Annotated in this window: 44 protein-coding genes and 3 pseudogenes; 10 read left to right on the top strand and 37 right to left on the bottom strand. The window is 38.2% G+C overall.

Features of this window, described 5'->3' with window-relative positions; translation table 11 throughout:
- Positions 1-123: 123 nt before the first annotated feature.
- The 18 genes and pseudogenes from BALCAV_RS07760 to BALCAV_RS07675 all read right to left on the bottom strand — a co-directional run bounded on the left by BALCAV_RS07760 (position 124) and on the right by BALCAV_RS07675 (position 22,726).
- The gene (locus tag BALCAV_RS07760) at positions 124-1,518 is read right to left on the bottom strand and encodes an MATE family efflux transporter (protein WP_004428248.1); all 1,395 of its coding nucleotides are present in this window, start codon (positions 1,516-1,518) and stop codon (positions 124-126) included.
- Between the two features lie 104 nt (positions 1,519-1,622).
- Positions 1,623-2,648 carry a LacI family DNA-binding transcriptional regulator gene (locus BALCAV_RS07755; protein ID WP_004428249.1) on the bottom strand — a complete coding sequence of 342 codons (1,026 nt, stop codon included), beginning with the start codon at positions 2,646-2,648 and terminating at the stop codon, positions 1,623-1,625.
- Positions 2,649-2,793: 145 nt separating this feature from the next.
- Complete coding sequence (locus tag BALCAV_RS07750) at positions 2,794-3,759, bottom strand: glycoside hydrolase family 113 (protein WP_004428250.1); 966 nt, start codon at positions 3,757-3,759, stop codon at positions 2,794-2,796.
- A gap of 43 nt (positions 3,760-3,802) precedes the next feature.
- The gene (locus BALCAV_RS07745) at positions 3,803-5,989 is read right to left on the bottom strand and encodes an alpha-galactosidase (RefSeq protein ID WP_004428251.1); all 2,187 of its coding nucleotides are present in this window, start codon (positions 5,987-5,989) and stop codon (positions 3,803-3,805) included.
- A 381-nt stretch (positions 5,990-6,370) separates the two neighbouring features.
- On the bottom strand, positions 6,371-7,201 hold the full coding sequence (locus BALCAV_RS07740) for a carbohydrate ABC transporter permease (protein ID WP_004428253.1): 831 nt from the start codon (positions 7,199-7,201) through the stop codon (positions 6,371-6,373).
- A gap of 4 nt (positions 7,202-7,205) precedes the next feature.
- Positions 7,206-8,132: a carbohydrate ABC transporter permease gene (locus BALCAV_RS07735; RefSeq protein WP_004428255.1), complete on the bottom strand. Its 927-nt coding sequence runs from the start codon at positions 8,130-8,132 to the stop codon at positions 7,206-7,208.
- A gap of 65 nt (positions 8,133-8,197) precedes the next feature.
- Positions 8,198-9,541, bottom strand: coding sequence for an ABC transporter substrate-binding protein (locus BALCAV_RS07730; protein WP_004428256.1), 1,344 nt, complete (start codon positions 9,539-9,541; stop codon positions 8,198-8,200).
- Positions 9,542-9,681: 140 nt separating this feature from the next.
- Positions 9,682-12,135 carry a beta-mannosidase gene (locus tag BALCAV_RS07725; RefSeq protein ID WP_004428257.1) on the bottom strand — a complete coding sequence of 818 codons (2,454 nt, stop codon included), beginning with the start codon at positions 12,133-12,135 and terminating at the stop codon, positions 9,682-9,684.
- 426 nt (positions 12,136-12,561) lie between these two features.
- Positions 12,562-13,155 carry a DUF624 domain-containing protein gene (locus BALCAV_RS07720; protein WP_004428258.1) on the bottom strand — a complete coding sequence of 198 codons (594 nt, stop codon included), beginning with the start codon at positions 13,153-13,155 and terminating at the stop codon, positions 12,562-12,564.
- A 122-nt stretch (positions 13,156-13,277) separates the two neighbouring features.
- On the bottom strand, positions 13,278-13,649 hold the full coding sequence (locus tag BALCAV_RS07715; protein WP_004428259.1) for a P-loop NTPase family protein: 372 nt from the start codon (positions 13,647-13,649) through the stop codon (positions 13,278-13,280).
- A 127-nt stretch (positions 13,650-13,776) separates the two neighbouring features.
- Positions 13,777-14,736, bottom strand: a complete 960-nt coding sequence (locus tag BALCAV_RS07710) for an alpha/beta fold hydrolase (protein ID WP_004428260.1) — start codon at positions 14,734-14,736, stop codon at positions 13,777-13,779.
- Between the two features lie 25 nt (positions 14,737-14,761).
- Positions 14,762-15,715: a mannose-6-phosphate isomerase, class I gene (gene manA, locus BALCAV_RS07705; RefSeq protein ID WP_004428261.1), complete on the bottom strand. Its 954-nt coding sequence runs from the start codon at positions 15,713-15,715 to the stop codon at positions 14,762-14,764.
- A 27-nt stretch (positions 15,716-15,742) separates the two neighbouring features.
- A pseudogene (locus BALCAV_RS07700) lies at positions 15,743-16,690 on the bottom strand (aldo/keto reductase family protein).
- Positions 16,691-16,710: 20 nt separating this feature from the next.
- Positions 16,711-17,808 carry an ROK family protein gene (locus tag BALCAV_RS07695; RefSeq protein ID WP_136446054.1) on the bottom strand — a complete coding sequence of 366 codons (1,098 nt, stop codon included), beginning with the start codon at positions 17,806-17,808 and terminating at the stop codon, positions 16,711-16,713.
- Complete coding sequence (locus BALCAV_RS07690) at positions 17,741-18,670, bottom strand: glycoside hydrolase family 113 (protein WP_004428265.1); 930 nt, start codon at positions 18,668-18,670, stop codon at positions 17,741-17,743. The genes BALCAV_RS07695 and BALCAV_RS07690 overlap by 68 nt, the downstream gene beginning before the upstream one ends.
- A gap of 37 nt (positions 18,671-18,707) precedes the next feature.
- Positions 18,708-19,910, bottom strand: a complete 1,203-nt coding sequence (locus tag BALCAV_RS07685; protein ID WP_004428266.1) for an AGE family epimerase/isomerase — start codon at positions 19,908-19,910, stop codon at positions 18,708-18,710.
- Between the two features lie 514 nt (positions 19,911-20,424).
- Entirely contained in the window at positions 20,425-21,468 is a 1,044-nt protein-coding gene (locus tag BALCAV_RS07680) for a substrate-binding domain-containing protein (protein WP_004428267.1), read from the bottom strand.
- Positions 21,469-21,550: 82 nt separating this feature from the next.
- Entirely contained in the window at positions 21,551-22,726 is a 1,176-nt protein-coding gene (locus tag BALCAV_RS07675) for a glycoside hydrolase family 130 protein (protein WP_004428268.1), read from the bottom strand.
- Positions 22,727-23,517: 791 nt separating this feature from the next.
- Here BALCAV_RS07675 and BALCAV_RS07670 point away from each other — a divergent pair.
- The gene (locus tag BALCAV_RS07670; protein WP_004428269.1) at positions 23,518-24,627 is read left to right on the top strand and encodes a glycoside hydrolase family 5 protein; all 1,110 of its coding nucleotides are present in this window, start codon (positions 23,518-23,520) and stop codon (positions 24,625-24,627) included.
- Positions 24,628-25,032: 405 nt separating this feature from the next.
- Here the strand turns inward: BALCAV_RS07670 and BALCAV_RS07665 are convergent.
- Positions 25,033-26,186 (bottom strand): annotated as a pseudogene (locus BALCAV_RS07665) (IS3 family transposase).
- A 79-nt stretch (positions 26,187-26,265) separates the two neighbouring features.
- Here BALCAV_RS07665 and BALCAV_RS23065 point away from each other — a divergent pair.
- Positions 26,266-26,331, top strand: a pseudogene (locus BALCAV_RS23065) (Arm DNA-binding domain-containing protein); the annotation flags it as partial.
- Positions 26,317-27,342 (top strand): tyrosine-type recombinase/integrase, encoded by a 1,026-nt coding sequence (locus tag BALCAV_RS07655; RefSeq protein ID WP_003321002.1) that lies wholly within the window; start codon positions 26,317-26,319, stop codon positions 27,340-27,342. The pseudogene BALCAV_RS23065 and the gene BALCAV_RS07655, both read left to right, overlap by 15 nt.
- Before the next feature lie 97 nt (positions 27,343-27,439).
- Here BALCAV_RS07655 and groL read toward each other — a convergent pair whose 3' ends face one another.
- A complete protein-coding gene (gene groL, locus BALCAV_RS07650; RefSeq protein ID WP_003321003.1) occupies positions 27,440-29,077 on the bottom strand; it encodes a chaperonin GroEL in 1,638 nt (545 codons plus the stop codon).
- A 59-nt stretch (positions 29,078-29,136) separates the two neighbouring features.
- Entirely contained in the window at positions 29,137-29,421 is a 285-nt protein-coding gene (gene groES, locus BALCAV_RS07645; protein ID WP_003321004.1) for a co-chaperone GroES, read from the bottom strand.
- A gap of 285 nt (positions 29,422-29,706) precedes the next feature.
- On the opposite strand from groES, the gene BALCAV_RS07640 reads away from it, so the two are divergent.
- Both BALCAV_RS07640 and BALCAV_RS07635 read left to right on the top strand, forming a co-directional pair.
- Positions 29,707-30,432: a CPBP family intramembrane glutamic endopeptidase gene (locus BALCAV_RS07640; RefSeq protein ID WP_003321005.1), complete on the top strand. Its 726-nt coding sequence runs from the start codon at positions 29,707-29,709 to the stop codon at positions 30,430-30,432.
- On the top strand, positions 30,429-30,650 hold the full coding sequence (locus tag BALCAV_RS07635) for a YdiK family protein (protein WP_003321006.1): 222 nt from the start codon (positions 30,429-30,431) through the stop codon (positions 30,648-30,650). Before BALCAV_RS07640 ends, BALCAV_RS07635 begins: the two co-directional genes overlap by 4 nt.
- Before the next feature lie 746 nt (positions 30,651-31,396).
- Here the strand turns inward: BALCAV_RS07635 and BALCAV_RS07625 are convergent.
- Positions 31,397-31,864 (bottom strand): hypothetical protein, encoded by a 468-nt coding sequence (locus tag BALCAV_RS07625; RefSeq protein WP_003323571.1) that lies wholly within the window; start codon positions 31,862-31,864, stop codon positions 31,397-31,399.
- Positions 31,865-32,261: 397 nt separating this feature from the next.
- Between BALCAV_RS07625 and BALCAV_RS07620 the strand changes: the two genes are divergently transcribed.
- Entirely contained in the window at positions 32,262-36,689 is a 4,428-nt protein-coding gene (locus tag BALCAV_RS07620) for a S8 family peptidase (protein ID WP_003323570.1), read from the top strand.
- A gap of 366 nt (positions 36,690-37,055) precedes the next feature.
- Here BALCAV_RS07620 and ptsG read toward each other — a convergent pair whose 3' ends face one another.
- From ptsG to BALCAV_RS23230, 4 genes are all read right to left on the bottom strand, one after another.
- The gene (gene ptsG / locus BALCAV_RS07615) at positions 37,056-39,119 is read right to left on the bottom strand and encodes a glucose-specific PTS transporter subunit IIBC (RefSeq protein ID WP_004428817.1); all 2,064 of its coding nucleotides are present in this window, start codon (positions 39,117-39,119) and stop codon (positions 37,056-37,058) included.
- A 272-nt stretch (positions 39,120-39,391) separates the two neighbouring features.
- Positions 39,392-40,222, bottom strand: coding sequence for a glucose PTS transporter transcription antiterminator GlcT (glcT, locus tag BALCAV_RS07610; protein ID WP_004428818.1), 831 nt, complete (start codon positions 40,220-40,222; stop codon positions 39,392-39,394).
- 167 nt (positions 40,223-40,389) lie between these two features.
- Positions 40,390-41,178 carry an MFS transporter gene (locus BALCAV_RS23235; RefSeq protein ID WP_326938298.1) on the bottom strand — a complete coding sequence of 263 codons (789 nt, stop codon included), beginning with the start codon at positions 41,176-41,178 and terminating at the stop codon, positions 40,390-40,392.
- A 41-nt stretch (positions 41,179-41,219) separates the two neighbouring features.
- On the bottom strand, positions 41,220-41,831 hold the full coding sequence (locus tag BALCAV_RS23230) for an MFS transporter (protein ID WP_326938297.1): 612 nt from the start codon (positions 41,829-41,831) through the stop codon (positions 41,220-41,222).
- Positions 41,832-41,993: 162 nt separating this feature from the next.
- Between BALCAV_RS23230 and BALCAV_RS22020 the strand changes: the two genes are divergently transcribed.
- Positions 41,994-42,170 carry a pyridoxamine 5'-phosphate oxidase family protein gene (locus BALCAV_RS22020; protein ID WP_004428820.1) on the top strand — a complete coding sequence of 59 codons (177 nt, stop codon included), beginning with the start codon at positions 41,994-41,996 and terminating at the stop codon, positions 42,168-42,170.
- A gap of 121 nt (positions 42,171-42,291) precedes the next feature.
- On the opposite strand, the gene tnpB is transcribed toward BALCAV_RS22020, so the two are convergent.
- A complete protein-coding gene (gene tnpB, locus BALCAV_RS07595; protein ID WP_040323778.1) occupies positions 42,292-43,425 on the bottom strand; it encodes an IS200/IS605 family element RNA-guided endonuclease TnpB in 1,134 nt (377 codons plus the stop codon).
- A 131-nt stretch (positions 43,426-43,556) separates the two neighbouring features.
- On the opposite strand from tnpB, the gene BALCAV_RS07590 reads away from it, so the two are divergent.
- Positions 43,557-43,838, top strand: a complete 282-nt coding sequence (locus tag BALCAV_RS07590) for a pyridoxamine 5'-phosphate oxidase family protein (RefSeq protein ID WP_081939227.1) — start codon at positions 43,557-43,559, stop codon at positions 43,836-43,838.
- Between the two features lie 101 nt (positions 43,839-43,939).
- Here BALCAV_RS07590 and BALCAV_RS07585 read toward each other — a convergent pair whose 3' ends face one another.
- The 4 genes from BALCAV_RS07585 to BALCAV_RS07570 all read right to left on the bottom strand — a co-directional run bounded on the left by BALCAV_RS07585 (position 43,940) and on the right by BALCAV_RS07570 (position 46,993).
- The gene (locus tag BALCAV_RS07585) at positions 43,940-44,470 is read right to left on the bottom strand and encodes a DoxX family protein (RefSeq protein ID WP_003323456.1); all 531 of its coding nucleotides are present in this window, start codon (positions 44,468-44,470) and stop codon (positions 43,940-43,942) included.
- A gap of 852 nt (positions 44,471-45,322) precedes the next feature.
- Complete coding sequence (gene tatC / locus BALCAV_RS07580) at positions 45,323-46,087, bottom strand: twin-arginine translocase subunit TatC (RefSeq protein ID WP_003323457.1); 765 nt, start codon at positions 46,085-46,087, stop codon at positions 45,323-45,325.
- An 18-nt stretch (positions 46,088-46,105) separates the two neighbouring features.
- Positions 46,106-46,297 (bottom strand): twin-arginine translocase TatA/TatE family subunit, encoded by a 192-nt coding sequence (locus tag BALCAV_RS07575; RefSeq protein WP_003323458.1) that lies wholly within the window; start codon positions 46,295-46,297, stop codon positions 46,106-46,108.
- A 60-nt stretch (positions 46,298-46,357) separates the two neighbouring features.
- The gene (locus BALCAV_RS07570) at positions 46,358-46,993 is read right to left on the bottom strand and encodes a redox-sensing transcriptional repressor Rex (RefSeq protein ID WP_003323460.1); all 636 of its coding nucleotides are present in this window, start codon (positions 46,991-46,993) and stop codon (positions 46,358-46,360) included.
- Positions 46,994-47,217: 224 nt separating this feature from the next.
- Here BALCAV_RS07570 and BALCAV_RS07565 point away from each other — a divergent pair, with 224 nt between their 5' ends.
- Positions 47,218-49,140, top strand: coding sequence for an ABC-F family ATP-binding cassette domain-containing protein (locus tag BALCAV_RS07565; protein ID WP_003323461.1), 1,923 nt, complete (start codon positions 47,218-47,220; stop codon positions 49,138-49,140).
- Positions 49,141-49,198: 58 nt separating this feature from the next.
- On the opposite strand, the gene BALCAV_RS07560 is transcribed toward BALCAV_RS07565, so the two are convergent.
- The gene (locus BALCAV_RS07560) at positions 49,199-51,433 is read right to left on the bottom strand and encodes a hypothetical protein (protein WP_040323777.1); all 2,235 of its coding nucleotides are present in this window, start codon (positions 51,431-51,433) and stop codon (positions 49,199-49,201) included.
- A gap of 441 nt (positions 51,434-51,874) precedes the next feature.
- On the opposite strand from BALCAV_RS07560, the gene BALCAV_RS07555 reads away from it, so the two are divergent.
- Complete coding sequence (locus BALCAV_RS07555; protein ID WP_003323463.1) at positions 51,875-52,294, top strand: GyrI-like domain-containing protein; 420 nt, start codon at positions 51,875-51,877, stop codon at positions 52,292-52,294.
- Between the two features lie 143 nt (positions 52,295-52,437).
- On the opposite strand, the gene tsaD is transcribed toward BALCAV_RS07555, so the two are convergent.
- Genes tsaD through thiL form a run of 5 tightly spaced genes read right to left on the bottom strand, consistent with a single transcriptional unit; the run spans position 52,438 to position 56,059 of the window.
- Positions 52,438-53,457, bottom strand: coding sequence for a tRNA (adenosine(37)-N6)-threonylcarbamoyltransferase complex transferase subunit TsaD (gene tsaD, locus BALCAV_RS07550; RefSeq protein WP_003323464.1), 1,020 nt, complete (start codon positions 53,455-53,457; stop codon positions 52,438-52,440).
- On the bottom strand, positions 53,454-53,909 hold the full coding sequence (rimI, locus tag BALCAV_RS07545) for a ribosomal protein S18-alanine N-acetyltransferase (protein ID WP_003323465.1): 456 nt from the start codon (positions 53,907-53,909) through the stop codon (positions 53,454-53,456). Before rimI ends, tsaD begins: the two co-directional genes overlap by 4 nt.
- Complete coding sequence (gene tsaB, locus BALCAV_RS07540; RefSeq protein ID WP_003323466.1) at positions 53,902-54,612, bottom strand: tRNA (adenosine(37)-N6)-threonylcarbamoyltransferase complex dimerization subunit type 1 TsaB; 711 nt, start codon at positions 54,610-54,612, stop codon at positions 53,902-53,904. The genes rimI and tsaB overlap by 8 nt, the downstream gene beginning before the upstream one ends.
- Positions 54,609-55,064 (bottom strand): tRNA (adenosine(37)-N6)-threonylcarbamoyltransferase complex ATPase subunit type 1 TsaE, encoded by a 456-nt coding sequence (gene tsaE / locus BALCAV_RS07535; protein ID WP_003323467.1) that lies wholly within the window; start codon positions 55,062-55,064, stop codon positions 54,609-54,611. The genes tsaB and tsaE overlap by 4 nt, the downstream gene beginning before the upstream one ends.
- 5 nt (positions 55,065-55,069) lie before the next feature.
- A complete protein-coding gene (thiL, locus tag BALCAV_RS07530) occupies positions 55,070-56,059 on the bottom strand; it encodes a thiamine-phosphate kinase (RefSeq protein WP_003323468.1) in 990 nt (329 codons plus the stop codon).
- Between the last annotated feature and the right edge of the window lie 426 nt (positions 56,060-56,485).

Below are 56,485 nucleotides of genomic sequence, written 5' to 3'. Positions count from 1 at the left end.
CTTATGATGGCTTCTTACTTTAACAAATACACTGTTAATAGTTAACTCTAATGGGCAAGGCAGAAAAGAAAAAAGAGTGCCACCATCTCCCAATGGCGATACTCCTCTCTCATTTAATCCAGCTTAAACACTTTTTTGCAATTCATCTTTAAACGTTTCATTCTTACTGATAACATCATTCATCCATTTTTTTGAAACAGTTCTTCTAAGTCCAAAGATCACCCTTGCCACTTCTTGTGTATTCGCCAATAAGAAGACAATGTAAATAGGCAACTGCAAGTAAGCTCCAAGTAAAGCAAGTGGCAATCCAACTAACCAAACTCCTAATAAATCAAGGTACATGACAAAACGCGTGTCCCCACCAGGACGTAACACACCAATGTTATTAACCATATTTAACATTCTAAATGGAACAATAAGCGCATAAACAAGCAAAATGGATTTTGCATAATCAGCCGCAGTTGGTGGGATGTTATAAAAACCAACAAAAATAGGGGCAATCCATACAATTGCCAAACCAACCACGATAGATAGAATCACGGTTATTTTCAAAAAGCGTTTAGCAAAATCATATGCTTGATCCTTTTCCTTAGCTCCAATACTGTTTCCAACCATAACTGAGGAAGCATCCCCTAATCCAATAAACAAAGCCATCGATAACATCATCAATGGATCAATTAACGTAACGGCCGCTAACTGATCGGTTCCCATCCGAGCGTATACCCAAAAATAACTCGTTTCCCCGAGTGTCCAAAAAATATGATTCAAAATCGATGGGATGGAAATTGTAAAGTAATTTTTTACTGTTGCCCAATCAAAAATTTGAGCAAGCTGCAACCCCTTTAAACTGCCCAACAAGTCAAATTGTATAATGAGGAACAACATGAACACACATTGAATCGTTCTAGCAATTACAGTTGCTATAGCCGCACCTTCTATCCCCATCTCCGGAAAACCCCAATTTCCAAATATAAATAGATAGTTCAACAGTGTATTAAGAGCAATAGCGAATATACTGATGTACATTGGCCTCTTCACTTCACCCATTGATCTTAAGATAACTGTTAATAAAATCGTCACTCCCGTAAAAAAGTAACTAACCGCTAGTATTGTAATAAAACTAGCGCCTAACTGAACGACTTGCGTATCCAACGAAAACAATTGGATGAGTTGATTCGGAAATACCATGACGGCAGCCGTAAAGAGAATTGAAAATATGGTAATAATACTCATCGTCAAGACGGCAATTTTACTTATCCCGACTTTGTGTCTTCTCCCCCAATATTGCGCAGCAAATATCCCCGCACCACTTGCAAACCCTTGGAAAACTAGGATGAGTACAATTGTAATTTTATTGGCGACCCCAACAGCCGCAATGCTGTTCGCACCTAATTGACCTACCATAAGGGAATCAACCATATTTAACGAAGCCGTTAAGAAAAATTGAATCGTAATCGGGATGGCTAATGCTGCCATTTTTCTATAAAATTGACTCGTTTGATTTATTTCAAGCGACATACCTGTTCTCTCCCCGCGTACACTAACTATACGCCCTATGTTTATTTAAATCTCTGTTTGTTATTTTTGTTATTTTTAGATTAACGATCATCTCATGTTGATTTCTATTTCCCTCTTGGTACACCTGTAGATTTCCGAAGAATCAACTCTCCCTTTATAAGTAATTTCTCAGGGGGGTAATCTATATTTTCTACTCTCCATAGTAACTTACTGACAGCCCTTTTCCCTATTGCTTCTTTCAATACTTGGACAGTCGAAAGTGGAGGATCAAAGTAAGAACTTGAATCAATGTTATCAAAACCAATTACTGAACAATCGCTTGGAACACTTATTTGGGACTGACGTAAACTCCTAATCACTTTTTGAGCTATATCATCATTCGAACAAACAAACGCAGTCGGTAAAGCTTCTCCCTCGTTCAGTCGATTCACTAACCATTCAATAAAATTCTCTTCAAAGAACTCATTATATATAAGGTCTACTGGCGCTTGAATATAGTCTCCTAAACCAGCTCGTTCAATCGTAATTCTAAAACCTAACCATCTCTCATAAAAGCTTTTTGAAAACGTCAAATCCCCGACATACACCATGTTCTTATGTCCTAATCCCAGTAAGTGATTCGTGGTTCTCGTTAGTCCATCAAGATCATCTGCGTAGATCGAATCCGCCTGAATCACCGGATCTTCATGATTTATAAGCAGAAGAGGCACCTGGAACTGCGCTAGATTTAACAAGACATCGGTTGATAAATGACCTACTCCAATGATCCCTGTTAGATGAGTTAATCGAATAAGACCTTCGATGTTTTGCTCCTCAGTGACAATAACCATTCCTAACTTTCTCTCATTTAACCCCTCATTAATGCCATCAATAATCTTCCCCCAATACAATGAGTCGTTTTGACTTTGATTTTGAATGACAACTAAAATAAATGATTTAGATTCATCCTTTTCAGAAGTTGAGGTTAGCGTCGGTTCACTATAATATCCTAATTGTTTCGCAACAAATAAAATCTTCTCCCGAGTTTTCTCACTCACACCCGGTTTCCCATTAAGCGTTTTAGAAACAACATACTTAGACACACCTGTAGCATTAGCTATTTGCTGCATTGTTACTTTTTTTCTCGACACTCTCTCCACCTCAAAATCCCTTCTTTATTATTTGTTATTTTCGTTAGCATAACAATAACTATATATTATCATATGTTAGCTAACACTGCCTAGAACTACACTAATAAAAAAAGAGAACAGCAACTTTGCTGCCCTCCTATAGGAACTACCGTTCTTTACTATACCAATTTTTCAACACTTCTTCTGCTTTCTTACCGTAAATATCAAAACCTACATTCTTTTTCGCTTCTTCCAGCGGATACAACTTCGTGCTCCAATCCCACCAGAAAAATCCAGCAAACCATGGCTCATTCCAGAATACCTTCAGAACTGAACTATAAAAGTTTGCTTGTTCTTCTTCGCTAAAAGGAAGCTCTGTGTGTTCAAAATCCCACGGCATCGTCGCACAACCTTCTGCACTACGACAACCGATTTCTACGAACAAAATAGGCTTATTAAACTTTTGATGAAGTTTCACGAGTTTGCCTTTTACTTCTTCCCAGTTTTTGATCATGTTCTCTTCGGAATCTCCTGCTTTTGTTGCAACTGGATAGTAAGCGCTCGTTCCTATAATATCGACCTTGTCGAACCATTCTACCCCTTCTTCTTTCCCATGATTCGCATTATAAATTAACGGTCCATTATAAACCTCACGAACGCTTGCTATAACTTGTTCCCACTGCTCTGTTCGTGATTCCGTGTTAATCATCTCACAACCGACACAGAACATTTCACAGTCTAGTTCTTCAGCAAGCTCCGCATAATGTAAAAGAAAGTTCGTATAAGAGGCAAACCATTTATTCCAATACTCAACCGCTTCCTCTGGGAAGCCAATGCGAGCTCTCCATATCCCTTCCCTTGTGTTCACAACAGGCTTTAAACAAACCTTCATCCCCAAATCCTTTGCTTGTTTCACAGCAAATTCAATATCGCGATCCGTCATCGTATGTCCGTAGTCAAAGACAATATCTGTTGAAGCAAATGTATCTTGAAAGGTGAAGAAAGATAAGGCGATCCATTCTGATCCTGTTTCTCTTAGCTTTTTCATTGATTCTACTGCTTCAGCTGTTCGATAGGCTCCACGCGTTGTGTTCCACCCATATGTCATACCTTTGATGAATATTTCCTTCATTTTCGCTACTCCCTTATGTTTTTATTTTTTCTACTAAAACATGTTAAACTACTTTCAACCTCCACATAACACTCACAAAATCACCTTCTAAAAAAGGTATGTTAATCCCGACGTTCATCAATTCATCTCCGTAGTACGATTGATTCAACACATTTACTTTATATTTTTTCCTCGGATCGAGTCCCGTTAACTTTACTTTACGATAAGGCGCATTCGGTTCAGCCAAAACAGAAAAGTAGCCAAGAACTGCTTCGGATTGATCTTTAGACACATACATCCATGCCGTGTCATTAGACGTAAACGGACTTAACAAGCGATAGAAGTTTCCGAACTGAATAACCGGTCTAACTTCTTTATAAAAAGCAATTTGCTTTTTCATCATATCTTTATCTACTTCGGATAATTGAGTAACATCAAGTTCATAACCAAAGTTACCCGACATTGCCACATGCCCACGGATTTCCATTGACGTCATTCTTTGTACTTGGTGGTTAGGAACTGCAGATACATGAGAACCCATTGCGCTCATCGGATATACTAGACTTGTGCCATATTGGATTTTCAGACGAGAAATAGCATCAGTATTATCACTTGTCCATGTTTGGGGCATGTAATGAAGGATTCCAGGGTCAAACCTCCCGCCTCCACCTGAGCAACTTTCAAACAAGATAGCAGGGAATCTAGTTGTAATCTCGTCCATCACTCGATATAAACCAAGCATGTATCTATGAGCTGTTTCTCGTTGTCTTTCCTTAGGTAGACTTTTCGACCCTATCTCTGTCATATGTCGATTCATATCCCATTTCACATACGTAATTGGAGCCGATTCTAAAATAGTGGAAATTCTCTTAACAATCTCATCACATACTTCAGGACGAGATAAATCTAAGATCAGTTGATTTCTCCCCTCTGAACGAGATCGATTAGGCACATGAATGCACCAGTCTGGATGAGCACGGTATAAATCACTATCAACGGACACCATCTCCGGCTCAAACCATAGACCAAACTGCATATCTATTTTCGTAATCTGGTTCACTAAATGGGAGAGTCCTTTCGGTAGTTTATTCACATCAACCAACCAGTCACCTAAAGAACCTTTATCACTGTTTCTTTTCCCAAACCAGCCGTCATCTAAGACAAATAACTCTACACCGAGTTCTTTTCCTTGTCTTGCAATCTCCACGATTTTCTCTTCATTAAAGTCAAAATAGGTCGCTTCCCAATTATTGATTAAAACGGGACGTGTTTGATCTCTAAATCGACCTCGGCAAAGTCTTGCTTGATAGAGAGAGTGAAACGACCTTGACATCTCCCCTAATCCATTAGCTGAATAAACCATGACGACTTCAGGAGCTTGAAAAGCCTCTCCAGGTTCTAGTAACCATGAGAAGTCAAACGGATTTATCCCCATCGTCACACGCGTTTGACGAAACTGATCGACTTCAACCGAGCCTTGAAAATTTCCGCTATACACTAAATTAAAAGCATAAACTTCTCCGAACTGCTCTGTTGTCTCTTTTTTCGTTAATGCTAAAAACGGATTTATCTGATGGCTACTTGCTCCTCTTCGACTTTCAATTACCTGAAGACCACTTCTAAGGGCACTTCTTTCTAAATGGCGCTCTCGAGCCCACGCCCCTGGAAGTGTTAGTAATTCAAAGTCCGACTCTTGGAAATCGACGTTGACACTAGCTACTTTTAAGATTTTCAGTTGCTCCTCACCTGTATTCACTAGCTTGGAGGACCGTGTAATTACATCCATCTCTTCAAAAGTCGTATAGCTTAAAATGACGTATAACCCCGTTAGCTCATCTAGTAGTGTAATCATCAACGTCTCAGCTTCATGCTTTTTTTCTACATATGTAGACGGCAATCCATCTAGCGCCGGTTTTCCTTTTACGATTTGATGTGAATTATATTTTAAATTCGTCACGGTACTTCCATTTTCTAATTGAATTTGGATGGCAGGAACTCTGAAATCCGTGTTTCCATAGGCTGGGTATTCTTGTGGCAGTGTATCCAATGAGAAGAACGGTTCACTCGGATCCGGATTAGGCGAGAAAGAGCGATCTCTAAAACGCACCTCGTTAGAGTGCTGATACACCTCTACCTTCTTACCCCAATACAAATGAGCTAAATAGCCTCCCTTCATTATTTGAAGAACATAGCTCGTTTTTATTGATTTCAAATGAAATGTTTGCGTGTTCGAATCATATATAATAGCCACTGTTATCTCCTTAAAATACATTTTTTTCCTTTGAATTACATAAAGAAAGCACTAAGGTCTTTTGGTTACTCTGCTTCGATGTCTTTATAAAAAGAAGCAGTATTACACATTCGTAACAACTGCTTCTTCAATAAACAAACACCGACAGCCTACTAATAGGAACTAATTAAATATAAGAGGCTACTAAAAAAGGATCACCTTTTCAGTAGCCTCTTAACATGAGATTAGCTGTTTCCTGTTTTTTTAAAGCCCACTGAGATTGGGTCCTTAGCAGGTACACAACGTGCGGAGCCATTGCTACTCCACAAGGTACTGAAAAAGGAAGTTTGTCTAATTTTAGTATCTTAAAAATCAAGTGGGAATTGCTTTCTTTAAGATCACCTATTTAACTGAACCTTCAGTAAAGCCATTGTAAATGTATCTTTGTAAACTTAAGAAGATGATCAGCGTAGGAATAATAACTATGATGATCCCTGCACAAATAACTTCCCATTGTGACCCGTATGGACCTTGAAATTTAAACAGCGCAGTCGATACCACTTGAAGCTCAGGTTTTGGCATATACAAGAACGGAATATAAAAGTCATTGTAAATAGCAACACCTTTAATGATAAAAACAGTAGCCATTGCTGGTTTCAATTGCGGTAAAATGATGCGGCTGTAAATAGTGAAGTAAGAAGCACCATCCAGCATAGCAGATTCATCCAGCGATACCGAAACACGGTCTAAGAACTGTAAGAAGATATAAACAGCAATGATATCCGTACTCATAAATAAGATAATAGCTGCCCATCTCGTGTTAAATAAGCCCAATTCACTAATAATTTGGAATGTAGCAACCTGAGTTGTTACAGCAGGAATTAAGGTCGCAAGTAGAAATAAACCGAGTAAAATTTTACTTCCTCTAAATTGAAAACGACTTAAAACATAAGCAATCATAGTTCCTATGAGAATCGCACTAACAATGGAGATTATTAAGATAATTGTTGTATTGATAAAACCAAGTAGCATATTCCCTTCAAAAAAAGCCCGTCCATAGTTTTCAAAGTTAAAAAAGCTTTCTGGTGGCATTAACGGACCCGTTGACGCATATTCTTGAGGTGTTTTAAAAGAAGCAAATAACACAACAAGAATAGGAATAACTGTGATCAGAAGACCTAGAATCAACGATCCATACTTTATAATATTTTGTAAAAGCACTTTTGGATTCATGATTTTAGGCCCCTTTCTCTTTAAACAGAACTTTTTGTAACAAGGTAATAAAGACAACAATAATTAGTAAGACTATACCCATAGCAGAAGCTAAACCAACCTTACTAAACTTAAAGGCTGTATCTACTGTTTGAATAACGAACGTTGCACTTCCATTCGCTCCACCAGTCATGATATAAGGAATTTCAAATACCCCAATAGCTCCGCTGATCGCTAAGATTAAATTTAATTCAACAATCCTTCTTATACTCGGAAGAATGATATATCTAAATTTATGCCAATTATTCGCACCATCGATGTCAGCAGCTTCATAAATATCACCAGAAATAGACTGAATAGCCCCTAAGAAGATAATAAAGTTAAAACCCATGTATCTCCAAACCGATGTACCCGCTAACGATATATTAATTAAATCTGGATTTCCTAACCAAAGTTGAGCATACTCTCCTAGACCAAGTAACCCTAAAAGACCATCTAACGTCCCGTCAGGTCTAAAGAAATATAAGAAAATAAATCCAATCGCTACCCCATTCAATAAATAAGGGAAGAAAATGGCTCCTTTAAAGAAGTTCTTAAAACGAACATTAAAGGTTAAAATCGTTGCAAAATAAAGAGCTAAGCCCATTTGAATAAATGTAGCAAAGAAATAATATAAACTTACAGTGAAAACTACGAAATACTCTGGTCCGGTAAAAATTTGTACGTAGTTATCCAAACCAACAAACGTCATATTCGGACTAATACCATTCCACTTATGGAAACTATAGATAAACATGTTAATTAAAGGTAAGTATGAAAATGTAAATAATAATAGTAGAGGTACTGCAGAAAAAGCTATGATAATGACAATTCTTTGTTGTCTATAATTAAGATTTCCCAAGCTGAATTTACTTTTCTTCTCAGCACTAGAGTTAGCCGATGGATTAGACATTGTGGATCCCCCTCAAACCTTCATAACGTTTTACATAGTAGGGGGGGATTCCCCCCTTCTAATGTTTACTCAACAACTCTTGTTCTTCCAGCTTCCCATCTGCTATTCAGATCATTCGTAATGTCTTCGTATGTTTCAGCTCTATTACCAATTCCTGCTTCAATCATACGTTGCTTAAAGCCTTCGATCCATAGACCAACTTCTGATTCATTATCAATTTGATCTAAAAATCCTTCTTCGCCTTCTCTATGAGGGTTCTCAGAAATAAATTCAACACCTAATTCTTCAAAAGAAGCTAATGTAGAAGGGTAGTCTTCTCCAACAACTGGTGAAATACCACCTTGGTCAACTGCATAGTTTGAATCATTAATGAAAAAGTCTACCCAAGCACGCGCCGCTTCTTTGTGATCTGAATTCACATTAATACCAATATTAAAGTCAGCAGCTACTGCAGAATAAATCGTTCCATCTTCCTGAGTATAAGGGAAAGGCATGTATCCAATTGACTCTGGGTCTTCAGCTAACTCTTGCACTTGCGTAATTGCCCAAGAACCTAATACCATTGTTGCAATTTTGCCATCTGCCATCATTTGCTTAGATGATTCCCAATCCGTTGTTAAAGGATCTCCTTCAATTAAGCCTTGATCTGCAGCATCATACATTACTTTATAAAGAATATGATGCGGTTCCCCTTCAGCAAATGGAGCGTCCGTATGAATTAACTCATTGGTGAAATCAGGATTTCCAGCAATGGAAACACGATTTGGCTCCCACTGATTTAGTGGCCAGCCAGCTCCATAATTTGTATACAACGGGATAGCATCCGTATTTTCATTAATGGCACTTAATGCTTCCATAAACTCTTCTGGAGTAGCAGGCACATCCGTTACACCCGCTTCTTCAAAAACATCCTTGTTATAAAGAATTCCGTTTGCATTAATCGTAATTGGTATTCCATATGTGACTCCTTGATAAGCCATATCATCTGTAAATAAGTAATTTTCTAACATTTCTTCCGTTGCACCAAGCGGCTCAAAGAAGTGAGGTAAATCTTCAACTGGTACGTTATCAGGAATCATTAGGACATCACCGTAGTCTTTCGTATTCATACGAATATTAACTTGACCTTGATAATCCGTAATCGCTTCAAAGCTTAGATTTACATTAGGATATGTTTCTTGGAATTCCGCTGCATAATCTTGGAACACCGTATCAACGATATCTGTACGATGGACAAGAACTGTTAAGTCTCCACTTACATCAGCTGGATCCGTAACTGTTAACTCTCCATCTGTTCCTACTTCTGGTACCGCTTCTTCTTCTTCTGCTCCTCCACAACCTGTCATTGTAAGCGCGACAGCCGCTGCTGTAGCTAACATCCATCCTTTAAAATGTTTCATCTTACTCATCTGTATTGCCCCCCTTAATTAACTTTTACTTTATCGTTAAAGTAATAATTTAATAATATTATGTTACCGCTTTCTTGTCAATCAATTTAAGAAACTATTAACTAATAAAATTTCAGAAAAAAATAAAGTGACACATAAAGTTATGAAATATCAAATACACTCCTTAAGCTCAACTGTTTTTTAAACTCACTTAAGTTTATTTTTGAGCTCAAGCTATTTTTTTTGACAGTAATCACTCTCTTTTCATTTGCTGAAACATCGAAATAGTTATCACTAAACTTACAATCAGCGTCTAGTAAATCCAATTCAACATACTTAGCAAATGCTTGTGAATGAACAGAAATGATAAATTGATCGTTCTCCTCTAAGACCTCTGTCTTTAGCTTTGGATCTAGAAATGTAAAGTGTTTCGGTTTCACAAATAAAACCGTCACCATCGTTTCCTGCTGACCATTAATAAACAACGTACATTCTACATACACGTCTCTTTTCTTCTCATCGGTTAACTCATTAAAGCTTAATGATTCAAGTTTTTTAGCACTTAGCTTTTCTACCGTGGAATGAACTGTCCCCTCCTTTATAACTTCAGTTGAGTTGGTTCTAAGCTTCCAGTCAACTTGGCATGTAACATCCACTGCCTTATCATTCGTCAAATGGATCTCCACGTTCGTTCCTTCTTCACATAAAGAAAGTAGCACAGGCGCATAGAATTTCTTTGCAAAGTAATGCAAAGCTTTCCAACGTCCGAAGTTATCAATGCTAGACCATGACGCAACAGGCCAGCAATCATTTAGTTGCCAGTAGATAGAACCCATACAACGCCCTCTATTTCTTCTCCAATGCTCAACTCCATACTTAATCGCCTCTGCTTGCAGAATTTGCGAAGTATATAATAAAGATTTAAAATCTTTTGGATAGAGAAATGTTTGTGATAAGTAATTTAGAATTTTTCCATTCGCCTCACCGTTTTTTTGGTGATTCTCCATGACATTAGAAAAGATATTACGATCCTCTGGCAACGTAAAAGAATCAATAGTCTTTATAGATGGGAAAGACTGAAAACCAAACTCAGAACAGAACCGGAAATGAAATTTACGGTATTCTGTAAATGGTTTTAACCCATGCCAAACATCCCAATAATGAACGTCACCTTCATTTTCACTATTTGGTTTGTCAAACCCACCACCTGATGATGGAGAGGAAACCCAATAAAACGTTTCAGGATCTAATTCTTTAACGATTTCTGGGAAGATAATCTCAAACTGTTTCAAGTAATCCGTTCTTAGTTTGGCTGTTTTAGGAAAATCCCAATGAACCCAAGCTTCTTCCATTTCATTATTCCCACACCATAGAGCTAACGAAGCGTGATGACGTAGTCTTTTGATGTTGTCTGCAATTTCTTTTTTTATATTTTCTGTAAACTCATTTGTTAGTTCATAGACACCACAAGCAAACATGAAATCTTGCCATACGATTAAACCGTAGCGGTCACATAATTCATAGAAATCTTTATTCGGATAATACCCTCCGCCCCAAACACGAATCATGTTAAAATTCGCTTCAATACAGTCTTGAATTAATCGTTCCGTCTTTTCTCGCGAACCGCGTGAGATCAGATTATCTTCCGGGATATAATTGGCTCCCATCGAAAAAATAGACAGACCATTAACTTCGAACTCAAATGTTTTCCCCCATTGATCCGGTTCTTGTCTCACTTTAATTGTTCGAAGTCCTATTTCAAAGGTTTGAACATCTAACGCTTGTCCATTTGATTGCACGGTAACACTTAATCCATACAATGGCTGCTTTCCATAGCCATTCGGCCACCAAAGTTCAGGCTCTTCAATATCAAATATGATATTCTCCTCTAGTTGATCCGTAGTCATAGAAAGCATTTGAGTCTTTCCTTTTGGACAAGTTAGCTCTACTTTTACATCAACTTCGCCTTTAAGCCATTTTTCTAAACGAATTCTCGTTTTTAACTCAACAAGGTTCTCGTGATGAACTTGCGTAAAGTAGATGTCCTCTAGCCGAGCTTCATTATAACTAACAAATGAAATATCCCTCCAAATTCCACTATCCGGAATTTTTGGCCCCCAATCCCAACCAAACATATAATGCGCTTTACGAATGTGAGGATATCCTTTTATCGCATCCACTACGCCCCAGAGCGGCCTTTCTTCATCTAACTTCTTAATATAATGAACAGGAGATAAGAGTGTAATTGTTATTGTATTCTCTCCAAGATGCAATATATTTTTCACATCAATTTCATAAGTACGATGCATGTTATTCGTACGGGCAATCACATGGTCATTGATCGTGATTTCGGCAAGTGTATCTAGTCCTTCGCACAATAGAAAGATTCTCTCCTGCTCAAGAAAATCTTGTTCCACCTTCACTTTTCGTGAATATTGATAATCTTTAGAAGCAATCTCATAGGCATACTTTTCATTATCTCGATAAAACGGATCCTCGATCTTCTTATTCTGTAGTAAGTCGTTAAAGACAGACCCAGGTACCGTAACACCGATCCATTCATCCGTATCGGTACTCCTCATCTTCCACGCACCATTTAAATTGATTCTCTTCAAGGGAAAACACCTCGTTTATCATTTAATAGATTCTCATATATTCTTCAGCTATTTAAAGTAACCATGAAACGTGCAACAACGCGAGTTACAGCAAGCTAATTAAATAACATAAATTAACTTATCGTTTAGCTTACAATTAATTCTATTATGGCAACGCTTTCCTGTCAATAAAGAACTACGTCAAAAGGCTAATAATTTATAATTTATATTTATAGAGCATATCGGCCTGTTACGCTATATAAGCTCTTTCAGGGACAACCCAGGCAACCTTATCTAATCAGATCAGTAGCTACCATCCTCTTCTTCTAGAACACCAATACTAGCTCGAGAACAAAAAAAAATCGCCAATTTCTTCCTTGACGATCTCTCTTTTCCAATATAGTTGGCAATTAATTTTGTTAGTTACTTTATTTTTATACTGAAACCTTACTTTTTTATACCTGCAACTCTGCCTAAAAAAAACAATATCGCAAAGCCGTACAGAGCTGGAAAACTTATGATAAAAAGAAAGAAATTTATAGTTGCAATATACCCCAATCCAAATACAACGGCTAACAGTCCAATGGAAAGGAGTAAATTTCTTAAAGCAGCTAAAAATCCATGGATACATCCTGCTTTCAACGTCATTTGTTTAATAACAACAAAATGGGCACCGTACGATAAAACAATGATGGTTAATGCTAATATGTACACAACGAAAATCGTTAACAGGAGGGACACACCATCATCTGGACGCTGATTAATAAAAAATAAGCCTGTATAATAAAGCACAAATAAAAAAGAGAATAGAAAGGAACCTGCTTTATATTCGCTGTACTTGTTATAGTACTCACTATATAAGGAACTTACACTGTGCTCTTCTTCTTCAAACCCTCTTCTAATGTCGTTCATAACCGCTAGCAACGCAAATAATGAAGGGAGGAAACCGTAGATAATGAGGCCTCTTAACATATAGACCCAAAAAAGCAAACTCGCTTTCACACCTTGATATACTCTCGTAATAAATTGTAAATCAAACATCCATTTCGTCCTTTCATTCACACACTTCAGCTTGGTTCTTTTTACCATTTTTCGTACCAGAAACATCTCTTAGATAAAAAGCAACAGTTAGAGAGAGCCCCTGCCATCCTCCCTTTCTATTGCTATTTCAGCATTTGTTTAAGTTGGTAAAATCCCTTTTTCTTCATTAACTCTTCATACATCCCAGCCTCTGCACATGTCCCGTTCTTCGTTACAACAATTCGGTCTGCATCACGAATCGTTGATAAACGGTGTGCCACGATAAAAGTTGTTTTCCCTTGGAGTAATTGACGAATAGCCTGTTGAATACGGTATTCCGATTTGTTATCTAATGCAGAAGTGGCTTCATCTAATAAGATAATCTCCGGGTTTCGTATCAGAGCACGGGATCGCAATTCGCTGACGTTGCCCCCAGACAGTTTTCCACCATGCTCGCCAATTAATGTGTGTAAGCCGTTAGGCATCTCTGCAACGACATCTTGGAGATTTACCACCTCAACGACTTGCCATAGACTCCTCTGAGACATTTTCAGACCATAAGTAATATTATCCCGAATTGAAGCTTTTTAGTAGCCTAGATGGTGTTGGCTTATTTAATGACTCTTTTAAAAATAATGCAAACTAAAATTGTAAAAATTGATATATTTTATCCGGTAGTCCTGGTAGTTCTTCATGGGCAAAGTCTGGATACACTTCTATGCTTTTGTTGCTTTTTAATTTATTGAATACAGCAAACTGAGTCGATGGTGGACAAATCGTATCCATTAGGCCCACGCCCATCATTACCTCAGCTTGAACTCGTGAAGCTAAATGTTGGATATCGATGTATCCTAATTTGGTGAAAATCTCTTCTTCCCTTTTATGTTGTGGGTCAAAGAACCGGAAGTGTGTTCGTAATTCATGGTAAGCATCTTTATCAAGATCCATCTCCCACACCCGCTTATAATCACTTAGAAACGGATATACAGGCGCAGCCTTTTTAATACGTGGTTCAAGAGCCGCACAAGCAAGGGTTAATCCTCCTCCTTGCGACCAACCCGTTGCAGCTACACGATTTCCATCGACTTCAGGAAAGTCCATCACAATTCCTGCAAGTTGAGCGGTATCGAGAAATATATGACGAAATAGCAAATCATCCGGATTTTCTCCATCTAGTCCTCTAATAATATGTCCGTGTAATGTGTTTCCTTTCACCCCACCTGTATCTTCCGAATAACCGCCTTGACCGCGAACATCCATCGCAACAACTGTATACCCACGTGCTGCATAAGCTAAAAGTCCAACCCAGTCTCCTGCATTAACCGAATACCCGTGAAATTGCACAACAGCCGGATGTTTCTCCTTACTCTTTTTCGGTCTTGCGTATTTCGCATGAATTCTCGCTCCACGAACTCCAGTAAAATAAAGATCAAAACAATCTGCAAAAGGTGCCTGAAAGGAACTCGGAACTAGCTCAATATTAGGGTCAACAGACCTCATTTCTCTCAGTCCTCTTTCCCAGTATTCATCAAAATCAACTGGACGAGGATTGCGACCTTCGTACTCGCTTAACTCTTCTAAGGACATATCAATAAGTGGCATGCTCATGTTCCCTTCTAGGATTATATTAAGAAGTAAAAGAATAAATGAATTCAGCGTTACCTGTTAATTCGTACGTATCAATAGTTGATGGAATGACAAAGTGGTCGCCTGTTTTGTAAGGATACGATTGCTGATTAACCGTAATTACCCCTTTACCATTCAACACACTATATAATAGATATTTACCATCCGTTTTTTGATCGACTGTACCTTGTAAAAGACCATGAAAAACCGTAAAATATTGTTCTGAGACAAGTTTTTTTATTGTTAGTCCTTGCTCTATTGAGACTACTTGTTCTATTCGAGCGTCTTGATGGGGAATGGTCGTCACCGTAATTGATTGTTCAAGATGTAGTTCTCTTGTATTGCCTGTTACATCTTTTCGGTCATAATCATACACTCTATAAGTTGTATCCGAACTTTGTTGAGTTTCTAGTATGAGGGCTCCTTTTCCAATTGCATGGATGGTCCCACTTGGTACATAATAAAAATCTCCTGGTTGAATAGGTACCTTTTTAAGCAATTTATCCCATTCTCCCTTTTCAATCATTGAAACGAATTCCTCTTTTGTTTTGCCGTGATGGCCTATAATTAATTCGGATTCAGGTTCGCAATCAATTACATACCAGCACTCGGTTTTTCCAAGCTCTCCATTTTCATGACTGTTTGCATACTCGTCATTTGGGTGAACTTGAACAGAGAGGTCGTTATTAGCGTCAAGTATTTTAACGAGCAATGGGAATTGTTCTCCTTTTTCATTACTAAACAACTCACGATGCTGATCCCAAGCTTCCATCAATGTTTTTCCTTTTAACGGGCCATTCTTAATACGTGAAGGACCGTTCGGATGAGCTGAAATCCCCCAACATTCTCCTGTTGTGTTCGTCGGAATATCGTAACCAAAACGATCACTTAATTTCGTGCCACCCCAAATACGATCTTTAAAAACTGGTGCTAAAAACATAGGTTCCTTGTACATAAATCGCCCTCAATTCCAGCTTAACTTTTAGTTTAAAATTTTATTAATACTATCAATGGTTTCTGTTGATAATTTAACGCCTATCGCCTTTACATTTTCTAGAACTTGCTCAGGCTTACTCGCTCCAATAATGGTGCTAGCTACATTGTCGTGTCTTAGAACCCAAGCTAGTGCTAATTGGGATAACGTTAAACTTTGTTCACATGCCAAACCTTGCAAACGCTCAACCTTCGTTAAGACGTCCTTTGTTAAGTACGGAGCAATATACATATTCGATGAGTCATCCGCTGCCCGGCTTCCTTTCGGATACTCCATTCCTGCTTTGTATTTTCCACTTAACACTCCTTGAGCTAATGGCGAATAAATAATTTGACTAATTCCATTCTGTTCACTAAAAGGAATCACCTCATTTTCTATATCTCTATGGAACATGTGATACATCGGTTGATTGACAACAATTCGATCCAACAAAAACTGATCCGCTACTCGTAAGGCTTCTAACATTTACGTTGCCGTCCACTCACTCACACCAACATATAATACTTTGCCTTGGCGTAAAAAATCTTCAATGGTTCGTAATGTTTCATCAATTGGTGTCTCAGTATCAAAGCGGTGGCAATAGTAAATGTCTACATAATCTTGTTTCAACCGTTTTAAACTCGAATGCAGCTGTTCGAACACATGCTTTCTAGATAAGCCACGGTCATTTACACCATCTCCCATTGGCCAAAATACTTTTGTGGCTAGGACATAAGACTCTCGCGGATACTTTTTCAAAGCATCCCCTACGATTTTTTCGCATTCACCAATGGCATACACATTTGCAGTGTCAAAAAAATTAATTCCGACGTCATAAGCTTGATCAATGATTTTCTCCGCTTTTGCTTTTTCAACCACATTTCCGTATGTTAACCAACTACCTAAACTAATCTCACTTACCTTTATTCCTGTTCTACCTAGCTTTCGATATTGCATGTGGAACCATCCCATTTCCTTTAAGCTTGATGATGGTATTTGACAAGCGAAGCAGCCCCAATGAGACCAACATCATCTCCCAATTGGGTTAGCTGAAACTCTAGAGAATCTGCCATTAGTTTCATCGCACGTTCCTTAGCAAATTGAATAGCTGGCTCTAATAAAAAGGCACCAACTTTGCTTACACCACCACCCAAAATAATCATACTCGGGTTATATAAGTGAATAACGTTTACTAACGCGACACCTAAATACATTCTCGTTTCTTCGACAATCTCTAAGGCCAAACGATCCTTCTTTTTAGCCGCATCAAAAATCAATTTCGTCGTTAATTCCTCACATTCATGTAAAGCTGAAGCTGACTCTAAGTCTTGCTCGAGAAGTGCCTTTGCGCGTCTTACAATACCTGTTCCTGAAACAAATGCCTCAAAACAACCTCTATTCCCACACCCACAAAGTGGCCCTTCAGGATTCAAACTCATATGCCCTACTTCTGCTGAACTCCCATTTTGACCAAGTAACAATTGACCATTATCTATAATACCTGTTCCAACACCTGTACTTAACGTTAAATAGACAAGATTAGATTTTCCTTTTCCACTCCCAAAGAAGTATTCACCTAATACAGCTGCGTTCGCATCATTATTTAAGTACACTGAAAGCTGAAATTCCTCTTCAAGAAGCTTTTTCAATGGAATCCGATTCCAGCCAGGTAAGTTAGGAGGAGACATGATGATACCTTCGAATACATCTAATGGACCAGGACAGCCAATTCCAATTCCACCAATTGATTCTTTGCCGTTCTTTACAATTACAGGTAGACTTATTTCGTGTATAAGAGATTTTATTCTCTCTACTACCTTTGTTGGACCTTCTTCAGCCTTCGTTAAAGTGGCCTTCCGATCTAATAATTCACCCTCTTCTGTAAACAAACCAATTCTTATTTGCGTGCCACCTAAATCAACACCGATAAGAAACATACCATTCTCCTTCCATCTTACCAAAGAAGTCAGACTAGCAATAAGCCAGTCTGATACCTCGGTGTTCTCTTTATTTAGATAAATAGAAATCTCTAACTGTTTTCTCTGCTTTCTTTCCATACATGCAGTAATCATCATTTTTTGATGCTTCTTCTTTCGGATAAAGCACTGCAGGCCAATCCCATAGCATAAACCCATTAATCCATTTTTGATCCGTTGTTTTCGTAAACATTTCATTTAAATAGGCATCTTGTGCTTCTTCATTAACTTGACCTTTATTTAAATTCCAATCGTTTGGTACATTTGGTGATCCAGTACGACTTGGACATCCCGCTTCCATAAAGAAAAACGTTTTATCGTATTGTTCAACGACTCCTTTAATACGAGCTACTTGCTCATCCCAAGAATCAATTGGGTAATATCCACTAGAGGAGATAATATCAACGGCATCCCACCACTTCACTTGACCCTCTTGGTATTTATCGCAATTATACGTAATCGGCCCTGAGTAAACTTCTCTCACTTTACGAATTAATTCACGCCACTCTTTTTCTCTTCGATCTGTTTGGACCATTTCACAGCCGATACAGAACATTTCACAGCTTGTTTCCTCTGCTATTTTGGCATAGTGTAAAATAAAAGCCTCATAACTTTTGAACCAATCAGACCATTTCGGCTCACATGGAACATCTAGGTCAAAAAAGTTTATATGAGCACGCCACGTGCCATCCTTACAGTTTACAACTGGTTTTAAACAAACGTTTAAACCCAATTCCTTCGCTTCCTTAATTGCCCAATACACTTCATCATCCGTTACGACTGGATCATTTTTAAAATCAATTTCTGTTGAAAATGCTGTCTCTTGTAATCCTTGAAAGGCAATAGCTGTCCAATTGACCGCGATATCTTTCATCGCTGTCATCGATTGTTTAGCTTCTTCTGTATTCCATTGACCACGAGTTCCTACCCAACCCCATGTCATCCCTTTAATATATTCCATTTTTACTCTCCCTCTCCAAGTTCCTTCTATATAAACCTTACGATGTTACTTTATTAATTCTTTCAATCATTTCATAGCAAAATCTAGAGTTATGATACGGACATTTCCAAGGATCGACCTTTGGCATGTTCGAATCAATTTCTAAATTCGCATCTCGCTTCCAGAACCACTCTCCACTTTTTTGGTCGATTATATACGTCTTGGTAAACGTCCATAACTGATCGACTGCATCCAAGTAGGCTTGGTCAGCTGTAAGTTGGTACGCATTAAAAAATCCAACCACAGCTTCAGCTTGAACCCACCACACTTTGTCTTTATCAAGATGGTCGCCGTCTAATTCATTCATCACACTACCATCTTGGTCAATTCCATCTTCTAGAACCTTTTTCGCCATTTTAATGGCAACCTCTTCAACCTTATGAATCAATTGCTCGTCTCCAACGACTTCTGCTGCTTCATGTAACAACCAGCTTCCTTCAATATCATGACCATATGAGATGACATCTGATTTCGAATTCCACTCTTCATCAAAAAATAACTTAAATTGGTATTGGTCAGATACAATGTGTTCTAATGTAACATCAATTAATTCAATTAATTTTTCTTTAAACGCTTCATCTTTCCACACTCTGTACAAATTCGTATACGCTTCTAATATATGAAGATGCGTATTCATTGATTTTGCTGTATTTAGATCTTTGCCACTAAGACGAAGATCCTCATCCGCTTTCCAATCACGAGTAAATGCTTCGAGATATCCTTTGTTCTCTTGGTCATAAGCGTATTTTTCAATTAATTGATATAAATCAATCGCTAGTTTTAAACTTTCTTTGTTTTTCGTAGCCATATAATATTCGGTTAGTCCATAGATTCCAAACGACTGATTGTAAATATGTTTTCGGTCTTCAGAAGGTTGACCCTTATAGTCAAGCATCCAATAAATGCCGCCATGCTCTTGATCTAAAAAATGATTTTTTAAATAATCAAAAGCGTGATCAGCTATCTCCAAATATTTTGGGTCTTTTAGTTGATTAAAGGCCTTTGAATACGACCACAAGATCCGTGAATTCAAGATACAACCTTTATCTGCTTCTTTATTAACTTCTTGATCGTTTGTCATATAGCCATAAAAGCCACCAAAATTTTTATCAACCGTATGTTCCATCCAAAACGGCAAGATATTATTTACTAGTTCATCTTCAATCTCTTTTTTGAGCAATTGTAAATCAAATGTAGACATATTAATTTCCTTCTTCCATTACTAAGATAAAAACAAACAAAGGCAGAATATCGCTTACCTTTATCTCTTTTTTTACAAACGACCTTCCTCTTGATCATTTCCTACGGCTTCATGATACCTTTTCAAAAAATCAATGATCTAAGTAACTGTTGTAAAGCAATTTCCCCCTAATAGGTTAAATCCGGACCTTCACTTATGAAATTTCCAAAATGAGTGAGGCCACATTAACTTGGGCGAGAAAACAAAATAAACAAAACAACATATCAAATAAGCTTATCGTTTAAGTTACAAATAAATGATAACTTGACAACGCTTACTTGTCAATAGGTTTCATCCAACAAGTATGTAACCATTCTGTTTGCACAAACTTTATGTTTTTTTAACGAGATACAAGATTTTATACTTTATTTCTTAGCGTTAAGAAAAAATTAAAATATGTTCTAAAATAAACAAAAAAGCCTTTATAACGGGTTACAGTTTTTTCTGTAATTACCGATTATAAAGACTTTTCGTGTTATATTTGTGAAGATAAGTCACTCACATGACCCTCTTTAGAAACCGTTTTTACTGAATCTCGATGAATAATCTTCCCTTTAATCAACACTCTTCCATAACTCTTGTTCTTGTCTTTAATTTTTTCAATCAAAAACTTCACAGCCACTTTCGCCATTTCTTCAGTATCAACTTGAACTGTTGTCAGCGGAGGATTAGATAAAGTAGAATAAATATCATTATCAAACCCAACGACTGAACAGTCATCAGGAATAGAATAATTTAAAGATATTAGTTTATTAATTAAATTAAAACCAACTTGATCACAGTTACACACAAAAGCTGTAGGAAGTTGTTCAGGTAATTCTAAATCAATATATTTCCCACGTTCATCACGGTCATTAATAATGTAATTCGTATTGAGTGGAATCTTATGCTCCAATAAAGATTTATAATATCCTAAATAGCGGTCTTGAATACTACTTGTGGAGTGAATGTTCCCAATAAAAGCAATTTCTCGGTGCCCATTTTTAATTAGGTAATTAGTAAGTTCATAAACTCCATAAAAGTTATCCGTAACGATGGAATCTACTTCTGAATGATCTGTGTAAAAGTCTAAGAGAACTTTTGGGATCTCATGCTCCGTTAACAGATCAATGTATTCACTGCTAACTTGACCTAAAATGACGAATCCATCAACTTTGTTTTCGTAATAAGTTCTTGGTAATATTAGCTTCTCTTCATCATTCGTCGGTAAGATTTGTAAAATGCCATAATAATTATAACGCTCAAGCATTTTCGTAATATGCTGATAGAATTTTAAATAAAAGGATTGATCTTCTCCAGTAAATCGCTCAGGAATAATGACGCCGATATTGTATGAACAGCCTTCTTTCATCGACTTTGCCATAACATTAAAGCGATAGCCCATTTCTTCTGCGAGGTCTTTAATTTTTAATTTAAGTTCCTCACTAACACCCTCTTTGTCATTCAGAGCCTTTGAAACGGTAACACTACTTACACCTAATTTTACTGCGATATCACGCATCGTAACATTACTTTTCATTTGACCACCTCCACTTCTACAAGTATTTCACAAAACCCTTATGATTAATATTAAACGAAATTAGAACGTTTGCAAACTAATTTTATTTCTGTAGAAGTTGTAAATTTTTCTCAACTAAAGTCTTTCGTTGTTCGGCACACAATAAAGAGTGTAATGGATCTTCCGGTGTATTAAATGTATAATCAATTAACTTGTCAATCGTTGTAGTAGCTACATGCATTCTCGTGTCACTTGAGGCATAATATATAAATACGTCATTTTCCTCGTTAACGATCGCACCATTACAGAAAATAACATTTGAAACATCTCCAACCCTCTCTTCATCATAAGGAGCTATAAAGTGCCCGCCTGGCTTTGCAATTATTTTTTCTGGTGCTTCTAAACTTGTAGCAAACGTATAAAGTACATATCTTAATCCAGCTGCTGTATTACGAACACCATGCGCGATATGAATCCAGCCTTTATCCGTTTTAATTGGAGCTGGCCCTTGACCATTTTTCACCTCATAAACAGTGTGGTATATTTTTTCGTCGATGATCTTTTCTTCTATAATAACAGGATTTAAGATATCATCACACACTCCGAACGCAATACCTCCACCTTTACCAGTAGAAATAAAACCATCTTGCGGTCTTGTATAAAAAGCATACTTCCCATCGATAAATTCTGGGTGTAGCACAACATTACGTTGCTGAGGAGAAGGCGTCTCGATGTTCGGCAATCTCTCCCACTTCTTTAGATCCTTCGTTCTCACTAACCCAGCTTGAGCAACCGCACTAGATGTATCAAACTCAGGAGCAGCTGGATCCTTGCTTTCAGAGCAATAGATCCCATAAATCCAGCCATCTTCATGTTGAACTAAACGCATATCATAAATGTTCGTCTCTTCCTCATACTGATTCTCCCAAGTAATTGGAGTATCAATAAATCGGAATTGATCAATTCCGTTATCACTTACAGCCAATGCAAAAAATGACTTACGATCTAACCCTTCCGTTCTAACAACTAAATAATATTTTCCATCTAGAAATATTGCACCAGCATTGAATGTTGCATTAATACCTAATCTCTCCATGAAATAAGGATTAGTTGTTTTATCTAAGTCAAATCTCCAGTGTAATGGCACATGATGACGAGTGATAATAGGATACTGATAACGGTCATACACACCATTATAAAAGTCTGTTTTCACGAAGTTTTTTCTAGTTAGTAAATCCTCTTGTTCTTTAAGTAATTCAAAATATTTTTCATGTATCATCTTCTGGACACTCCTCATAAATTAATCGTTTATGCCGTTGTTATTTGTTACCTAATCGTTAACTATATACAATTAATAATATTACTTAATTAAACGAATGCTGTCAATGGATAAAGCGTGTTCTTACTCGTTTTACCATTTATCACTTTTGAGTAACTGATCACTTTTTTATTATAAGTGATTGAAGCTTTAGCACTACGTATTATTCAGTTAAGGCTAGACTACCGAAAACAAAAATTAATTTTCTCTTCCCCACTATAGTATAGAATCATATGTCTTTAAATTTATACCTTTGGTTTGCTTTAGTACACTCTTTACAATAGGCATAGAATGTATATCCATTCTGAATCGTCTTAACACCAATGATTTATTTGGAGGTATCCAGCTACGAAAGCTCTCATAAAAACCCTATTACATCTATTCCTGCTTCCAAAGATGTTTTTAAATTAAAACAGTGTTCAATTAACTGCCTTTCGCTGAACCGATTAAAATATATTTATCTGTTTAATCAAAAATCCACTTATCGTGATGTCCACAAGTTTCAGTATCAACTGTGAAGTAATACTCCGTCAGACTAAGCGTTAATATGGTTTTTATTAAAATAAAGTTATAAAATATTTAAAATAAGGTAAAATTAACTATTCTTTTAGTTAACTTATGTGATAATATAAATTTATTCAAGTCATTGAAAGCGTTATCACTGTAACTTTACTAATAAAATACAGGAGGAGGGAAGGTTATTTTTATAAGTAAAGTACATTGATATATAAATTTAAGGGGGTATTAGTATTATGAGAAGTATGAAGCTTTTATTTGCTATGTTTATTTTAGTTTTTTCCTCTTTTACTTTTAACTTAGTAGTTGCGCAAGCTAGTGGACATGGACAAATGCATAAAGTACCTTGGGCACCCCAAGCTGAAGCACCTGGAAAAACGGCTGAGAATGGAGTCTGGGATAAAGTTAGAAATAATCCTGGAAAAGCCAATCCTCCAGCAGGAAAAGTCAATGGTTTTTATATAGATGGAACAACCTTATATGATGCAAATGGTAAGCCATTTGTGATGCGCGGAATTAACCACGCTCATTCCTGGTACAAGCCTCACATAGAAACCGCGATGGAGGCAATTGCTGATACTGGAGCAAACTCCATTCGTGTAGTTCTCTCAGATGGACAACAGTGGACCAAAGATGATGTTGACGAAGTAGCAAAAATTATATCTTTAGCAGAAAAACATTCTTTAGTTGCTGTTCTTGAGGTACATGATGCACTCGGAACAGATGATATTGAACCATTACTTAAAACAGTCGATTACTGGATTGAGATCAAAGATGCTTTAATCGGAAAAGAGGACAAAGTAATTATTAACATTTCTAATGAATGGTTTGGTTCTTGGAGCAGTGAAGGTTGGGCAGAAGGATATAAAAAAGCAATTCCTTTACTAAGAGAGGCGGGTCTAAAACATACACTTATGGTTGACGCAGCTGGGTGGGGACAATTTCCTAGATCTATTCATGAAAAAGGATTAGACGTTTTTAACTCAGACCCATTAAAGAATACAATGTTTTCCATTCATATGTATGAATGGGCAGCGGGTAATCCTCAACAAGTAAAAGACAATATTGACGGTGTTCTTGAAAAGAATTTAGCTGTAGTAATTGGTGAGTTCGGTCATCATCACTACGGAAGAGATGTTGCTGTTGATACGATCTTAAGTCATTCAGAGAAGTATGATGTAGGTTGGCTTGCCTGGTCTTGGCACGGAAATAGTGGTGGTGTAGAGTATCTTGACTTAGCAACAGATTTTTCAGGGACGCAACTAACTGAATGGGGAGAAAGAATTGTGTACGGTCCGAATGGTTTAAAAGAAACTTCTGAAATCGTTAGTGTATACAAAAAATAATTAATCTTAAAGTTAGGTTATTCTTAGTAATTAAATATACATTTCTGGCTATCAATATACTTGATAGCCATTTTTTTGTTAATGGGTAGCTCAACCCCTAGTTATTATTGATCTCACGAATCTCCCTTTCTTGTCTTAGTACACAAAGAAGAAATGCCTTTCATTTGCTCTGCTATTGATTTTTAGTCATTTTCTGTAATTGATTCATTGTTCAACCTCGTATGGACAGGTTATTATTATTAAACAATTGTTGGACCGCCTTCTTTCAATATCCCAGTCATGATATATACAAAACTGATACTATGTCAAGAAAATAGACACAGATTTTTCTACCGCGCTTTCGCTTGGTGGCCTTCATAAAAAAGTTTAAATAAGAGCGATTTAAACTTTTTTATGAAGGAAAAATTATGCTGCATTTTTTCCATATATACACTCAAATTCATTCGGTGTAAAGTAATCTAAGGTCGAATGGATCCGCTTGGAATTGTAGAAGAACTCGATGTATTCAAATAATGACTTTTTCGCTTCTTCCCTCGTACTATATTTTGTTTGATAAACAAGTTCACGTTTAAGAATACCGTGAAAGGACTCGATACAAGCGTTGTCGTAACAGTTGCCTTTTCGGCTCATGCTGCCGATCATTTCATATTTTCTTAATAGATTCTGATACTCATAGGAGGCATATTGAACACCGCGGTCTGAGTGATGGATAACTCCTTTTCCTGGCTTTTGGCGTTTGTAAGCCATTTTTAATGCAGATATTACTAATTCCTTTGTCATGGTTTTATCCATAGCCCAACCTACTATTTTACGAGAATACAAGTCGATTACGCTTGCCAAATACAACCAACCTTCATTGGTTGGAATATAAGTGATATCAGTGACCCACAACTGGTTTGGTTTAGAAGCTTTAAACTGTCGATCTAATACGTTTTCACTTACTGGATGCTTATGCTTCGAATTAGTTGTAGCCTTGTATTTTTTGACGGTACAAGATTTCCACTGGTTCTTAGTCATGATGCGTGAGACTGTACGTTCACTAACCTCCACACCACGTTTATTAAGGGTTTTAGTAATTTTAACACGGCCCTAACGCTGTTTAAATTCTAGGTGGGTTTGAAGAATTTCTTGTGATAATTTCTCATGTTTTTTCTGCCTATCACTTTTAGGTCGTTTTAGCCATTTAAAGTATCCACTTTTGGAAACTCGCAGAACGCTGCACATCTTCTCCACTCGGAATGGGGAGCGGTTTTCATGAATAAATTCATATTTTACCGAGGGCTTTTCGCGAAGTAGTGCATCGCCTTTTTTAAGATTTCATTTTCCCCCTTTAGATCGCGTATTTCCTTCTGAAGGGCCTTTAATTCAGCCACATCTGATGAAAAAGATTTTACAGCCTTAATTTCTGGTTGCTGACCATACCTCTTCACCCAGCCATGTACAGTATTCTCGTTGACACCAATTTCTCTAGCTACCTGAGCTACAGCTTTATTGTTTTCACTGATATACTTTACTGTTTCAATTTTAAAAGCTTCATCGTATCGTTTACCTCTTGCCATACAGACACACCTCGTTATAGTTGATATATTTATTATAACAATCTGTGTCTACTTTTTAGTCTAGCATCAACGCCAGAAAACAGTTAGCGGTTTTAAAACAAAAAGAGAAGCACAAGCAGCATGTTCTGAAATGCAGCAGGCTGTTAACTCTGAAACGTTTGTAGACGAAAGTAGTATCAACTTCAAAGATTTTGCTCTTCAGTGGCTAGAACTTTATGCTGAGACTTCTAAGGTAAGTACGGTTAGAGCAAGAAAAGTAGAAGTCAATAGGTTGCTTGATTATCTAGCTTATGTAAAACTTAAAGACGTAAACGTTGTAAAGTACCAAGCTATCCTCAACGACTTAAAGAAAAAGGGCTATGCCGATAATACAATTAGCGGTGTTCATACCTCAGCCCGAATGATCTTTAAAAAAGCTATGGAATATGAGCTTATCAAAAAGAACCCCACCGATTATGCTAAACCACCACGAAAAATACAAACAGTAGAAGAAATTGAGAACAAGAAGCAAGAAATTAAATTTCTTGAAAAAGAAGAACTTGTCCATTTCCTAATAACAGCAAAGAAAAAAGGACTTTCACAAGATGGGATTGTCTTCTCTATTCTAGCTTACAGTGGAATGAGAATTGGAGAACTTCTAGCATTAAAGTGGAAAGACATTGATTTTGAGGAATCTACTATAAACATTACAAAAACCCTTTATAATCCGAAAAATAGAACTAAAGAATATCAACTACTTTCACCTAAGACAAAAGGATCGATTCGTAAGATTAAAATGGATGCCAATGTCATGAACGATCTGAAGCAGCATAAAAAGGAACAAAATAAATTAAAAATGATGATTCGAGATGAATACGTTGACCAGGATTTCGTTATTGCGAAGTCATCAGGGTATCCTGAGAATGTAAAAGTTATTGAAAACCGTATGAAACGAATTCTTAAGTTAGCCGAGATCGATAGACACCTCACTCCCCACTCACTTAGACATACTCATACATCACTTCTCATTGAAGCCGGAGTTGGAATTAAAGAAATTCAACAGCGTCTCGGCCATACTGATATTGAAACCACCATGAATATTTATGCTCACATGACTGCCGATATGGAGGAAAAAGCCTCCCACAAGTTCAGTGAACTTATGAGAAGCTTATTCTAAACCTACTTTAAAATGTGGTCAAATTGTGGTCATATTGTCAATTTTAACCTTTTGAAGTAGCCAAAATCCTATCTTATTAGGGATTCTGGGGACATGATTACATCATGCCACCCATTCCACCCATGCCACCCATTCCGCCCATATCAGGCATTCCTGGTGCATTTTCTTCTGGTAAGTCTGCTACTACAGCCTCAGTTGTTAAGAACATCGCAGATACACTTGCTGCGTGTTGCAGGGCTGAACGAGTTACTTTAACTGGATCAAGGATACCCGCTGCAATCATGTCTGTGTATTCGCCTGTTGCTGCGTTGAATCCAATTCCAACCGCTTCGCCTTTTAGACGTTCTACGATAACAGAACCTTCAAGACCTGCATTGTGTGCAATTTGGCGAATTGGCTCTTCAAGAGCACGAAGAACGATACTCACACCCGTTGCTTCATCACCTGTTGCGTCTACCGCTTTAACGGCTCCAATAACCGTTACTAGAGCTGTACCACCACCAGCTACGACACCTTCTTCAACAGCAGCACGAGTTGAGTTAAGGGCATCTTCAATACGAAGTTTACGCTCTTTTAGTTCTGTTTCAGTTGCGGCACCAACTTTAAGAACAGCCACTCCACCTGCTAATTTCGCTAAACGCTCTTGTAATTTCTCTTTGTCAAAATCAGAAGTTGTTTCTTCTACTTGAGCTTTGATTTGGTTGACACGAGCTGAGATTTGAGCTGGCTCGCCTGCACCTTCAACGATTGTTGTGTTTTCTTTTGTCACAACGACTTTGCTTGCACGACCAAGTTGAGAAATGTTCGCTGATTTAAGGTCAAGACCTAAATCTTCTGTAATCACTTCTCCACCAGTTAAGATCGCAATATCTTCAAGCATTGCTTTACGACGGTCACCAAATCCTGGAGCTTTAACGGCTACCGCATTGAATGTACCACGTAATTTATTAACAACTAATGTTGCTTGAGCTTCCCCTTCAACATCTTCAGCGATGATTAGGATTGGTTTACCTTGTTGAACCACTTGCTCAAGAACTGGTAGGATTTCTTGAATGCTTGCAATCTTTTTATCCGTAATTAAAATATATGGATTTTCAAGAACTGCTTCCATTTTGTCAGAATCGGTTACCATGTATGGAGAAACGAAACCACGATCGAATTGCATACCTTCTACTACTTCTAATTCAGTAGAGAAACCTTTTGATTCTTCGATTGTAATAACGCCGTCGTTTCCAACACGTTCCATTGCTTCTGCGATAATTTGTCCAACTTCTTCGTCAGCTGCTGAGTTAGCCGCAACTTGTGCGATTGACTCTTTGCCTTCGATTGGTTTCGCAATATTTTTAAGTTCTGTAACCGCAGCAGCTGTTGCTTTTTCAATCCCTTTACGGATACCCATTGGGTTCGCACCAGATGTTACGTTTTTAAGACCTTCACGAATCATCGCTTGAGCTAGAACAGTCGCAGTTGTTGTACCGTCACCAGCAATATCATTCGTTTTGCTAGCTACTTCTGCTACTAATTTAGCACCCATGTTTTCGAATGCATCTTCTAATTCGATTTCTTTTGCGATTGTTACACCGTCATTTGTAATTAATGGTGAACCGAATTTCTTTTCAAGAACAACGTTACGTCCTTTTGGTCCAAGCGTTACTTTTACGGCATTTGCTAATGTATCTACACCACGAAGCATTGCACGACGTGCGTCTTCACTGAATTTAATTTCTTTTGCCATTGTCTCTACCTCCTAAAAGAATCATAAATATAAACGGGTCCGTGCCCAAATTTGTTCTATTAACCGATAACAGCTAGAATATCACTTTCACGAAGGATTAAGTATTCTTTTCCATCGTACTTTAATTCCGTTCCAGCATATTTAGAGAAAATGATTTTGTCGCCTTCTTTAACCTCAAGTGCAATACGTTCACCGTTATCAGCTACGCGTCCAGCACCTACAGCAACAATTTTCCCTTCCTGCGGTTTTTCTTTAGCAGAGTCTGGTAATACGATACCGCTTGCTGTTTTTTCCTCAGTTTCAACTTGCTCGATCACAATACGATCACCTAATGGCTTTAACAAGGAAAACAACCTCCTTCAAGTAGATAATATGTAATAGTTTTATTATTAGCACTCGTTGCATATGAGTGCTAACACAATTATTATAATAATCATTCAATCCACCTTTTGCAAGTATTTTGCGTTAGATTTTCTGCTTTTTTTCTCGATAATTTTCGTCATATCTCTTCATTCCTGTATTAAAACCACTCATTGATAGAAAAATAATAGAGAGAAGAGTTATCTTCTGCGATAAATGAAGAGCTGTGGTAATATAAATGGAGGAAACATGAATAAAGGAGACTTTAAATGACAAAACGCTATTGGTTCGTAATCCTTACATACATACTAGTTGCCCAACTTGCAGCGATTCCGATCGCCAGATTTCTTCTATTCTCAGGTCTTGAGGAAGGGCCAGCTGCTGGATTAGCAAATATTATTTCCTTTTCTTTAGGGTTAATCATTATCTTATTTTTACTTAGACCAGATATGAAAAATCGCCATAACACCCCAGGTCGTTCGACACGTTGGCAGGCGGTTGGATGGTCATTACTAGGGATTTTAATGGCTTATGGTGGTCAAATCCTTGCTAATATTGTGGAACAAATGGTTCTTGGAATTGAACCCGGTTCGGAAAATACAGCTGAAATCATTGCGATGATTGAATCCTTTCCATTCATGATCCTAATTGTCTCAATCATTGGACCGATTTTAGAAGAGATTATTTTTCGGATGATTATTTTTGGAGCACTTTATAAACGATTTAATTTCCCAATTGCAGCCGTATTAAGCTCAATTATTTTTGCTGCGGTCCATTTTGACTTTAGCCATTTACTTATTTATACGGCAATGGGTTTTGTCTTTGCTTATTTATATGTCAAAACAAAACGCATACTCGTTCCTATTATTGCCCATATTGCTATTAATACAATCGCCGTCATTCTCAACCTTCTCCTTGGCGATTTTATCAACGAACTATTAGAGCAGCAAGAATCACTTAATCAAGCGGCTTTATTTATTGGAGGACTTTTATGAGATTTTCACCTTTAACGATATCAATTATTTATTTTTCAATGGGAACACTCTTCATTATGCTAGCGATTAGAAGTGTCAATATGTCAGGTTGGGATGTTTGGACGATTCTTCTAATGGGCTTCGCTGCGTTTGATTATTTCTTAGCGATCCGTTATTTCCAATTACGAAAAATAATAAAAAAGATGCAACAAAGCAATAACGAAAATGATAATAAATAACAAAATGTCCATTAAAATAAAGAAGAGAGGCTGGGACATAACTAGCTATAGAAAGTAGAAAACAAGTCCAAATAACATATATTAGTTGTTTTTCGGTTCCATATTTATCCGTTTTGAATTTTGTCACTACACGCTATTACCTACAAGTATAAAAACGGAGATTTCCCTAAGCCCTAGCGGACGAGTCATGCGGAGACTCCCGTGGGATCTAGTGGCAGGCCGAAATCCACTAGTGAAACTAGTTAGTTCGGTGCCACCCCACAGGACGCGAAGGCAACTGAAAATGTCTCATCCTAACCTTTAACTGGGAAGAATCTCAACCGATTAGGTGATTCATTAGATGATCAATTATGGCTTCGACTGGTTTTTCTTTGACCAAAACGGAACGAGCGGAATGCCCGGAGACTCCTGCGGGACTAGTGAGGAACGGGAGACCCCGCAAGCGTTAAGCGAGGAGGCTCCCGACTCACCCGCGGAACGCGTAGGGCATGCAGCGAGTGGAGTAAAGCAAAATGATAAGCCATATTCTAACGTTAGGACTTTTTCAGTGCCCTCCAGGACGCGGAGCATGATTTTCGGGAGCGATGAGTAGAACGCCATTCATCGCCATCCACTACAGTTCCAAGAACTAGAACGAAAGCCGGTAACATTTTACTCATTGTAAAATGTTACCGGCTTTTCGTATCAGAGGAGAGTTTTGTTCCCGTCTCTTTTATGCTCTCCCCTTATCCTTACAAACAACAAAACTAGTTGTCGATATCATCGCTACTCACTAACAGACTAAAAAGGTGCCCTCTTATTTGTTCCTCTTTCACTAAAATGCCGTCTTTATTTAAAATAATGACATCCTCTTGTTCCTCTAACCAACTTAATAATGATTGTTCTGTTTCGTTGTCATCCCTATGCTCAATGACAAGCTCCTGATTTATAAATGTTTCGGTACCGATTATTTTATCTGTTTCAAATAAGCGCATTCGCCAAAATTTTTGATAAGAGGAAACCTTTGGACCAAACACTAATCGCTCATTATTTTCTCCATCAGCACTTACCTTCATCACACTCCCATCAAACTCTACAAATAAATCCATTCCATAATCAATGTTATTATCATAGCGGTTATGCTCTAATTCCCTCGCATCCATCGTTAAAATATCATACCCAATAACAAAGGCCACAAATAATATCATAATGGAACTTACAATTTGTCTTGTCATATGGAAGTCCTCCGTTTTTGTTTTCTTAACTACACTTCTTTTCCACCATTCTTTACGTTTCAAACTACTTTTTTTAATAAAAATCATGATCTTTTAAATCTATCCAAGATTGATTCCTGTTTTTATCATAGTTTTTCATATTAATTAATTTCGACCCGTATAATTCCTCCTAATTAGACTATCTAATATTTCGCTCTCCTAATCATTACGTACTAGTTAGAAAAATTTCTACCAATTACTTTTTTAGTAAATATAGGAAATGCTATTTTCTTTCATGTTTTGATAGATTAAGATAAAAAAACAACTATGATACTTACATATTATTACAAATTTCTTTTTAGGAGGTGAAGGTCGAGTCGCTTTTTACCAAATAATGAAGAAGAGGTGGAATATGTAAATGAAATTTCAGAAGAACCGATTCATCCTTATCCTATTAGCATCACTTCTTATTTTCTCCATGTTAACACCTTATCACGCATTGGCTGAGACAAACCGTTCACCACATACTTCTGTCAAAGATAGTGCATCTGTCCAAGAAAAAATTAGTAATCGACTGCTTTCTGAATTTGAAAAAGAAGAATATGTTACTTTTTTAGTCAAACTAGATGAACAAGTAGATACGATGAAAATCGCAGAAGATGCGATGTCTATAGCTACCCAACAAAAAGCTTCTCCTTCACAAGAGAAATTAATGCAACGCTCCGCTGTTGTTTCTCATTTAAAGGCTACGAGTATGGAAACACAGCATGAAATACTTAATTGGTTAGAAAAACAAAAGGAAACAAAATCTGTTCAAGATTATGAATCCTTCTATATTGTCAATGCTCTTGCTGTAACAGCAACCGAAGAGGTTATGAAAGAGCTTGCTACTCGTCCTGAAGTAGCAAAAGTACTTCCAAATGAAACAAGACAACTAATGACCCCTACACAAACCTCAGAATCAACTCCTGAAGAAATAGAAACAAGCTCAATTGAATGGAATATTGAACGAGTCGGTGCCCCAGAAGTTTGGAATATGGGTATCGATGGCTCAGGTACTGTCGTTGCGACGATCGATACAGGTGTTCAATGGGATCACCCTGCTTTAATTGAACAATACCGTGGTTATGACCCAACCGATCCTAATAACCCAGAGCACCAGTTTAGTTGGTTTGATGCTACCGCTGGTGAATCGACTCCATATGATGACGACGGGCATGGAACACATGTAACCGGAACAATGGTTGGGGTTGAGCCCGATGGTTCAAATGCGATTGGCGTTGCACCTGGTGCACAATGGATTGGAGTAAAAGCATTTACTGCTGCCGGTGGAACAGACCGTGATTTACTAGCCGCTGGTGAATGGATTTTAGCTCCAACTGATGCTGATGGAAACCCACGTCCAGACATGGCTCCAGATGTTGTCAACAATTCATGGGGGGGCGGACCGGGCTTAAATGAATGGTATCGCGAAATGGTTCAAAACTGGCGTGCGGCTGGCATTTTCCCTCAATTCGCGGCAGGTAATACTACCCTATTTAACCCTGGTGGCCCTGGTTCAGTAGCCGTACCTGCGAACTACCCAGAATCATTTGCAGCGGGGGCAACAGATATTGGTGATAACCTTGCTGGATTTTCACTAAGAGGTCCATCACCATATGATGAAATCAAACCTGACTTAAGTGCACCAGGTGTCAATATCCGTTCTGCCGTACCTGGAAGTAACTATCAAGGTGGATATAATGGTACCTCAATGGCTTCTCCACATGTAGCCGGAGTCGTTTCCTTATTATTACAAGCTGACTCTTCCTTAACCGTTGATCAACTGGAAGAAATTATGCTTGAAACAACGATTCCAATGACAAATGCCGAGTATCCAACTACTCCTAACCACGGTTATGGTTACGGATTAGTCAACGCTTTTGACGCCGTATCTTCTGTCGTTTCAGGTCTCGGTTATGTAAGTGGTCAAGTCGCAAAGGAGGGGGACGATTCAGAACCTCCTAGCTTTGAACATACGAGCCCATCTGAATCTTATTCTCATATGGATTTACCACTTGCCATTGTTGCAAAAGATAATGTCAGTGTAACAAGTGTTGAGGTTCGTTATGAAGTGGACGGAGACTGGACAACACTTGAAGCAGAACTCCTTTCAGGAAATCACCTCGAAGGAACTTATACGGCAACGATTCCAGGCGATGATATTTCTGGTAATACCCTTGAATATCAAATCGTCGTTACTGATTTTGTTGGCTTAACAACAGAAAGTGAAATTTATGAAGTATCCATCACACCAGGTATTTCCGTTGGATATTTCGAAGACTTTGAAGAATATCCAGTAGGTTGGTATTCCTATGGAGCAAATGATGTATGGGAATGGGGTGTGCCACAGTCTGGTCCTAGCGCAGCAGCCTCTGGTGAAAAAGTTTATGGTACAGACTTAGAAGCAGATTACCCTAACGACGCCAATATGACTCTAATAATGCCTCCGGTTGATTTAACCGATGGTGAGGAAGCTTATTTACAATTCAAAGCTTGGTACAATATTGAGTTAAACTATGACTTCGGACATGTGTTTATCTCTACTGACCAAGAAAATTGGGAACAAGCAGTTCGTTTTAATGGAGTGTCATCAGATTGGGAGGATGTTGAAATCGATTTAACCGAGTATGACAGCGATCGCCTTTATGTCGCTTACAATTTAGCAACTGATTTCAGTGTCGTTCGCCCTGGCCTATACATTGATGATGTCACAATTACATCAGAATCATCAGGTTCATCTGCCGCTCAATTAGGCGTTGAACAGCCAAAAGAAGAAAGTGACAAAGTCAATGGAAATACAACGACTCATTCAGTTACTGGTTTTGGATTCTCTTCTATTATTAATGATACGTTAAAGAGAATTAAATCAAAAGTAACCGAAGTTGTCCAAGTGATTGTTGATAAAATTGACTATATTAAAGAAAAAATTGATGCTGGAAAAATTAAACCTGATGACGGTGAGGACGGCAAAAAGCCACCAATTGAAGAGCCCGATTCTGAAGAGCCAGAACCAACTCCAACCTTACTACCAATACAAGCACATGTTCATGTATTGGAAACAGGTCGCTCGGTGACAACAAACCCTGCAGATGGTTCATATAGCCTTCTTCATGCACAAGGTGACTTCACATTAAGAGCCGAAAGCTATGGTTTCCGTTCATCCGAACAAACCGTTTCAATCGTTGACGATGAAGAAGCCCTTGCTAACTTTGTCCTTGAAGAAATTCCGACTGGAAACGTGTCAGGGACTGTAACGAATGAACAAACAGGTGAGGCCATCACGAATGCAACTCTTATGTTGATGGAAGATGCCAATGTTGTGCCGGTACAAACAGACGAAAACGGTCAATATAATTTATCCGCCTATGAAGGAACGTATACATTATATGTATTGGCTCCTCAGTACCACAGTGCCGAAGTTGAAATAACACTGACAGGTGGAGACACGATCGTTGAAGACTTTACTCTTGAGCCATTTATCGGCTATGGAGCTGAAATTGGCTATGACGATGGAACAGCTGAAAATGCTCGAGCCTTCTTTGATGCAGGTAACGGTTGGGCTGTCAGAATGTCCTTAGAAGAAGGTCAAGATTCAGCCATGGTAACAGGTGGTCTCTTCCGCTTCTGGGATACGGAATGGCCAGTACCTGGTGGAACCGAATTTCAAGTAACGGTTTATGATTCAACAGGACCAGACGGAACTCCTGGAAATCGTTTACTAGATCCGATTGATGCTACGGCTAATCGTGATGGTACTTGGACAGAAATTGATTTATCTGATTATGGATTAGTAGTAGATGGTGACTTCTACTTAGTCTATATTCAAAAACACGCAAATCCAGATACACCTGGACTTGCGACCGATGAAGACGGTCCAAACGCTGAACGTAGCTGGCAATATGTTGGTGGAGCTTGGTCACAAACACCATTAGCAGAAGGAAACTATATGATTCGTGCTCTTGTCGACTACGAATTAACAGCTCCGACCATTACGTCACCAGAATCAGGAACCTATACAAATGAAGAGTCCATTGTTGTAACAGGTGAATCAGCTCCATCACTTGATGTCGCCGTTTACAACCATGGCGAAGAAGTTGCTCAAACGACAACAGATGAATCTGGACAGTTTGAAGTAGAGTTCGATTTAGTAGAAGGAGAAAATGAAATTACAGCCAAAGCTCTACTTGAAGTCGGTGTAGGTCCAGAATCTGAAGCTGTAACAGTTATTCTTGATCAAACAAACCCGATATTAACGATTGATGAGCCCGTTGATGGTTCAAAAACAAATCGTGAAACAGCGACCGTCACAGGTACAGCTGAAGATGATCATATTGATGAGGTTATTGTTAATGGACAGTCTGTTGCCGTCAATGAAGATGGTTCTTTCTCTCAACGAGTTTTATTAGATGAAGGAGAGAATGTGATTGATGTAACAGCAGTCGATTTAGCTGGAAATGAAGCTTCGACAAGCGTCACGATTACAGCTAAATTTACGGCTCCAACCATTTCAGACTTAACTCCATCAGATGATAAAAACTTAAAGGCCGGTGAAACTGTTAAAATCGAATTCACGAGTGAGCCTGGACTTGAAGCCACATTTGCGATTCGAATGCCACTTACGAATGTACAAAATGTAAATGAATTACCAATGCGTGAGGAATCGGAAGGTTATTACGTCGGTTATTGGACCGCTACCTCTAACGTGAAAGTAGAAGGGGCCGAAATCGAAGTAAAAGTCGTCGATGACTTCGGAAACGAAACACGCGAACTCGCAGAAGGAAAATTGAATGTGAATATTGATTAAAACTGAAATTTTAAAAGCCCCGAAAAGTTTTTGGCAAACTTTTTGGGGCTTTTTTTGCTCTTAATTACCTATTAGCCCTCTTTGGTGGCCTTTGATTCCCTTTGCAGCTCTTATTCAATGGCTTTTGGCTTCATTGTGGTCTTTGATTCCCTTTGTGGCTTTTATTCAATGGCTTTTGGCTTCATTGGCATTCTTTGATTCCCTTCGTAGCTCTTATTCAATGGCTTTCGGCTTCATTGGTTCACACCCTAACCCCCACAACTCACAATTTTCATTACCAAACCCACACCCAACAACAAAAAAAGACCCCTCAAACGGTCAAAATTAACTGACCATTTGAGAAGTCTCCTCCCTCATATCAAATCGTTATTTTTTGGCGATTCGAATACGGTTTGTTTCTCCTGCTTTTGCTGAGCCTTCTTCAATGACGATATACTCGTCATCGGCTAAATTTGTAAAGACGATTGGCGTTACAGCAGAAGTTGCTTCATTTTTCACAATGTCTAAATCAACTTTTAGTAATGGTTGCCCTTGCTCGACTGTTTGTCCTTGTTCGATTAAGGCTTCAAACCCTTTACCTTTTAAATTGACAGTATCGATCCCAACATGAATTAGGATTTCCTTGCCGCTATCTGTCTCAAGTCCAATCGCATGTTTCGTTGGGAATAAGTTAACGATTTTTCCTGATGCAGGAGCTGTCACGGTCATAATTCCGTTTTCTAACGAAGGATCGATCGCAAATCCGTCACCCATCATTTTTTCCGCAAACATTTTGTCTGGTACTTCTGTAATCGCCTTAATTTCACCAGTCATCGGTACAGCGACTTCAATGTTTTCTGCTGATACTTCAACAGTTGGTGATGACTTTTTCGTTTCAGGTTCTGCTTCAGGTACTGGTGTTCTTCCCGCAATGATATCTTCAATTTGACCTTTAATCGTCTCTGAACGTGGTCCGAAAATCGCCTGAATGTTTTTATCAATTTGCATAACCCCTGATGCACCAAGCTCTTTTAAACGATCTTTTTCTACTTTATCAATATCTGCAACTGAAACACGAAGACGGGTAATACAAGCATCTAAGTGTGTTAAGTTTTCTTTCCCACCAAGTGCTTTTAACACATTAAAAGGTAGCTCAGCTTTTCCAGCTTTCCCTTTTTTCGTATTTCCTTCTACAGCATCATCATTCTTTTCACGACCTGGTGTCATTAAGTTAAATTTCTTGATCATAAATGTGAAAAGGAAATAATAAATAACCGCAAACACTAGACCAACTAAAATGACTACCCACCAAGCTTCACGGCCTGGCAAGACCCCAAATAAGATGAAGTCGATCGCTCCACCTGAGAACGTGTACCCCATATTGATGTTAAGGAAATAAAGGATAACAAATGATAATCCATCTAAAACAGCATGGAAAAAGAATAATAATGGTGATAAGAATAAGAATGAGAATTCCAATGGTTCTGTAATTCCTGTTAAAAAGGATGTTAGAGCCGCCGAACCTAATAAACCACCGACTAACTTTTTATTTTCTGGACGTGCTTGATGATACATCGCAAGTGCCGCTGCCGGAAGTCCAAACATCATAATCGGGAATTCCCCGGCCATAAAGTGCCCTGCTGTAATTTCGACCCCATCACGAAGCTGTGCGAAAAAAATATTCATATCTCCATATACCATATTTCCAGCAAGAGTCTGATAGGTACCAAATTCAAACCAGAACGGTGCATGGAAAATATGATGTAGCCCGAATGGAATTAATAGTCGTTTAATAAAACCAAAGAAGAATACCGCAACCGCCATTGCTTCTTCCATCAAAAACTGGGAAAACATATTCATCCCTGTCTGAATCGTTGGCCATACAAAGAATAAAGCGATCCCGATAAAGAAAGCTGAAAACGCTGTTACAATCGGCACAAAACGTTTCCCTGCAAAGAACCCTAAGAAAGCAGGGAGTTCTATTTCATAGTATTTATTATAAGCCCAAGCAGCAAGAGCTCCGATAATAATACCACCGAATACCCCAGTTTGCAGTGTCGGAATACCTAGTACGAGTGCGTGAGCAGGATCTCCTCCATCCACAACCTGCTCCAAGGTCAAACCACCCATAACACCCATCGTTACATTCATAACGAGGTAACCTACTAGGGCAGCTAAAGCCGCAACTCCAGCACCGTTCGTCAATCCAACAGCCACTCCAAGGGCAAAGATGAGGGCTAAGTTGTCAAAGATAATTCCACCTGCCGATTCCATCATCGTTGCCAAACTTGTAAAAAAGTTATTCTCTAAAAACGGCATGAGGTTAATCATATTTGGATTTCTCATGGCGTTACCGAATGCGAGCAGCAAACCAGCAGCTGGTAAAATCGCAACCGGTAACATTAATGATTTTCCGATACGTTGTAACTGTCCGAAAGCTTTTTTAAACATTTCTAATCCATCTCCTTTTTAAAACTTTTTATTACAAACAACAAATGATGAAAAGATAAATTCAAAACAACAAAAAAGCATGAGTAAAAAAGCAATACAGCATGTGAATAGGGAGATAAGCCAACCAAATTATGGTTAAGTTTCCCTAGATATTCACACCCTATACAACCTTTTTCGCTCATGCCTGCTTAACCAGTAACACGGAAAATGTTCGTTTTGGTGTTTTATAAAGTTGTAAGAGATTCCAGTTAAATGGCTCGAAAAGAAATAGACTATTTTTTCGTCAACCTTTGTAAATGAAGCGTCAAATAAACCGCTTCTGCATCTGGTACAGGTCTCTTTAATTTTTGTTGCATAACTTTCATCAATTTCCATGACAAATTGTAGCACAGTGGATACTGCTCTTGCAACACCTTTTTCAAAGCTTCCTGTTCCTCCATATAATTTTCAGCCTGAACACGTTCAATCGTATGATAAATATGGCGAACAAGTCGTAAGTAGTTCATATCTTTTTTATCAACTTTTATTTTAAGATTCTCTTCAATAACTTCAACTAAATCAGCAACAAGAAGGGTTTCCTTATTAATTTCCGCAAGCTCCCTATTTGTAAGGGCACTATGAATATGGAGAGCAATAAAACCAATTTCCCCTTCCGGAATATGGAGCTTCAGCCAATCGCTGAGTGATTCGACAATTTCTTCTGCCATTGCATACTCTTTCGGATAAGCAAGCTCTGTCTCTTTACGAAACGGATTTTTTACCCCTAACCCTTCTCTAATTCGTTTAATCGCAAAAAAGAGATGGTCGGTTAATCCTACATGAATATGCTCATTTAGCTCAACTTTAAACCGTTCCTCTATTTTCGTAATGATGGCATCCATCATTTCAATAAAAGTCTCATCAACATACTCAAGTAGCTTTAAATATTGCTTTTGTTCCTCCGTATCTTTAAGAACGAAGAACTTCTCCGCACGTTCTCCAGCTACGATGTCACCAGCACGCTTGCCAAAACCGAGTCCTTTGCCGATTAAAATAATTTCTTCATAATCTGGATGTTCTGCGATAATGACATTATTATTTAACGCTTTCTTCACGTGAATCATAGTGAATGCTCCTTCATTTATTTCTTCTTTATATTGTGCACCAGTGTGTAATTATGTCAAGAAAATTAATAGACGAACAGCTGGGGATTGGGGATTTTTTCTATCTCTAAACCTCTTTTTCCCCACCCATATACTAAGAGCTCACCCTTTAATAGAGTGAGCCTCAGTCAACGAACTGCCTGCTTTTTTTCTTCCATTTTTCGTTCCTTAAGGTCTTCTTCCTTCGATTTTTTCTCAAGCATATACCCAATGGGAATGGTTAAAAAAGTTAATATCCCAACGAATATAAACGCTTCATTAATCGCTTGTACACTTGCTTGCTCGAGTGAAAAAGTACTGCTTGATGTCATAATCTGCCCTCTTCTCACTTCATAAAAGATCGAAATAAAAACAACGGCAAAGGCAGAGCTCATTTGCCTTGCTACATTATTTAAGGCAGACCCTCTTGATACTAACCGATCAGGAACAGCATTCATCCCTGTTGTGGTAGATGGCATCGAGCTAAGCCCATTTCCAATTCCACGAATCGCCATCCAAAAGATAATAAAAGCAAGTGATGTTTCAATGCTCATAAATCCCATCACCAATGTACCGACTGCGAGAACCAATAACCCAGAAGTGATAACACCCTTAGCTCCCTTTTTATCAAGAATCCGTCCTCCTACGGTCATAAAAATCCCCGTAAATAAGGCCGATGGTAAAAAGACTAATCCAGTTACAATCGCACTTAAACCAAATGCCTGTTGAATTAATAATGGAATCAAGAAAATCCCCGCAAACAAGCCAATGGAAGAGATCGTTGTCAGCAAAATACTATATGTGTAAACAGGAATTCTAAATAAACTTAAATCAAGCAAAGGCTGTTGAACCTGCTTTTCCACCTTAACAAATAAATACATCCAGATAATTCCGACGATTAATAATATTAAATTGGTCGGGTGAGTTAAATCGGCCACACTCGACATTCGTGCAAACGCAAAAAGAATACTTCCTACCCCTAACGTGACAAGAAAAAACCAACCTTATCAAATTGAACTTGACGATTTGGTGTAGTATTAGGTAAATACTTCCACGCAAACCATAAACCAATCAACCCAAATGGAGCATTTGTGATAAAAAGATAATGCCAACTTGTTGTTTCTAAAAGAATTCCACCAATGGTCGGTCCAATCGTTGGGGCCATCATCGAGGCAATTCCCCATACACCAGTAGCAAGCCCTCTCTCTCTTTTCGGAAACGCTTCAAAAATCAATGCCATCGATAATGGCATCATAATCCCTCCGCCAATTCCTTGCAAAGCACGAAAGGTAATTAAGGAGCTTAAATTCCAGGAAAAAGTACCGATAATCGAACCCACGACAAAAAGAGCCAATCCAATTAAATACGTCCTCTTTTTTCCAAAACGGTCCCCTAAATAACCCGTCACCGGTACGGTCATTCCCATTGCAACCATAAAAATCGTAATAATCCAACCAGCTGACACAACATCTGTTTCAAACACGTCTATAAATGTTGGGATAGCCGGATTAAGCATGCTATTATTTAAAATCATCGTAAATGATCCTAATAAAACAGCCACCACAACCATCCACTTTTGATTTTCCCTCATCATGAACACACCATTTCGCCTCTCGAAATTTTTATCTTTTATCCAGTATAGCATGTTTTTATAAATCTTTTTTCAAAAAGGCTTGGCTTTAATTTATTAAAAGGAAAAGAATGAAAATAGCTTCTTTCGGCAAAATAAAAAAACATCGAAAAGGAGCTGCCCATGCACACTTCAGAGATTAAAAAGGAAATATTAAACATACTTGATAAAGACAAAATTGGAACGCTGGCAACTGTTGTAAACAATAAACCACAAAGTAGATTTATGAGTTTTTACCATGACCAATTTACTTTGTATACACCGACTGATTTAGACACTCTTGAACTACTCGCCACTTAGCTAACGCTTGAAGTGGGAGATTCTTGGGAACAGAGCGTACTTGCCAGCGGATTTCTTTGCCAACAGAGGTTTCTCTTATGGACCAAGCTATCCCCGTCGATTCCTACGGTTCTGTATGTTGTTAAGCCAAGTCGAAGGTTCTTACCCCTTCGGCTAGAATATTTTTGCTGGCATTGATATCTCGATCGTGATGTTTATGGCAAATAGGACACGTCCAATCCCTTATTTCAAGAGATTTCTTGCCCTCTTGATGTCCACATTCGGAACAGATTTGACTAGATGGAAACCACCTGCTTATTTTCACAATGGTTTTCCCGTACCATTTCGCTTTGTATTCTAATTTTGATACAAAGGCAGACCAGGATACATCCGAGATGGATTTGGCTAACTTATGATTGCGTACCATTCCTTTGGTGTTCAAGTCCTCTATACAGATCAGATCGTGGTTTTTGATGATGTCTGTACTTAACTTGTGAAGGAAATCGTCTCGTTGGTTCCTGACTCTTTCGTGCAATCTAGCCACTTTGTGCTTTTGCTTCTGATAGTTTTTGGCATCAAGAAGATTCATCCCCTTGTTTTTAACCTGTAAGGCACGTCTGGAAAGTTTTCGCTGTTCACGTTTTAGCCTCTTTTCCATTTTGGCTGTGAATGTATGATTATCGATCTTGTGACCATCCGAAAAAACCGCAAAGTCCGTGATGCCTAAATCTATACCGATAGATGAATCCGTTTTCTTCAAGGGCTGTACATCTGTTTCGACTAGAATGGATACAAAGAACTTTCCGCTTGGATTTCGTCTGACTGTAGCGTTCAGAATACGCCCTTCAACCTCACGACTTTTGGCCAAGCGGACAAGACCCAGTTTCGGCAATTTGATTTTGTTGTCTACTATGGCAATGTTGCTATTTGTTTCTTTTGTGGTGTAGGATTGTACCTGATTCTTTTTAGACTTGAAGCGTGGAGCTTTCGTTTGTTTCTTGAAGAATCGAGTAAAGGAATCAGCAAGATTTTTCAGGGAGGATTGAAGGGCAATGCTATCCACTTCTTTTAGCCATACGAATTCCTTTTTTAGTTGGGTTAATTCAGCCGAACAAGAAGAATACGTTAACCCTTTACCTGTTTCTTGGTATGTATCGTTCCATTGCCCTAAAAAGCGATTAAATACAAAACGAGAACAGCCGATGGTTTTGGCAATCAGGGTTTCTTGTTCTTTGCTTGGATAGAGACGAAATTTGTACGCTTTGTTGATGAGCATTGTTTTCACCTCCGATAGGAATATATGTTCCCATTATACCCTAACAAGAATCTCTTTGGCTACCACCAACCGCCATTCATCTCCCCCTTATCGTTGGGCTTCTCCCTTCACACGATTGAAGAGGGAGTCTTCTGTCGGGAAATGATAAAGTAGAATCGATCAAACAAAACCCAAGTGTCCATATCTTAATTGGCTATACAGGCGATGGACTGCACGATTCATATTTGGAAATTGAAGGCCAAGTCGAGCTTATAACCGATTCAAAAGAGAAAGAAAAATGGTGGCAAGACAAATGGAACCATTGGTTTGATGGACCAAATGATCCCAAATATGTTTTATTAAAAATAACTCCCTCTATTTTTCGTTTAATGAATATTGGAGAAGCGACACCGAAAACATTGGAATTAAAATAAACAGCTTGTTCATTTTTACTGTTTTTATATAGGAAAAAGCACCTCCAATTATCAAGAAGACTAACAATGGGGGTGCTATTCGTCATTGAATGATTTTTTGCTTACACCGCTTCTTTTATTTGGTCTGAGTTGTTCATGTTAAATGAACGTTTATTTAACTTCATTTTAGAGCGTAAATACGGTAATACGTAGCGGTCTCCACCGTATCTTCCAGCATTAGCACTTGCGATAATAATGATAAAGGATACAAGTAACATCCAAGGGTTTGAAGAAATGGTTCCGGCAAATAAGAAAGATAGATTCATTACGGCTCCGAAGAAAGCTGCTGCAGAAGTTAGAACTCCTAAGATTAATCCAAGTCCAACTAACACCTCACCCCAAGCTACGACTAAACTGAAAATTTCAGCATTTGGAACAGCGAAGTTTTCCAAGAAGCTCACATATAATGGGTACTTCGCCACTTCACCATCTAAAACAGGATTCGCTACTGCATTTTGTAAATAACCACCTGCATTAAAACCACCAGTTACTTTCCCCCAACCTGCACTCAACCAAGCCCAACCTAAGACCAATCTCAGTACCACTAATCCCATCGCCACAATTTTATTATTCCTTAAAAATTCTCCTAACATGATTACTCCTCCTCATATTGTAATAAAAATAAAATAATTGCTTTTCTAAGTTTGTGAATGTTTTCACATGTGATTACACTCTTAGTATATGACGGATTTACTGGAAAATCTACCTTTTACAAAAACCTTCACAACTTGTTCAATATTTCACAAACTTTCTCAAAATGAGCTTTTTTATTCACTTGAGCGGCCATTACAACCTGGTTTTCGTACTCTAATTTTGGCAAATCGCATATTTGATTACCTATCTCTATTAATTCGCACTCTAATCCCTTCACACCACGAGTTTCATTACTTATCCTCTATTTTTCGCGCCCTAATTCCTGCAAAACTCAAGTTTCATTACCTATCCTAGGTTTTTCGCACCTTAATTCCGGCAAATCACAAGTTTCATTACTTATCTTAGGTTTTTCGCACCCTAATTCCGGTAAATCACAATTTTCATTACTTATCTTAGGTTTTTCGCACCCTAATTCCGGCAAAACTCATATCTCATTACTTATCCTCAATTTTTAGCACCCTGATTCCTGCAAAACTCAAGTTTCATTACCTATCCTAGGTTTTTCGCACCCTAATTCCGGCAAATCACAAATTTCATTACTTATCCTCAATTTTTAGCACTCTAATTCCAACAAATCACATGTCTCATTACCTATCCTCATTAATTCGCACTCTAATCCCGCCACAACAAAAATTTCATTACCTATCCCAACTGAACAGCAGATATTAACCTTCCGAAGCATACAAAAAAGCCCTCTCAAATGGTCTAATGACCTTAAGAGAGAGCCCCAAATTGCTCGCCATAGTCTATTTTTATCACTTTAGCCTCTTATAAACCAAGCCTTCAAACTATTATTGTGCTTCTGTTCGTTCTAGTTCTTCTTCTTGCAGTTTTTGAGCTTTTAAAACTTTACGATAGGCAATTCGAGATAACCAAATGCTGAATTCATAAAGTAAAAGCAATGGAACGGTAACCATTAAATGCGACATTAAATCAGGTGGCGTAATAAAGCCAGCGATAACGAGTAAGACAAAATAAGCATATTTACGTAACTTCGATAAGGTAGATGGTGTAACTAGACCTAATCTCGTTAAAAAAGAGACAATAACAGGTAGTTGGAACAAAATCCCCATCGGAATCGTAATTTGGAATAAAAAATGAAAATACTCGTTAATTCCATACTGCTCCGTGATGCCAAGTCGTGCTGATAAATTCCCCATAAATTGAATGATAAAAGGGAATAAAACAAAATAGGCAAAGGAAAGCCCACCTAAAAATAGGATAAAGGCAAATGGAATATAGGCTAATGTCACCTTTCGCTCATTTTCATGTAACCCAGGACTAATAAAAGCCCAAAGTTGATAAAGAATGACCGGAAAAATAAAAACAAGGGCAATGACCGTCGCAAATGTCATAAAAACCCGAAAAGGATCGGTCATTTTAAAGGCATTCATTGGCAAGCCTTGAGCCATTGGTGCATTCGTTAAATACGTGATTAATGGTGTCGCTAAAAAAAAGCCGGCAATGAACGCTACTGCAAAAAAGACGAGTAACAGGACAATTCTTCGTCTCAACTCCACAATATGGTCCATGACCGACATATTACGTGTATCCATCTTTAAACCCTTCCTGTGTTAAGAGTCTTGACGTGTCGTTTTTTTCTTACTTGTATCATCATCATCGTCATCTGCTAGTCCTTTAGTGGCTGCTTTAAATTCACGCAATGTATTTCCAGCCGCTTTCCCGAGTTCAGGCAATTTTTTAGGACCAAAGATAAGCAATGCAACAAGTGCGATAAGTACAATACTTCCTGCTGATAATGGCATGAAGGATGCACCTCCTTAATTTTTGTGAGACCTTTGTACAACCTTGTGTAGCTTCTTCTATTATACTGGATAATGCTTTAAAAAATAAACAAGAGACTGTAATTCCACAGATAGGTCAATATGGTGAACTCTCACATAATCAGGGACTGAGAGCCTAGCAGGTGTAAAGTTTAAAATCCCTTGTATTCCCGCTTCTACCAGCTTATCCGCGATGTTTTGAGCAGCGTTAGCAGGTACCGTTAAAATCGCCACTGTCACATCATCTGGGAGCTTTTCCTTCAATGTGTCAAAATGGTGAATTGTAACGTCCCCCATCTCTTGACCAATCTTTTCTTCAACAACGTCAAAAGCCATGACAATTTGGGTGTTATTATTTTTCGAAAAATTATAATGCAAAAACGCTGTCCCTAAATTTCCGACTCCGACTAAAATGACCTTCGTTAATTCATCTTGATTAAGCGTTTCCCTAAAAAAGGATAGTAGATAACTTACATTATATCCATATCCTTTTTTTCCTAACGCACCAAAATATGAAAAATCTCTCCGAATCGTGGCCGAATCTACCTTTACCGCTTCACTTAATTCGGTAGATGAAACTCTTTGCTTTCCAGAGGCCTGCAGATTCTCAAGAAACCGATAGTATAAAGGCAACCGTTTTGCCGTTGCTTGAGGTATCTTTGCTTGCTCAGACTTCATAAGCAGCCCTCCCTTTTCTCTTACACCTTACCCCATACTTAACTTTGAAACATCCTTATTGTACATCATTTTTCCTCTGATGTAACCATCTAGACTCAATAGTCAATAAGTTGTTGAAAGCGTCCATTTAAGCTACACTAATAAGTAGTTATTGAATATTTCAACTTTATTCTACTTAGTAAAGGAACGATAAACAAAAGCGTTTTTTTGGGAAGGGATCTTAAATGATTATTTTACAATGCGTCAATATCTCAAAATCTTTTGGTGCTGAACCAATTTTATCAAATATAAAGCTAGAAGTACAAACAGGGGAAAGAATTGCCTTAGTTGGAAGGAACGGGGCTGGGAAATCAACTCTTTTAAAAATAATCGCAGGACAGCTCTCTTATGACGGCGGCGATATTATTAAACCTAAGGAAGTCGAACTTGGATATCTAGCCCAAGATACCGGCTTAGAATCAACTCTTTCCATTTGGGATGAAATGCTAACCGTATTTGCCGCATTAATTGAAATGGAACAAAAGCTGAGAACACTCGAGCAACAAATGTCTGATCCAAAGCTACAACAAGATGAAATCGCCTACTCGAAAATTTTAAGTGAATACGATGAGTTGCAAATTATCTTTAAAGATAAAGGTGGCTATCAGTACGAAGCCGATATTCGTGGCGTGCTTTCTGGATTAAACTTCTCTTCTTTTCGTTATGATACGAAAATTTCGAACTTAAGTGGTGGACAAAAAACCCGTTTAGCTCTAGGGAAACTTTTATTAACAAAACCTGATTTATTAATTTTGGATGAACCAACCAACCATTTAGACATCGAGACGTTAACATGGCTTGAGCAATATTTATCCAATTACAAAGGGGCTATCTTAATCGTCTCACATGACCGTTACTTCTTAGACCAAGTCGTTGGACAAGTTGTTGAAATCTCTCGAACGAAATCGACAAAATTTCCGGGGAACTACAGTGCTTATTTAGATGAAAAGGCCAAACGATATGAGTTAGAGTTAAAACAATTCGAGAAACAACAAGAACAAATTGCTAAGCTGGAAGACTTTGTGCAAAGAAATATCGCACGTGCCTCAACAACGAAAAGAGCCCAAAGCCGTCGTAAACAACTCGAGCGAATCGACAAGCTTGATCGACCAAGTGGCTCGGAAAAGTCGGCAAACTTTATCTTTGATATTGATAAACAAACGGGGAATGAAGTGTTACGTGTTTCTGATTTAGAAGTTTGCTATGACAAGACGCCAATTTTCTCTGAATTATCCCTTGAAGTCAATCGCGGCGAAAGTGTAGCTGTTGTTGGACCAAATGGGGCCGGGAAATCGACCTTGCTCAAGACGCTCACAAAACAATTAAAAGAAACAAGGGGCACGATTAAATTAGGAAGTAATGTGAAAATTGGCTATTACGATCAGGAACAAGCGAAGCTACATTCGAATAAACAAGTGCTACATGAGCTTTGGGATGAGTATTCCCTCCATCCTGAAAAAGAAATTCGTACGGTGCTTGGAAACTTTTTATTTAGTGGTGACGATGTTCTCAAACCCGTCTCTAGCTTAAGTGGTGGAGAAAAAGCTCGGCTAGCTTTAGCGAAGTTGATGATGCAAAAGGCCAATTTTCTAATTTTAGATGAACCGACCAACCACTTAGACCTTGATGCAAAGGAGGTGCTTGAATCCGCCCTTATTGATTACCCTGGAACGCTTCTTTTCGTTTCACATGACCGTTACTTTTTAAATAGGATTGCCACTCGAGTCACTGAACTTGATTCTGGCACAGCCATCGACTACCTCGGTGATTATGATTATTATATTGAAAAGAAAGCGGAAAATAAGGAACGTATTCGTTTAAGGGAAGCAGAAAATACTCCTGAGGAAAAACAGGCAAAAACAACTTCTTTTACGCGTGATAAAGAAGTGAAACGTCAAGAGCGACAAAGACTAAGACGAATTGAAGAAATTGAAACAACGATCGAAAAGTTAGAAATAGATATAGCAGTAGGCGAAGAACTTCTATGCAATCCAGAAGTATATGCCGATCACGAAAAAGCTCTCGAAATTCAAACCAAGATTGACGAAGCAAAAGCGGCAACTGAACAACTTATGGAAGAATGGGAAACATTACAAATCGAAAGTTAAGCAAAAACCACCTTGAACAGTTAGACATTAACTGCTAAAGGTGGTTTTCCTTTTTTCTTTATGACGAACTTTCCGTTGTACTCTCCTTTTCTTTACGATAATCCAACTCAGAATTCATCGTCACTTGAAAATTTTCTAAAAGCCAATAGCAATAAGAAGCAACAACACAAAACATCGAAGTTGCGGCGGCTACAACACCAGAATCATTTAATAAAAGCAGCGCAATCGATGCGATCACTCCAGCTTGTAGAAAAAGTCTTTTTCTAACATCCAAAAATTGCTTTCTCGTTCTCCAGATCAGCACGGCGACAACGAGATAGCTCGTCGCAAAAAGCAACGTCCAATTAGAATGCCTCAGAATTTTATAATTCATCGTCAGTTTTCTAATGATCATATCTTGGATATAAACAAAATCGCCACTAAGCAACCGTTCAAAGGCTAATCCAATATGGCTTTGTACTCCTAACAATTGCATCATATACAAGAGAACAACTCCTCCAATTAGAGCAAAGAAACCTGCCATCCACAACGTTTTCGTCTGAATTGAGCCACTATACATCTTCATTACAAGTACAGCATAAGCAATTGCGGCCGATAATGTTCCACCTGCATTGGTCCCATATGCTTGTGAAGCTAGGACAAATAGTAAAAATAGCAGCACTGTTGAAACGAGAATGAGATCCGTTTTTTTCCTGCTTAAAAAATGAACAAGCATCGCCATAACTGCAATAATATACACACCGCCATACTCATTACCAATGCCATAATACCTCGCCCCAATAATCGGATCAAACCCTAAATAAGAACGTTGAATCAAGGCACCCCCTGTTAAAACATCGACTGTAAGAGCAACAAAAACAAGTCCGGCGGCAACTGAAATAGGCACTTTACAAAAACGGTAAATAAGAAAGCCTAATAACATCGAACAACCGATTAAAAGAGCTAAGAAACCAACCTCATTTAAATAGCGGCTGAAAGGAACCAATAGAAGGAAAAATAATAAAGAACACCAAGCCGCCAGTAAAGTCACCTTAACCCACATTAAAGCAAGTTGATTTTTCCGTAAAAAAATAAACACAAAACCAGCCGCAAAAAGTAAAGCAACAAGACTCAATATAAAGATGGAGAGTACCCGTGATCGAGTTTTAAAAATTTGGACAATGTGGCTCACTTCTGAAAAAAGTCCTTCATGAGACAATCTTTCTGAATGCTCGATCACCATCGGTTTGCCCGGTAACATTAAATCCTCTTGTGACAATTTCAGTTGTGATAAAACCGTTGGAACAAAATCAATGCTGCCTACTAAATATGTTTGCCTTGTTGTTGGTGATGTTAAAAAGCCACCACCGTCCACCTCTTCCCCCCAATAAAAAACAGGGGCGAGCTGCTCTTTACGTTGAAAAGAATCCGTGTCCATCATTGGAGCTAGTAACCAAACAGAACTTTGCGACCCACCAATCACTTCCTGCAAAAAATCTTGCAACCGAGCTAATTGTCTCTCTTTTACAGCTTGATAATGACTTGGTTTCATTTCCGCTTTTAATTGATCTAATCGAAAAAGATCCCCCCATTCAATTACAAAAAAGGAACGATTCACTTCATTGCGTCGTTGATTTAACTCATTGAGAATAAATTCTGTATCCATTTCCATCGCAAAAGGAGCATAACGATTGGCCTTCACAGCACTGGCTAATACCCCATCGGTTTTCCCTTCATTATCAATGGTTAATAGCGAACCATACCTTATTTTGTTGTCAATTGTATCGCTATGACCTAAAACAAATCGGTCCACCTCACCTTCTTTTAACATTTGTCCAAGATGACCTATTTTTGCACGGTAGGAAGTGTTTGCATTAATCGTTTGCAGTTTGTAAAACAAGGGATGTAATAGTGCCCCCGACGTTTCCAAACCTTCTTCTCCTATTACTTGCAACATCACTTCTTTTAATGGAACACCTTCAATCGTTTCATCTACTTCATATGCATTCCACATCTCCACACCTTTTGCCTTCGCTCCAGCAGCAAGTGTGACCATATTATTCAAATATTGATAAGCACCATCTGGTCGAACATTCATCGCTCCGATATTCGCTTTCGTCCATAAAAAAGGTTCCTCTTCCTTTTCAATTAATGCTTTGGCATCTTCAAATGAAAAGTGTGGAACTATGACTATAGTATGATGTTCAGAAGCAGAAAGGTCAGTCGTTGCAGCTTCGCCAACCGAAATAACAATAAAAAAGAAAAAAGAATAAGCGGGATTACTTTTTTCAAAAACATACGTTCTACCTTTCAATATTTTCTGACATATCCACATTACCCACAACTTTATACACAGGACAAATCCTATTCCTATCATACTTTTTATAATAATCCACGATCCACCCAAGGTTATCCACATTTTCAGTTAACCACAGTTAACCTCTTTTTAAATCAGCAGTTTTTTTACGTTACCCACATTATCCACAGTTTTGTTAACAACTTTTGTGCACAACTTTCTTGACTATAAGACTGGGTCTTTTCTCTTTAGTATGACTCAATTTCTGCCATCTTATGTAAGAAAACTTGTTTCAAAAGACTATTTTTTTAAAATTATTTCTCCTACTATATAAAAGGGATTTTTTTACTATTTTATAGTATCATTAGGAGTAGACTTCACTTCCAAGTAACAAGTAGTTGAGCAAAGAAGAAAGGAAATACCGATAAGAACCATCAATTATAGAAAAGGGTGAGAATATTGAAATTATCAATCATTAATAGCATAAGAACAAATAATTTTCATGATCAACAAATTTTGCAACGAATCACCGAAATGTGGAAAGAGGCTTATAATAAGCTCAATGAAAAAGATTGTATTAAATACGGGGTCTATTATGAGTATGAAAGCAATTATAAAGGCGATTATTCATTAAGCGTTGCAGTTGAAAATAACAACGCGGGACCTTTTATAGAAATACCAAAAAGCGAGAGCTACGATATCTTTAAAGTCGATACAACAGAAGAACAAGGTATCTTTAATACTTGGAAGAAAATCTGGGAACAAGAAGAAGCGGGGACATTAGAGAGAGCTTATTCATATGATTTTGAAAAATACTACCCTAACGGAGAAATTGAAATTCACATAGCGATCGTAACTAGTAATCCCTCTTTTACTTAGTAGAATAGGTGAGCTACTTCTTTCGCTATTCCTTTCTTTACTGATTCCACCATTACAAAGAATACAAAAAACCGCTCTTTTGAAAAAATGGAGTTTTACACAACCATTTAAAAAGAACGGTTTTTTTACTTAAAGGCTCACTGTTATTGACTTTCCAAATCTAATCCGGGGTTTCCATTTAAGGCATAATCACTAAATTGCTGGCGCCTGAACTTCAAACTGGCTGCCGCTCCAATCATTGCAGCGTTATCCGTACATAATGAGAGTGGTGGAATAATTAATTCAACTTCAGAATCGGAAAATGTAGTCTCTAACTCGTTTCTAAGTCCGCTATTAGCTGCCACTCCACCCGCTAACAAAAGCTGCTTTACCGGATAATTTTCTGTTGCTCTTTTTGTTTTGGTGACAAGTACATCGATTACACTTTCCTGAAAACCGCGAGCAACATTTGCTGGATTAACTTCTCTTCCTTTTTGTTTCTCATTATGAACCGTATTAATAACAGCCGATTTTAAACCACTAAAGCTAAAATCATAAGAATCTGGTTCAAGCCAAGCTCGCGGTAATTCAACCGCTCGTTCACCTTCAGCTGCTAAGCGATCAATATGTGGACCGCCTGGATACGGTAATCCTAACGTCCGAGCGACTTTATCATAAGCTTCCCCGACAGCATCATCTCTAGTTTCTCCAATGATTTCAAATTGACCTTCTGATTCCATATAGACGAGCTCTGTATGTCCACCTGAGACGACAAGAGTAAGTAATGGATATTGAAGCTCTTTCACTAATTGATTCGCATAGATATGGCCCGCAATATGATGGACACCGATAAGTGGCAGTTGATGAGCAAATGCAATCGCCTTTGCCGCATGAACCCCAACTAATAACGCCCCCACTAGTCCTGGTCCCTCTGTGACCGCAACAGCGGATAAATCTTCAAACCCGACATTAGCATCAGACATCGCTTCTTCAATAATTAAAGTAATTTGTTCCACATGATGCCTTGAGGCTACTTCTGGAACAACACCACCAAAACGTTTATGACTTTCAATTTGCGAAGAGACGACATTACTTAAAATCGTATCACCCTTTTCAATCACAGCTGCTGAAGTTTCATCACAACTCGTTTCTATCGCTAAGATTAGTTCCCGTTCTTTTATCATAATTTCACCCACATCACTAATGCATCTTCTTGATTATCTGCATAATAATTTTTTCGAATTCCACCTGGCTGAAAACCTAATTTTTTATATAAATTTTGTGCGACGATATTGGACAAGCGAACTTCAAGAGAGATACGATTTGCCCCCATTAACTTCGAGTAGCTAAGGGCATAATCAAGCAATTCCTCTCCGTATCCGTGACCACGAAAATCAGAGTGGACGGCAATATTCGTTACTTGAGCTTCTTCTGTAATAATCCAAACCCCACAATACCCAACAATCTTTTCGTCTTTTTCATATACTAAATAGTGAGCAAATTTGTTAACCTCTAACTCCTGCTCAAAAACCTCATGTGTCCATGGCGTTGTAAAAGCATTTTGTTCTACTTCCACAATTTTCTCAATGTCATCCTTTATCATAAAGCGTATCGATGCTTTATTTTGTTCAATCATGGCTTTTCGCCTCTTGCTCTGCTTTCCATTTCACTTCTGCTTCAGCTAATTGCAAGTATTGCGGTGTTACTACGTGAACATTCGCCTCAGCTTCTTTCTTTTGACCGAGTAAACCCAGTTCTGTTGGCCTTGGTAATTGAACCGACACTGGAGCAAACTTCGCTTTATCACCAAGTGCCTCGACAATCACATCTCGGTGCAATTCCACATCTTGGCCGACAAAAAGAACAGAGTCCCCCTCTGCTTTTAAAACAGTAAGCCAATCACTTAACAACACAAGCTTGTCCGAACCAAGTGGTTTTACCTCATCCCCGTACGCTTCATAAAGTCCCGTATACACTTGACCTCTTCTCGCATCGATTAATGGAACAATCTTATTTGGATAAAACCTCCCTGCTTGTGCCATGACCTCAAGACTAGATACCATCACGAGCGGAATATTTAATGACCATGCTAATGTTTTCGCTGTTGTGACACCAATTCGAACCCCTGTATAAGAACCTGGTCCATTTGCAACAACGATCCGTTCTAGCTCTGTCGGTACGATATTTAACTCTTCCATTAACTTTGAAATAGCCGGCATTAAGCGTAACGCATGATTTTTTTTGCTATTGGTCACAATCTCTCCTAGTACACGCTCACCGTCCATAATAGCGACGCCTAGGACAAATGATGATGTATCAATCGCTAACACTTTACTCATACAATGATCTCCTCACATAATTGCTCAAACTCCGCCCCAATCGGACGAATCACGATTTTTCGTTCTGTATCTCCTACACGGAAAATCTCAACTTCTAAACGTTCTTTTGGCAGTTGCTCTTGAATGCGACTCGCCCATTCAACAACAGTAAGCCCTTCCCCATAAAAATACTCATCTAAACCTATATCTTCACTACTATCATCTAAACGATAAACGTCCATATGATAAAGAGGCATCTTTCCCTTATACTCTTTTATAATCGTAAAAGTAGGGCTATTAACGACTCTTTTCACACCAAGTCCTTTAGCTAACCCTTTCGTAAAATGGGTTTTTCCTGCCCCTAAGTCACCTTCTAATGTAAGGACCGTTCCTGGTTTCAAATACTGCCCTAATTTTGTCGCAAAGTCCATCGTCTCTTCCGGTGAACTTGTCTTCTTCATATATTCATTCATTTTTATCACCTTTTTTGAAAATGGTTATAACCTTTTCGATCCAGTTTACCCTTTTTATTGCGATCCTTTAACCAAACTTCTGGTTTTCCCTCATAAACTTTGCCGATTGCTGTTAATCGTATTCCTTTTTCTTTAAAAAGTTGAACCAATTTTGGGAAAGCCGTTTCCGAAGTCGTTCCGATTAGTTGAAAATCTTCCCCACCAAATAAGGCCCACTCCAAAGCTTGTTCTCTCGTTTTGTAACTAGTTGTTAATTGACCTGGCAAACACTGAGCATCGATTTCAATCGTCACTTGACTTGCGGTCGCTAATTCATTCGCTTCACTTGCAACCCCATCACTAACATCATTTAAAGCAACTCGTTCCTTGATTTCAGCCAAAATTCGCCCCGCTTCAATTTGCGGTTTCGGTTCTTGGTGAATTTTGACTAATGTCATCTCTTCTTCTGTATAAGGACCTTCTAATCCCCTCTTATTTAAGAGGTCTAGCCCCGCAGCCGAGCCCCCAACTTCACCAGTTAAAAAAACGATATCACCAGGTTTAGCCACACTTCTTAAAAGCATTTTTCCTTGTTCCACTTCACCTGTAGTCGTAATTGTTAACACAAGTGCTGAGTTTGTTGAAACCGTATCTCCACCAATTAAATCAACATTATATCGCTCTGCTAATTCATTCATTCCTCGATAAATCTCCTGCAACTCCTCTTCATTCCATGTAGACGGAACCGCAATGGAAACGACAAAATATCGTGGAATAGCTCCCATAGCCGCAATATCGCTTAAATTAATCGCAAGTACTTTTCGACCAATTTGATAAGGAGTTAATGTATCCTTCCGAAAATGAATTCCCTCAACCATCGTATCAACACAAATGACTTGATTAAACCCCTCAGTCGCCTGATACATGGCCGCATCATCACCAATCCCAACGACTAAGCCTTCTTGTTTTGTTCCTGTTGGTGTCACACTATCAATAAAAGCAAACTCATCATCCACAATCCATTCCTCCTATACACAGCTAAAACCGAAGCACAATCATCTCTCAACAGTTTAGCCGATTTTTTGTAGGAATCCTAGTTCAAAGAGTTAATCTATCAAGAATTTGCACCCTAATTTCGGATTTGCTTGGTTTTTATTACCTATTATGATTTATTCGCACTCTAATCTTGAGTTTGCTTGCTTTTCATTACCTATTGCACATAATTCGCACTCTAATCTTGGATTTGCGTGGGTTTCATTACCTATAAAATAATTCGCACCCTAATCTTGGATTTGCGTGGGTTTCATTACCTATTACAATTTATTCGCACTCTAATCTTGGATTTGCTTGCTTTTCATTACCTATTACAATTTATTCGCACCCTAATCTTGGATTTGCGTGGGTTTCATTACCTATAAAATAATTCGCACCCTAATCTTGGA

It is taken from the genome of Alkalihalobacillus alcalophilus ATCC 27647 = CGMCC 1.3604 (assembly GCF_000292245.2).
Lineage (GTDB): Bacteria > Bacillota > Bacilli > Bacillales > Bacillaceae_D > Alkalihalobacillus > Alkalihalobacillus alcalophilus.
This window is presented reverse-complemented; position numbering and strand designations above follow the sequence as displayed.

Excerpts from the sequence above, each read along its gene's own strand:
- BALCAV_RS07760 (WP_004428248.1), bottom strand. The coding sequence starts at position 1,518 with ATGTCGCTTGAAATAAATCAAACGAGTCAATTTTATAGAAAAATGGCA.
- BALCAV_RS07750 (WP_004428250.1), bottom strand. The coding sequence starts at position 3,759 with ATGAAGGAAATATTCATCAAAGGTATGACATATGGGTGGAACACAACG.
- BALCAV_RS07740 (WP_004428253.1), bottom strand. The coding sequence starts at position 7,201 with ATGAATCCAAAAGTGCTTTTACAAAATATTATAAAGTATGGATCGTTG.
- BALCAV_RS07735 (WP_004428255.1), bottom strand. The coding sequence starts at position 8,132 with ATGTCTAATCCATCGGCTAACTCTAGTGCTGAGAAGAAAAGTAAATTC.
- BALCAV_RS07730 (WP_004428256.1), bottom strand. The coding sequence starts at position 9,541 with ATGAGTAAGATGAAACATTTTAAAGGATGGATGTTAGCTACAGCAGCG.
- BALCAV_RS07720 (WP_004428258.1), bottom strand. The coding sequence starts at position 13,155 with ATGTTTGATTTACAATTTATTACGAGAGTATATCAAGGTGTGAAAGCG.
- BALCAV_RS07710 (WP_004428260.1), bottom strand. The coding sequence starts at position 14,736 with ATGCCACTTATTGATATGTCCTTAGAAGAGTTAAGCGAGTACGAAGGT.
- manA (WP_004428261.1), bottom strand. The coding sequence starts at position 15,715 with ATGTACAAGGAACCTATGTTTTTAGCACCAGTTTTTAAAGATCGTATT.
- BALCAV_RS07695 (WP_136446054.1), bottom strand. The coding sequence starts at position 17,808 with ATGATGATTACTGCATGTATGGAAAGAAAGCAGAGAAAACAGTTAGAG.
- BALCAV_RS07690 (WP_004428265.1), bottom strand. The coding sequence starts at position 18,670 with ATGGAATATATTAAAGGGATGACATGGGGTTGGGTAGGAACTCGTGGT.
- BALCAV_RS07685 (WP_004428266.1), bottom strand. The coding sequence starts at position 19,910 with ATGTCTACATTTGATTTACAATTGCTCAAAAAAGAGATTGAAGATGAA.
- BALCAV_RS07680 (WP_004428267.1), bottom strand. The coding sequence starts at position 21,468 with ATGAAAAGTAATGTTACGATGCGTGATATCGCAGTAAAATTAGGTGTA.
- BALCAV_RS07675 (WP_004428268.1), bottom strand. The coding sequence starts at position 22,726 with ATGATACATGAAAAATATTTTGAATTACTTAAAGAACAAGAGGATTTA.
- BALCAV_RS07670 (WP_004428269.1), top strand. The coding sequence starts at position 23,518 with ATGAGAAGTATGAAGCTTTTATTTGCTATGTTTATTTTAGTTTTTTCC.
- BALCAV_RS07655 (WP_003321002.1), top strand. The coding sequence starts at position 26,317 with ATGCAGCAGGCTGTTAACTCTGAAACGTTTGTAGACGAAAGTAGTATC.
- groL (WP_003321003.1), bottom strand. The coding sequence starts at position 29,077 with ATGGCAAAAGAAATTAAATTCAGTGAAGACGCACGTCGTGCAATGCTT.
- BALCAV_RS07640 (WP_003321005.1), top strand. The coding sequence starts at position 29,707 with ATGACAAAACGCTATTGGTTCGTAATCCTTACATACATACTAGTTGCC.
- BALCAV_RS07635 (WP_003321006.1), top strand. The coding sequence starts at position 30,429 with ATGAGATTTTCACCTTTAACGATATCAATTATTTATTTTTCAATGGGA.
- BALCAV_RS07625 (WP_003323571.1), bottom strand. The coding sequence starts at position 31,864 with ATGACAAGACAAATTGTAAGTTCCATTATGATATTATTTGTGGCCTTT.
- BALCAV_RS07620 (WP_003323570.1), top strand. The coding sequence starts at position 32,262 with ATGAAATTTCAGAAGAACCGATTCATCCTTATCCTATTAGCATCACTT.
- ptsG (WP_004428817.1), bottom strand. The coding sequence starts at position 39,119 with ATGTTTAAAAAAGCTTTCGGACAGTTACAACGTATCGGAAAATCATTA.
- glcT (WP_004428818.1), bottom strand. The coding sequence starts at position 40,222 with ATGATTCACGTGAAGAAAGCGTTAAATAATAATGTCATTATCGCAGAA.
- BALCAV_RS23230 (WP_326938297.1), bottom strand. The coding sequence starts at position 41,831 with ATGAGGGAAAATCAAAAGTGGATGGTTGTGGTGGCTGTTTTATTAGGA.
- BALCAV_RS22020 (WP_004428820.1), top strand. The coding sequence starts at position 41,994 with ATGCACACTTCAGAGATTAAAAAGGAAATATTAAACATACTTGATAAA.
- tnpB (WP_040323778.1), bottom strand. The coding sequence starts at position 43,425 with ATGCTCATCAACAAAGCGTACAAATTTCGTCTCTATCCAAGCAAAGAA.
- BALCAV_RS07585 (WP_003323456.1), bottom strand. The coding sequence starts at position 44,470 with ATGTTAGGAGAATTTTTAAGGAATAATAAAATTGTGGCGATGGGATTA.
- tatC (WP_003323457.1), bottom strand. The coding sequence starts at position 46,087 with ATGGATACACGTAATATGTCGGTCATGGACCATATTGTGGAGTTGAGA.
- BALCAV_RS07575 (WP_003323458.1), bottom strand. The coding sequence starts at position 46,297 with ATGCCATTATCAGCAGGAAGTATTGTACTTATCGCACTTGTTGCATTG.
- BALCAV_RS07570 (WP_003323460.1), bottom strand. The coding sequence starts at position 46,993 with ATGAAGTCTGAGCAAGCAAAGATACCTCAAGCAACGGCAAAACGGTTG.
- BALCAV_RS07565 (WP_003323461.1), top strand. The coding sequence starts at position 47,218 with ATGATTATTTTACAATGCGTCAATATCTCAAAATCTTTTGGTGCTGAA.
- tsaD (WP_003323464.1), bottom strand. The coding sequence starts at position 53,457 with ATGATAAAAGAACGGGAACTAATCTTAGCGATAGAAACGAGTTGTGAT.
- rimI (WP_003323465.1), bottom strand. The coding sequence starts at position 53,909 with ATGATTGAACAAAATAAAGCATCGATACGCTTTATGATAAAGGATGAC.
- tsaB (WP_003323466.1), bottom strand. The coding sequence starts at position 54,612 with ATGAGTAAAGTGTTAGCGATTGATACATCATCATTTGTCCTAGGCGTC.
- tsaE (WP_003323467.1), bottom strand. The coding sequence starts at position 55,064 with ATGAATGAATATATGAAGAAGACAAGTTCACCGGAAGAGACGATGGAC.